Source organism: Lysinibacillus sp. F12, assembly GCF_057773605.1.
Genome location: NZ_JBYMLP010000001.1, coordinates 115,344 through 169,808, shown reverse-complemented (window position 1 = coordinate 169,808; position 54,465 = coordinate 115,344). Strand labels below are relative to the sequence as shown.

The following is a 54,465-nucleotide window of genomic DNA, read 5'->3' as shown; positions in this document are numbered from 1 at the left end:
GTATGCTTTTTTCGATTGTTGGGATACTTTTTGTCTGTTTAACGATTATGGATATTTTACCGTCATCGACAAAAACAATGAAAGTGGTTTACATAGCGATTGGTTGGGTCTTTATCATTATTGGTTCTGTGATTCGCTTTAAAAATCTCAAGCAAAAGCAGTAACAACACGTCAAAATGGAATTGTAGCAATAGGCAAACTTATGATACAATTTCAAAGAAAATAAATAATTTGAGTATTATGAAGTTGTTAGTCTGTACAAACGTTCAGAAGGTTCAAATTTTAATAAAGAATCGACAGTACAAATTCTTCTTTGTAAGAATTTGTTTTTTTATGTTCGTCATTTATTTATCGTCAGGAGGCAAGGGAATGCCCATACTTTCAAAGGATCATATTCAAATTTTAGACCAATATGTAGCACTTCAAGCTGTTTCACCTATGAAGGTTGTATCCTCGGCCATGCATAATCCAGGCTTTGGTTATTTTACTCATCTGATGAATCGAACTGTGCCCATTACTTATGATGATCGACAGCCCCATCGTGATTTACAACATTTTTTGCAAGCACATGGTTTTCCAATCGATAACACGGTGGCGATGATGACGGCTGTCCAAGCTAAATTTGCGACCATTCGTGATTTTACATATGAAGGCATTCATCTAGTCATTATGATTACTGCTGGTCTGGGCAATGCCGTGGATATTACACGTGCTTTCCATCGTGAGGAGCAGTACCATGCAGGAACAATTAATACATGGGTGCTTATTAACGGAAAATTATCTGATGAAGCGTTATTTCAGGCTATGATTTCTACAACGGAGGCGAAGGTGAAAGCGTTAACGGATGAAGGCATAACTGATCCTACCACTGGCACGCAAGCAACGGGTACATCCACTGATAGCTTACTCATTGCTTCTACTGAAGAAGGAGACTACCATCAATATGCTGGACCTATCACAATGCTAGGTAAGGTTATTGGCTATGGTGTCTATGAAACGATGCGTGCGGCTATTCGGAAATACAAAAAAGATAAAGAGGAGAAGGCGTTATGATTGCCATAGTGATTGCCTGTATCATAGGGATAATTTTCGATGTTTTAGTAGGAGACCCTCCGAAGCTTCCGCATCCCGTGCGATGGATTGGCAAGCTGATTCAATCACAAACAGCTTTGTGGAATCGAGGCAAGTGGCGGAAACTGCGTGGTATGGTGATGGCACTGGCAGTTGTAGGGACAACGATGTTTGTGGTCACACTTATTTTACTACTCAGCTATCAGGTAAGCTTAATTTTTGGCATTTTGGTGGAAGGACTTTTAATTGGCATTGGGCTGGCGCAGCGTAGCTTGAAGGAGGCAGCACTGGCAGTTTATGAGCCCCTTGTAAAAGGTGATTTTGCGGAAGCACGGGTCAAATTATCTTGGATTGTTGGGCGTGATACCGAAAAGCTGGGAGAAGATGAAATTGTACGTGGTGTTGTAGAGACCGTTTCGGAAAATACAAGTGATGGGGTGACCGCCCCACTATTTTATGCCTTTTTATTTGGGGCTATCGGTTTATGGGGCTATAAGGCTGTCAATACGTTAGATTCCATGGTCGGCTATAAAAACGAAACATTCAAAGATTTTGGCATGTTTTCGGCCAAACTTGATGATGTCCTGAATTTTATTCCAAGTCGTATCACTGGCTTTCTTATGGTGCTAGGTACAAAAAATGAAACGAGTTACTCATTTGGACAACGATTAAAGCGGTGGGCGCAAGACGCTAAAAAGCATCCAAGTCCTAATAGTGGTTATTTAGAGGCCGCAACGGCAGTACAGCTTGGCGTACAACTAGGCGGAAAAAATACCTATCAAGGCGTTATTTCTCAACGTGCGATTATGGGAGAAAAATTAGTTCCTCTAACAAAGGAACATATAATGGCATCTATTATTCAAATGCGTATTGCCATGGTGCTCTTTACGCTTGTCATGTTAGCAGTGGAGGTGTTCATTTATGCTATTACCTAATCACGGAGCAAATCCGCAAAATGTTTATCAGCAATTAGGTTTAACGATGCCTGAAGAGGTATATGATTTTAGTGAAAATGTCAATGCGGCAGGACCACCATCCTTTGTCGAAGCACGTTGGCGTACATTTTACCCGCTCATTCAACGCTATCCAGATCCGGATGGAGAGCCTTTTCTAACAAAGGTCGCTGCTTTTCATCAAGTGAAGAAGGACATGGTTTTACTAGGCAACGGGGCGTCAGAGCTCTTTAGTATTATTGCGAGGCGTTATGCTCAAAAGCGCGTCATCGTTGTACATCCTACTTTTTCAGAATATGAGCGAACATTGCGAGCTGCAGGGGCTATTATTATTCCGATTTTGGTGACGGACTTTATCCAATATACGTTGCCAATGGAACGGCTTAAACAAGAAATGGTGGAGGCAGACGCACTCTATATTTGTACACCGAATAATCCAACAGGTGTATTGCCAAAGAAGGAAGCTATACTAGACTTATTGGAGCATGGTCGAGCTGTCAAATGTGAGCTTGTCATCGATGAAGCTTTTATGGATTGGGTTGATGAGGCGAATTCCCTCATTCACGAAAGTGTGGAAAATTCACATGTCCTTGTGGTGCGTTCGATGACTAAAATGTATGCAATACCTGGCTTGCGCCTAGGCTATTTAGTTGCTCATACCTCCATCGTAAACGAGCTAAAGGACATGCTCCCACATTGGAATTTAAATGCCTTTGCACTCGTTATTGGTGCAGGCTGTTTGGATGAGCAGCATTATAGTCAGCAGGCAATTGCCTATGCGACAACGCAAAGGGAGCAGTTGCATCGTTTTTTACAAGAAAACGGCTGTCGTGTCACTAATAGTGTGACAAATTATGTGTGTTTTTCATTGCCAAAGGAGCAGCAGGCGGACGCCTTTTTTACGTATTGTTTAGCACAGGGAGTTGTCCTGCGTCATACGAAAAACTTTAAAGGATTACAGGGCGAATGGTTCCGTATTGGGATTAAAGATATTGCGGCCATGACATATTTACATAATTGTCTGCAGGCGTGGTTTAACGCAAATAAGGGGAGAGAAAAGTGACAACTTTTTATCTAGTAAGACATGGGGAAACACAATGGAATCAGGAGCAGAGACTACAAGGGTGGTTGGACTCTCCGCTAACCGACAATGGCAGAGAAGCGGCTGCTAGATTACAGCAGCAACTACAGTCAATCCCATTTGCGGCAGCTTACAGTAGTTCAAGTGGTCGTGCGAAGGAAACGATGGATATTTTGACGGCTCAACGCCAATTACCAGTTTACTATGAGGATAATTTGCGGGAAATCTGTTTAGGGAATTGGCAAGGTAAGAAAATTGAGGATATTTTGCTGACAGATGGGCTAGATTATGAGCTCTATACGAAGTACCCAGCTCAATTTATGGCAACCCATACGGAAAGCTTTGGTGCTGTCACAGAAAGAGCAATGTATACATTGAAAAAGATAGCGGAGCAGCACCGAGATGAGCATATTTTGATCGTTTCCCATGCAGTGACGATTAAATGTATGATTAATGCCATTTTACAGCGCAATATTGGTGAGCTTTGGTCAGCTCCATATATTCATGGGACAAGCGTCACTGTGATTGAAGGTCAGGGACAGCAATGGGTAATCCAAGAGATTGGTACGCTACATCATTTACAATAGGAGGTTTTACAAATGCCCCTCGTTTTTATTACAGGTGGTGTGCGTAGTGGCAAATCTCATTTTGCAGAACAAGCCGCCATACAGTATTACCAAACGCAGCCTAGTACAGAAAAACGGTTAATGTATATTGCCTCTGGTATTGCTTTAGATGATGAAATGAAGAAGCGAATTGATCGCCATCAAGCTGATCGACTAGCTCAGCCCATGCAATGGATAACAGTAGAGGCCCCTTATAACATCGCGCCCGTATTTGAGACACTCAAGGATGGGGATGTGGTGCTATGGGATTGCGTCACTACTTGGCTCACTAATGCGTTTTATGAAGGCTATGAAAGTGGAGCGCCATGTTTAACGAAGCCTGGCTGTTTAGCATCCAAGCTACACACTGTTAAACAGGCCATCCTTTCTCTGCTAACGAAGAACGTGACATTATTAGTGGTGTCAAATGAGCTGTTTGATGAACCTCCTTATCAAAGTGAAGAGGTGGAGCTGTATCGAAGAACTTTAGGACAATTTCATCAATGGTTTGTTGTGATGGCTCAAGAAGCGTTTGAAATGAATTATGGTATCTTAAAGAGATGGAAATAAGGGAAAAGGAAGGCAAGACAATGAAAAATGTTTGGTATAGCCTACTGTTGGCATTTCAATTTTTTACGGTTTTGCCAGTACATAAGGAATTACCTCTAAAAAGGTCAACGATTACAGGTATGTTTGCTTGCTTGCCATGGATAGGTGCCTTGATGGGGACAACTGTAGCTGGAGTCCTTTACAGTCTTACACAATGGACAGCCAGTAGCGAGGTCATGCTCGCCTTTATCGTCATCGGGCTGTTTGCTTTATGGACAGGCGGTTTACATTTGGATGGCTTTATTGACATGGGGGATGCGTATTTTTCTTATCGAGATCGGGACAAACGACTTGAGATTTTAGATGATCCTCGGGTAGGTGCTTTCGGAGTGCTATCCATACTATTTTTGTTATTTGGAAAATTTGTTGTTCTACATGAGCTTTTTGTGCAACATAAATTTGCATTATGGATGGTCGTATTCATTCCTTTTTTAACAAGGGTTGGCATGAGCTTTTATTTTATGTCACTTAACTGTTCAAAGGAAAAAGGGCTTGCCTTTTTCTTTCAGTCTCATCTACACGCGAAACGATTAAAAATAATGATGCTGCTGTTCCTTTTATTGGCCATGCCGGTTGTGCTGATCATCACAAAGTTCTCGATGCTCCCAATTATATTAGTCCTCGTTTTAGCGCTTGCGCTTGTTATTTTTCGCCAATTTACATTGCGTAATTTTGGTGGTGTCTCGGGAGATTTACTAGGTGCATCTATTGAAGGGATGGAGGTTGTATTATGGGTGACATTGTTACTGTGTGCTTAATGCGGCATGCGCCGACAAAGGCCAATTTAGAAAAGCGTTATCTGGGATGGACGGATGCACCATTAGCTGATACCTCCAAGCTCTCTGTCGTGGATGCATCTATCGAAACGGTATATGGCAGTGATTTACAACGCTGTCGCACCACGGCTGCCCATTATTTCCCAAATGCTAGCTATTATGCAGATGCTCGCTTACGAGAATCAAATTTTGGTGAATTTGAAGGGAAAACCTATGAGGATTTAAAAAAGGATGCTCGTTACCGTGCATGGTTGGATGATCCTATTCACTTCCCACCGCCACAGGGAGAGGCTTTTGATGATTTTGTAGCACGAGTTGTGGAAGGCTTCAATGATTTGCCGAAGATGGAGGATCATTATTTCTTAGTCGTTCATGGCGGAGTGATTCGTGCCTTACTCGTTGCTTATGCGCCAACAGAGCAGCCTTTTTGGTCATACCAAGTGCCACATGATCACCAATTTCATTTAACTTTTACTAGAAAGGCTTGGGAGGAGGGAGCTAGATGCATGTTTTTATCGGAGGCGCCTATAACGGAAAAACCGATTATGTGATGCGTTTATATGAACAGCACGATGTGGTACTTGTCGAAGGCGATCTACCGGATGTTGCACCAGCCTGTGAAATCCTTGTCATTAAACATGTGGAAAAATGGCTTTTGACACAAAACCTTGAGGAAGATGAGGTCGTGGTACAATCCGTCCTCACTAAATTAACAGCCCTTGCCCAACATTGTTCGCTGGTACTTATTGTGACAGATATGGGCCGCGGTGTTGTACCGATGGAAAAACAAGCTCGTTTATTACGTGATACGTGTGGTCGCTTATACCAGGCATTATTTGCTGAAGCAGAGCAAGTCGTACGTATTTGGTACGGGATTGGCGAGCAACTCAAATGAGATCAACATACTAACGGAAAAGAGGAAATGCAATGGATCGACAAACATTAATGACATGGATACTAACGGCTATGGTAGCAGCCATTTGTGCAGTAGGAGCCGCCATTAAAGTACCCGCATTTATTTCGACTGCAGCACTGGATTCGGCACCTGCCTTTTTAGGTGTTGTCTTTTTATCGCCATTATTAGCTGGGATAGCTGGATTCATTGGTCATTTTATTAGCGCATTAACGGCTGGCTTCCCACTTGGTCCACTCCATGTAATTATTGCAGTAGAGATGTTTATTGTTGTTTGGATTTTTGGAATCATGCATAAAAAAGGTATGCATTTTTGGAAATGGCCAGTTGCCCTTGTATTGAACGGCATCGTGGCACCACTTCCATTTTATTTTATTATTAGTCCTGCCTTTTTCTGGGGTGCTCTAGGGAGTATTTTCATCGCAACGGCTATAAATTTAATCATTGTAGCTGTGGTCATGCCCATTCTTTCGAAGGTTTTTGTGCGTAAGGCAGGTCGCGTTTAGTGAGAAATGCTATGAAAGTGGGCGCGTTTATTGCGACAATGGATAATGCGGCGGCCATTGGGGAGAAGCCACAAGATATTGTGCCAGCTTCCGATCAATTGACAGCCTATATGACAGCCCGTGTGACATTTTTAGAGCAGCTGGCTGCACAGGCACTTCCTATTCAAATTTTACTCGCTAATTTTTCAGGGGATGCTGCATGGTCACGCTATGAAAGAGGCATTCAGCAAGTGTTCGAGGAAACAGGCCTTCCCTGTCCAGTCATTGCAGGCAGTTCGGAATCCAATATGCCAACTTTACAGTCTGGTCTAGCAATTACTATGCTTGGGGAAATACAACAGCGAAAAGCATGGGACCTTGAACAGCTTAGTTGGTACACATACGGCTTACCACTTGTTGGCGAGGAACTATTAGCACAGCCTGATGATGTGGCGCAGTTGCAACCTATTTATCAGGCATGGCTGGCAGAAATCGTTCAGCAAGTGTGGCCTGTCGGATCTAAGGGACTTCAGGGTGAGTGTGCGCGTCTTTTTGGCCAGCAATTAGTTGAATGTTCACATGATATGACCAAATCAGCAGGACCAAGTACAGTGATTTTACTTGGTATGGATCCAGAAAAAGAGCAGTTGGCACATCAATTTTTCCAAAGAAATTTTGAGAAACTGCGGATAAGTGCTGAGTAAAACGACTGCTTTGAAAATAATCCAACGAGCGGTACAAGAATTATTTAAAGCGACCTTCATGAATAGACGAGGGCACTGAAAAATTTATGTTTTCATAAAAGCGAACCTTTTTCAGATAAAAATAAGGCACTTCTTGTTCAATTTTGAACAGGAAGTGCCTTATTTCTGTCTCACTGGATCTTCTGTTGCCATATCCAAATGACATATCATACTTTGAGCGCTCTACTAGGTCGACGTCTGATACATCATTAATCGCTTTTAATAATAAGTACTTAAACATGCGAATTGGAGGAATGGTATTACGTCCATTATCTAAACAATATTTTGTTTTTAGCTCTTCTAAAAAAAATGAAAATTCAACAAGTTCATTGACCTGGCGAAGCATGTTATCTTTTGGCACAACAATATCATAGATTGCCATGTATGGACTTAAATTAAGGGTTTCCTAATTTGAAATCATTGGGGCTCCACCTACATATTCATTCTTTTATTATAAAGGAAAGTGTGACTAAAATAATAGTATGATACATTGCGTTGTTTGCAGAAGCATCGCTCGACTCCTGCGGGAAAGCGAGACAGACGAGACCCCGCACGAAGCGAAGCGTAGGAGGAGACTCGGCGCTCGCCCGCGGAAAGCGAGCGGAATGCTTCGGAAAACAACAATAGAGTCACAGTGCCAAATGAAAAAAAGATATGGACTTTTTCAGTGCCCTTTGTATAGGCATGGGGGCTTTTTATTTGGATGGATATCAGCCATATGCTCGACGATATCTCCTCATTTAGTTAAATCTCAACTATTACGAGTCTCGAAAAAATATTGTCAAATGGGAATGGTTTTCAGTTATAATGAGGAACGAGTGGGATTTAAATAGAACGGAGACGAATGTATGCAGGCAATCAAACAGCTAGGGCAGTATTTGGAGCCCTATAAATTTTTCACCTTTATAGCTCCTCTTTTAATGGTGCTGGAGGTGACAATGGATTTAATTCAGCCGACCATTATGCAGCATATGATTGATACAGGGATTGTCAATGGTGATCATGCTTATGTGCTGAGTATGTTTGTGTGGATGCTAGCAAGTGCAGTACTTGGGCTTGTTGGTGGGGTTGGTTGCTCGTATTATAGCTCGAAGGCTGCGATTCATTTTGCTTCGGATGTTCGGCAAGCTCTCTATCAGAAAATGATGACGTATTCAGCTAAAGAACGGGATGCCTTTACGACTGGCAAGCTAATTACCATTTTAACGAGCGATGTTGAAAGCCTTCAACGCGCGTTTATGATGACGCTGCGTATTTTTGTGCGTGGGCCGCTACTCTTTATCGGGGCAGTCATTATCGTGTTTGTAACAGCACGGGAACTTTTTTCCATACTTCTTATTATTGTGCCGATTTTGATTGTGGCTATGTATTTTTTCACGAAGTATTCGGGTCTGCTGTATCGTCGCGTACAAGAGGCTATTGATGCGGTGAATACGAAGCTACAGGAAAATTTAGCGGGTATCCGTGTCGTTAAAGCCTTTCGTCGGGAAACCCAACAGGTATCCCAATTTAGTGAGCTAAATGATGGGCTGACAAAACGTTTCATCACTGCAGAACAAATTGTAGGGGTGCTTGTGCCATTTACCATGTTCGTCGTTAACATTGGGATTGTCGCGGCACTTTGGCTTGGTGCCGTTAAGGTTGAGGCAGGTACATTAAAGGTTGGGGTTATTCTCGCATTTATCAACTACTTAACCATTATCTTAAATGGCTTAATGTCTTCCAGTATGGTGCTGATGCAAATTGCGCGTGCATTGCCTTCAGGAGAACGAATTGTGGATGTCTTAAATATGGATATTGCCGTGAAAGAGGCAGAACTTGCAAGGACAGATTCGATAAAAGGGGCCATTGAATTTGACCATGTGAGTTATCGTTACTATGATACAGCAGAGGATGTTCTTAAAAACATTTCGTTTTCTGTGAAACCGGGGCAAACAGTTGGTATTATTGGGAAAACAGGTAGCGGTAAATCAACACTTGTAAAGCTTTTACCGCGCTTATTCGATCCAACAGGAGGAGCTATTTACATAGATGGTAACCCCCTTTTAGCATATTCTTTATCCACGTTACGGGACCATATAGGATTTACCTCACAAAAGGCCTTATTGTTTTCTGGGACGATTGAAAAAAATATACGCCTTGGTAACGAACGGGCAACGGCAGAGGAAATACAACAGGCATTAGATGCTGCCTGTGCCAGCGAATTTGTGGAGCGCCTTGATAAGGGCTTAGCACATGAGTTGTCACAGGGAGCAACGAATCTCTCAGGTGGGCAAAAGCAACGCTTAGCTTTAAGCCGAGCATTCGTTCGAAAGCCAGCTATTCTCGTGCTGGATGATACGACCTCAGCCCTTGATAGTGCTTCAGAAAAACATGTGCAGCAGGCCATTGCTGCGCATTTTCAAGACACGACGACATTGATTGTAGCTTCAAAAATTGCCTCGATACAGCAGGCAGATATCATAGTTGTCTTAGAGGATGGCGAGATGGTTGGGCAAGGGACGCATCAACAGCTACTTCAAAATAATGTACATTACCAAGCAATTTACGCGTCACAGCAAAAGGCTGGTGAAGAAGAATGAGTCAACATCAAGCAAAGCAAATGAATTTTGGGCGAGGGCCTCGTATAGGTGGGCCAGCTGAAAGAGCGAAAAATCAAAAGGCAACACTGACAAGAGTTTGGCACTATGTCAAACAGCAAAAAATAGGACTGTATTTTTCGATCTTCTTGGTGATCGCTTCCACTTTTTTAAGCTTGGCGGGACCCTATTTGATAGGCCATATCATTGATGATTACATTATGAAAAAAGATATAGATGGGACCATCCGACTAGGAATCATATTAGCTGTGATTTTTACGGTAGCATCGATTCTGACATGGCTGCAAACCTATGTCATGATTCATGTGGCGATGAAAACGATTCGGACATTGCGTCTAGTGCTGTTTCAAAAGCTACAAACGCTCACATTAAGATTTTTTGACCAGCGTGCGCTCGGTGATTTAATGAGTCGTGTCACAAATGATATCGATAATTTAAATACAGCGCTTGCTCAAAGTGTGACGCAAATTGTATCATCCATCTTAACGGTCGTGGGTGTTAGTATTGCCATGTTCACATTAAGCTGGCCATTAGCGATTGTTACCTTAATCATTATTCCGCTTATCGTTTTCACTACTAAGCAAATTATCAAGCGCAGCAGTAAAAATTATGCGGCGCGTCAACGAGATCTTGGTAAGCTGAATGGCTATATTGAGGAAATGATGACAGGTGCAGAGGTACTCACGCTATTTGGCAAGGAACAGCAATCCATTGACACGTTCCATCAGCAAAATGAAAACTTGCGAAAATCCGCACTACGCGCAGAGATTACATCAGGCTTATTAGGACCTATTAATAACTTTATGAATAACCTTGGCCTCGCGATAGTGATCGGGACAGGAGCTCTTTTAGCGGTGAAAGGGTATGTAACAGTTGGTATTATCGCTGCATTTGTCACCTATACAAGGCAATTTTTTCGCCCGCTCAATCAATTATCAAACCTTTTAAACACCTTTCAGTCGGCTATTGCTGGAGCAGAGCGTGTATTTGAAATAGTAGATGAACCATCAGAGGTAGCTGATCGACCTGAGGCTATTGAGGCTCCGTCCTTAAAAGGAGATGTCGATTTCAAGCAAGTATCGTTTAGCTATGAGCAAGGGAAGCCCATTCTCCAAAACATTAACTTCCACGTAAGGGCAGGAGAAACGATAGCTCTTGTCGGGCCTACTGGCTCAGGGAAAACAACCATTATTAATTTACTAACACGTTTTTATGACGTGGATCAGGGTGAAATTTTAATTGATGGGCACAATATTGAACACTATAAAATGTCTACGATTCGCGAAAGGGTAGGTGTGGTTTTACAGGATACCTATTTGTTCTCTGGCACAATTCGTGATAACATTCGCTTTGGAAAGTTGGATGCGACGGATGCTGAGGTTGTGGAAGCAGCAAAAATTGCGAATGCCCATCATTTTATAAAATATTTACCTATACAATACGATACGCCTGTTCAAGCGGGTGGCGCTAATTTAAGTCAGGGACAACGCCAGCTCATTGCTATTGCCCGTGCTATTTTGGAGAACGCGGATATTTTAATTTTAGATGAAGCGACATCCAGTGTGGATACGCAAACGGAAGTCGATATTCAAAAGGGCTTACAGCATTTAATGCAGGGTCGCACCAGCTTTGTCATCGCCCATCGTTTGAAAACCATTGAGAATGCGGATAAAATTCTCGTTATACAGCAGGGCGTAATTATTGAACAAGGCAATCATCAAGCGTTGATGGAACAACAAGGGATGTATCGTCAACTCCAACAAAAGCTATTGTTAGAGCAGGCAGAATAGGGAATAATAGGGATGAACAATGCAATTTTGTGAAGGCGAGGGATACACATGTATGAATTAAAGACGAAAGAAACCGATGCAAGTGTCATTGAATTTATTGAAAGTGTCGATCATCCAAAAAAACGGGAAGATGCCTATCGACTACTGGATATTTTTACGGAGGTCTCTGGCTACGAGGCTAAAATGTGGGGACCAAGTATTATTGGGTTTGGTCATTATCATTACAAATACCAAACAGGCCATGAAGGCGATGCACCACTTGTCGGATTCTCCCCTCGCAAGGCAAAAATTAGTTTATACTTTGCACCAGGTGATCGTGAGCGAGAGCAGCTATTACAGCAGTTTGGTAAACACACAACAGGGAAAGCTTGCGTTTATATTAATAAACTCGCTGATGTTGAAGAAACTATTTTAAAGGCTCTTATTCAACAGTCTATCGCCTTTTTACAGAAAACCTATCCAAATGAATGACTCAAAGAAAGCTGCCACATGATGTAGGCAGCTTTTTTGTGTTCATAGACAAGAATTTCAACTTACCTAGCAAATAGGTTAATAAAATTTAATGAGATATTTATTTTTCGTATGTATCCTTACAAGTATCAACGGAGAGGAGAGGCGTATGAAAAATATCATAAAGAAAATGTTTATTTATTTGGTGTTCATCGTATCGATCGGTATCGTAGCCGTCAGTATGTACCACTATAGTTTGACCCAAAAGGAGGAGGCCATTTTACGTAATAAAGGCATGATGGTAAATATTGATGGTCAGAGCATGAATGTCTATCGGGAGGGGGCTGGGGAGGATACGTATGTTTTTATGGCAGGGTCAGGCATTGCAGCCCCTGTTTATGAGTTAAAGGGGCTTTATAGTAAGTTTTCGCAGCACCATCAAATTGCTGTAGTGGACCGAGCAGGCTATGGCTTTAGTGAAATTGCCCATGATGAAAGAGCTATTGATACCATTCTTATGCAAACAAGGGAGGCTCTTCTGGCAAGCGGGCTCCAGCCGCCCTATATTCTTGTTCCTCACTCTATTTCAGGACTTGAAGCGATTTACTGGGCACAAAAATACCCAGAAGAAGTGAAGGGGATTATCGCTCTGGATATTGGCTTACCTAGTCAATATGTAAAGCATAAAATGAGCACCTTCGATAGATGGATGGTGAAGGGGGTAAGTCTAGCTACTAGCGTTGGTTTACACCGCCTAGTGCCATCACAGGTATATAATCCACAAGTTCTGAACATGTCCTTTTTAACGACTGAGGAAAAGGAAATCTATCAGGCGTTGTCCTTTAAGCAATTTTTTAATGAAGATATGAAAAATGAGCTGTTACACGTCTATGAAAATAGTTTACAATCAGAACAGCTTCCATTGCCGCAAGAAACCCCAATGTTAATCGTGGATGCTATTTCCAAGGAAAATGTACATTCAAAATATACAGAGCAAAACCGGCAGGATTACGCAGACTTTGCGAAGCAATTCACTCATGCCGTAGTGAAAGAGGTAAGTGGCACCCATAGTATATACCTGTATCAACCAGATGCAATCTATCAACTAGCGATGGATTTTATGAAAACGAATGCTGATGAGAGAGGTCGTTAACATGAAAGGATTTCGAATTTTAATTGTAGAAGATGATCACATGATTGGTGATTTACTTCAAAAAATAATGCAACGTGAAGGCTATGAGGCCGTGTGGAAAACAGATGGCAGAGATGTAATGAGGCTCATTCATGATGTAGATTTAGTCATTATGGACATTATGCTACCAGGAGAGGATGGCTACCAATTAAGCAGAAATATTAAACAACTAGGCTTAAATATTCCTATCATTTTTCTATCGGCACGTAGTGATATTGAAAGCAAACTAGAAGGTTTAACCGTTGGTGAAGATTATTTGACAAAGCCGTTTGATCCAAGGGAGCTATTATTGAGAATCCAAAAAATGCTAGTGCAACAATATGGAACGTTTACACAAATACAGCATTTACTCATTGACGGAGAGCATCGAAAAGTATTTCATCAACATCTTCAAAACGAAATTTCATTAACGGCAATAGAACGAAAAATTTTCTTTTATTTATTTGATAACCGTGACAGAGTTTTAACAAAGGAACACTTTTTTGATTATTTATGGCCGTTGGATGATCGTAATCATAATATTCTTAATGTCTACATAAAAAAGATTCGGACAAAGTTGGATGATTCAACAGGCATGATTGTACAAAATATATATGGAGAAGGGTATCGTCTAAATACCCATTTAAGAAATGACGTTAAAAACTAAATATAGAACCCTTTTATTTGTAGCAATTGGGAGTGTGCCCGTCGTTTTATTAGGTATTAGTGTGTTTATGTCCATACTTTATAACAAGGCTTTTAAAACGAAAAATAATGGCATCCCATTCCATGAATCCTTTGCATATCCTGTTATGCTTCTTGCATTTGTACTGTCTTTAGGGATTCTTGCCTTACTATTTTCCACATCCATTCATTCATTATTAGCTAGAATTACCATGCTCAATCAAACAATCCGGGAACTCGCGAGTAATGAACGGATACCCGATACGTTAACGGTAAGCAGTGAGGATGAATTAGGGCAGTTAATTCATTCTGTCAATCTTTTAATTGAGCGCACGACTTATCGGGAATTAGAGTTAGCACAACAGCAGGAGCTCCAAAAAGAGCTACTCCAAAAATTGAGACATGACATCCATACCCCTTTGACAGCGATTCGTTTGCAATTGTTTTATTTAGAAGATCAACTACAAGAGCAGCCAAAACTGGTGGAATCGTTAAATGAACAAATTCAGTATATCGCGAATTTAACGAATGAATTGCCATACCAGTCTTTTGATACGAGCGAAAATTCCTTTGTCGTTCAGGAAGAAGTTCGGCCAGCTTTACTATTGGAGATTATGATTAGGAAATGGAGTTATTTATACAGCATGCAAAATATTGCTCTTCATTTTTATCCAAAGGATGCAGAGGCAATCTGGACAAGTAATGAACTATGGTTACAACGTTTATTTGATAATGTCTTCCAAAATACGTTAAAGCATGCCCAAGCAACCAAACTTGTGGTGACGATTAAAGGAGGCGAAGTATGGATGTCTGATGATGGCATCGGCTTCCATTCTGACGTCGAACAGAGCGGACTTGGACTGAAAATTATCCAAGATATTGCTAGAACCTTGAACATTGTAGTTTCTTTACAATCCACCGAGGAGGGTACGACCTTTCGCTTTACTCCGTCATAAAAAAACAACGGACATCATGTGCCGTTGTTTTTTTATTATGCCGACTTTCGTTGTTGGAGTAAAAAGAGGGCAAGTCCTAGTAAAATGACGAATATGCCAATCCCTTGTTGCACGGAAATCATTTCATCTAAAATAAAATAAGCTAAAATACATGTGCCAATTGTTTCTCCTAAAATACTCATAGAGATGACTGTCGTACTTAGCCATTTTAATAGCCAATTAAATACCGTTTGCCCAAAAATCGTTGCAATTACAGCCAGTCCTAATAGGGACCACCATGTGGATGCGGGGTAGTCGAAAAACGGTTCCTGCATAAAGAGCGCATAAATGGCTAAAAAGATTGAGCTACTGCCATATCCGATAATCGAATAGGTGATAAGTGATAAATCCTTCCGTACAGATTGCCCGATGAAAAAGTAGGCTGTAATAATGCCAGCCGCAATAAAAGCTAGAATATCGCCATAAAGAGCTTGTCCACTAATTTGAAAATCCTGCCAGCCGATAATGAAACAGCCAATGATCGCTACCAAACAGCCAACAATAGCGCCTTTTGAAAAACGCTCTTTAAATAAAAAATAGCTACCTATTAAAGAGAATAATGGCTGTAACGTGACAATAACTGTGGAACTGGCCACTGATGTGTAGTTTAAGGATTCGAACCATAAAACATAATGACAGGACAAAAATAGACCTGATAGAATGCCCAGTCCCCACTGTTTTTTAGACAGGTTAACTAGTTCTTGTCGTAGCCCCTTTTGAGCTACTAAAAAGGGAAGGAGTACAAGCATCGCAAAAAATAGTCGATAAAAAGCCGTAATAGCCGGCGGGGCATCAGCAAGCTTCACAAAAATAGCTGATGTAGATAAAGCAAATACTGCTAAAAACAATGAGATGTAATAAAACATGATGTACTCCTATGTATTTACAAGATTAATAATATCAAACCTATTATAGTGCAGTCTGCTTGAATAATATAGGCTTTTTAAAATATTCGCATAAACAGCAATTTGAGCTATCGATTACTTAGTTACTTCTTTTCAAGCAAGGATTCTACGACCTGCTTTAATTGCAGTATAGAAGAATGCTTATGGTTTTCCTTTTTATAAATGAAGACAGTCTCAATGACCTTGTTAAGTGTCTCCATTTCATAAAAGTGCAGGTCCGGACATGGATAGAGTGCTAGTAACCTCGTATTTAACACGGCCAATGTATGCTCGATTTCTAGAAAATCAAGAATACTACTTACGGATTTAATTTCCTTCATCGTAAAAGGGACTTCTTTGTGAGTAAGCCATTCAGCTAATGCCTTCGAATACATACAGCCTTTACTTAAGACTAGGAGTGTCACAGGCGTTTGCTGGTCAAAATCGATGACATGTGAAGGACTCGAAATGACTTCGAAGGTTTCTGTTGTCATTAAATCATAGTGTAAATCAGCATAATGCTTCAATGGATTACTCGTTAATGCACAGTCTAGCTCCGCCTGATGTACTTTGTGATTTAAGGATGTACTCGATTCGACCGTGAAATCCACGTCGATAGGACTATGACCGGTTTGTAGCGCATTCATGATGGACGCACCATATAATTTAATCGTCGTATGGGAGGTTCCAAATTGAATATGTGCTTGCGTAAATCCAACCGTTTGTAAAAATTCATCATATTGTTGGGCCACCTGCTTTAAAAAGTGTAAATAGTGGTCACCGACGTCTGTTAGCTTTAAGCCTTGAGGTGTTCGTTTAAAGATTTCCTGTCCAATTTCACTTTCCATCTTCTTTACCTTCGAGGTTAGAGCCGATTGTGTATAGTTGGTGATTTCGGCAGATTTACTTAAATTTTGCCTTTCTAATAGCTCAATTTTGATGGCAATGTCGTCAATGTTCATGTTATTTGTCACACACCTATTAAATTTTTTGATAGCCGCTATCATTTTCCTCCATTTTACGAATGCTAGCTGTCAACGTAAACTCAAGATATCTAAATGATACTGCACAAATAAAGCGGTATATAGCTATGGAGGATTTACATGCATACCTATTACAAATGGATCATTTTACTGGTGGCTACGCTTTCGCAAACGGCTTCAACCTTTGTCACATACGGGATGGGGCCCGTCGCCGCCTTTTATCAAATGGAATGGCACTTAACGTCATTCCAAACAGGATTAATTGTTTCTGCCGTGAATATTGGACCGATTTTCTCGATGCTTTTCTTTGGCTATCTCATGGATAAAAAAGGAGAAAAACGGCTGATTGGATGGGGCTCTATTTTACTGGGCCTCTGTACGTTCCTCTTAATTCCTGTGAATCATTATACGACATTGCTAGTCGTATTAATAGTTGTTGGTTTTTGGTACGGTAGTGCCCAAACAGGAGGTAGTACAGCCATCGTAAAATGGTTTCCTAACGAGCATCGAGGTTTAGCGATTGGAATTCGCCAAACGGGAATTCCCATCGGAGGGGCTCTCGCTTCCTTCATACTTACCTATTTATATCATCACATCCATCTGACAGCTGTGCATGGGGCACAAGGTTTCGTAGCAATCGGTGGCGGTTTATTATTTTTATTGATGTATCAGGAGCCAAAACAGCATAAATCTTCTGTAGCAACACCGATACCGTTTAAAGAAAAGATGAAGGCTATCAAAGACAATCGAGCACTCTATCCCATTTTTTTTGTGGGCATTGTGATGATGTCCTTACAGATGATCCTCATCGCCCATTTGATGAGTTATTTACATCAGGAGGGTGGCTATTCATTAACAGCAGCAGGGAAGTATTTGAGTTTGGTCTTGCTTGGAGGGATGGTAGGAAGAATTGCTCTTGCATGGCTGAGTGACCGATACTTTGCTCAGAAGCGCGAGCACTTACTAATCATCGTTATGCTTGCCACATTTGTAATGGTCGCTTGTATGCCTGTTGTTTTACATGCTAAGAGCTTAATGATTTTATTTTGCTGTGTAATGGGCTTTTTCGCCCTTGGCTGGTATTCCTTATATATAGCGAGTGTAACGGAGCAGTCCGATCCTCAATCTGTGGGGCTTACTGTGAGTGCCGCTTTAACGATCAATCAATTCTTTATTGTTTTGGCTCCGTCTATCTACGGTTTACTCGTTTCCATATTTTCAAGTCATCAGATGGCATTGGATATAGTAGCTATGATGGTTATTGTGGGAGCGTTTTATTTATCGAGAACAACCAATAGTAGCCTCTTATCACAAAGTTCGGTAAAATAATGGAAAAATAGGAAATGGGTGTGTTGCGGATGGGTAGCTCAATTTGGATTCATGCAGCAGTAGAAAATGTATGGCAAGCAGTAACCGAGGAGCAATACCTCTCTCAATGGTATGCGCCAGGCTCTACTTGGAACATCCCTAAACTAGCTGCAGGAGAAAAGATGATCTTTACTTTAATGCCTAATGACCATAATCAGCTAGCAGATCCATTGCCAATGCAGTTAACGATTCAGCAGGTCAAAAAACAGGAGATTTTTTCATTTTACTTGGAAGTTCCAGAAACGGTCATCGCTATATCGTTAGCAGTAAAGGACAATGGCACAACAGTTAGCTTCAATATGCAGGGCTATGATGCGCCTCTTGCTAATCTAAAAGCATTGCTAGAGGGTGGTGATTTTCCGCACTTATCGTAACGACTACGTCTCAGGTCTTAGATGAATTTCAAGCGCAAGGTCGTATTTTATATGTTCCACTCCTATATAATGAAATTATTGGTAGAATATATAGCGGGAGGAAATTAAATTGAAGAAATTAGTTGGGTTAGGTGTCGTATTGGGCACATCAGTTTTCGTCTTATCAGGGTGCTTTTCGTTTTTGCCGAGCAAAATGCAAGAAGAAACCATTTTAGTAGAAAAGGATAAAGCCAAGACATTAGAGGTAGCTATTGATTTAGGTGTCGGCGAAATGAATCTAACTGGTGGCGCCAAGGAGTGGGTTGAGGGCAAAGCGGACTATAATATTAAGAAGCTAGCCCCTCAAGTTAATTATGATGTAAGTGGCGATACAGGGGAAGTAGAAATAAAACATAAAGGCTCGACGAAGCTAGGCATCTCCAATATTAAAAATACTTGGGACATCCAATTAAATGACGATATCCCGATGGATTTGACGGTAGAAACTGGGGCTTCCTTAGCCAATCTTGATTTACAGGGACTGCAGCTAGAAAAACTAGATATTGAAGCGGGTGTTGGTGATCTCACTGTCAATTTAGGTGGCGATTGGAAAAAAAGCTTTAATGCAAGTATTGAAACTGGGGTAGGTCAAACGACAGTCATTGTCCCTTCAAAGGTTGGTGTCAAATTAACAACAGAAAAGGGCATAGGTTCATCCAATATTGAAGGTCTCATTTCGAAGGGCAAAGGTGTCTATGTCAATGAAGCATATGATAAGGCGGATGTTGTACTGGAAATCAAATCAGAAATAGGCTTAGGAGATATTACGTTTAAATTAGATAAATAAAGAAAATGCAGTAGACTACTAGTAAAGCGGTAGTCTACTTTTGTATGTTATAAGATGATGCTAAGCATTGAACAGGAAGCATTTGAACTTGAAATAGGTAAATGTATGATACTGCACAAACCGACGCTTACATTCTTTGAATTGGGTGCTTGTTTTATGTTAGTTTTAAGGAAGCAATTGTTTTGAAGGAGCGAGTCGATTGAAAACCTATACATATAAACAGCCAATGGAAATTGATTCTACAGAGGTGGTATCGATTTTAAATGAATCAGGAGAGACATCATCAACGGTTCAACGTGTTTATTCTAATGCTCTAAAAAAAGCATTTGATAAGACGATGGACTTCCGTTATTTTGTACGTTTTGACGTCCAAGATCATACTGGTCAGCCACTATTTACTTGTAAAAAGGTATCTCGACGTGGTCGTGTACATTTCCGAGGCAAGGATTTAGTGACGGGGAAGGACTATATGATTGCCTATGACGGTTGGCAAATAATGATTCCTGATTTAGTTATTACAGATGGAGAGCAGCAAATTAAGCTCAGTAAAGAAATGGAAGACTGGTCGATCTTTACATGGAATGAGGAGCCGATCGCACGTTGGCAAGCGACTTTCTGCGAAACCCATTTTGACATTACACTTCAAATTGAAGATAACAGTCCTATTCAGCATGAAGCCTTTTTTATTGCCATTGGACAGGCTGTATTATTTGTGGGAGCCTAACATTATGCTTATTCGGCATGATAAAATAGGGCACGCCAAGATTAGTGGCATATGTCATTCCATTATGCTATAAATACAACAAGAAGGTAGCCTTAAAGAGGCTACCTTCTATTATGATGAACGTGAAGAAAGGTTCTGATGTTGTGCTTACTATTTTACGGGCTAAAGAAATATACTTGAAAGGAAATGAACACGCGGTATTACTTTTACATTCCTTCACAAGCCATACAAGAGATATGAAGAAAGTGGCGACGAAGCTACACGAAAAGGGCTATACATGTTATGTACCTCTATACAGAGGACACGGCCAGAAGCCAGAACTGTTAGTACAGTACGAAGTTGAGGACTGGTGGCAGGATGTGTTGAAAGCGCACCAATTTTTGCTGGATGAAGGCTATCAAACAATTTCCGTTATCGGCTTATCCATCGGTGGTATATTTACATTGAAACTTGCACAATTAAAAAAGCTACAGCAAATCATTGTCTTATCGGTACCGATTAATAAGGAGCCAGCACAACTAAAACAAAGAATCATTGACTATGCTTATAATTATAAACATATCGAGGGTAAATCAGCGTCTCAAGTTACAGATGAGATGAAGCCGTTTAGTGATATGCCATTGGACGCGATGATTGCATTTCAGCATTTTATTATAGAAACGATGCAGCAGCTTGAGAAAATCACGATTCCAATTGCTATTTTCTACGGCAAAAGAGACGAGGACTTATACGCGTATAGTGCTGACACAATCTATCAGCGTGTTCATTCTGCTAGGAAACACAAAAGGGGCTTTGAAAACTCCAAGCATTTAATGACTTTAGGTCGTGAGCAGGATGAAATCCTTCAGGAAATCATGAGTTTTTTATAGTGAAGAGCTTACTGGTAGGGAGATTGACGACCAATAGTAAATTATGTTATCATTATCTCGAATTAGAGATAAATTAATTCGAGATATATAAATTCGTAACATATCTCAAGACAAACACAAGAATGTTTTCGCGATTTGACAAGCCCTAATTTAAAAATAGAAGAAAGATTAACACCAATTGAATAATAAACATTTTAGATGTAGGTCTAACTGTATATATCGCTAAAGAAAAATATACTATTTGATGGATTATTAGACCATTATTTGGGGTAATGAAAAAAGAAAAATGAGGGGTGTGTTAGGTATGGGTTACCGTGAGTATAGAGGAGAAGAGATAACAGTTTTTTTCGATAAAGACATGTGTCAGCATGCAGCTGAATGTGTAAAGGGCTTGCCAGAGGTGTTTAATGTTAAAGCAAAGCCTTGGATCGCACCGGATCAAGCAGCTGTCAAAAATGTAGTAGAAGTTATCAATCGATGTCCAAGTGGCGCATTAAAATATAAAAGATAAAAGGAGCATCATACCATGGAAATTAAACAAGGTCACCAATCATTTTATATCGGAAACGAGGATAATAGTGAAGCAGAGGTGCATTTTGTACGTGTAGGAGATAGTCGAATCATTCTCGACCATACACATGTAGCCGAACATCTAAGGGGCCAAAATGTTGGACAGCAATTGGTCAAAGCAGCTGTTGAATATGCGAAAAAAGAAAAACTACAAGTTATCCCATTATGTCCGTTCGCAAAAGCAGAGTTCGAAAAGCATCCAGAATATCAAGAACTAGTAGGCTAAATCAAATCGTCGCACCCCAAAACTTAGGGGTGCGTTTTTATTTTTCTCTTTCCAACTTAATTTTTTCAAGTTCCACTTCGAGCTCCTTTAGCTTGATGATGGACTCTTGCTTAATCTGATAAACCTTAATTAAACTAACAATCCCCATCAATAAAATAAACATCAGCATTAAAAATTGAAGATTTGACAAATCCTCACCTCACTTTTATTTCAATTATACACAATAAATACAATAATTTCCTGTTGTGCTAAATGATGAGTAATACAAAAACAAGAAACCAATTTAGTTTTTGATAATTATTTTACTAATTAATAGTAGGACTGCTAAAAATACTCTTTTCTTCTCACGAAACAAAGTAAGTATGCTGGGAGGAGTATGACTATTCGAAATAGAAGGTCTATAGAGTGACAAACATGAAGGAGTGATTGGATGCGATTAACGAAAGGAATTACCGGCTTTGATGCCGACCATTTAATCGAACAGGATATGCGCATGTTTCAATCGATGGTATATCATTTAGCAACAAGTGAACAGCGAGCGAAAGTACGACATTTTATCGATCAACCGCATTTTGTCTATATGCAAGCAGTAGTGGAATTAGATGGAAAGACGCTGACCATTCTTCACCATCGGTGGATGCCATATATTGCTTTTGCAAATTCGGATAAAGAACTTAGCTTTACCTTTTTATCGAGGCCTCAGCTTCACAAATATTTTCCTATGCGAAAATGTTTGGAAGCGGTAACGCTGAATACTTTACTGGAAAAGGACCGAGCCTTGCATAGTTTATCTCCTATGGAATGGAAGAACATTGCCTACTTCAAAAGTCAAACTATTGGAGATGTAATGTTTCATGCTTGGGATTGATTAGGACAAATTACTCATGTCGAAAGATGCTATCAAATACACAAAAAAGACTAAGTTATTTCTGGAAATATAGCAAAAATTCCTAAAGTCACCAATCTTTCTGTTAAAATGGTAGATTACTTTTTATGGAATAGATTCGGAAAATAAGGAGTTTTTGCACATGTCATTCAAAACAATTAGTAGAAGAATTGTTTTTTCCTTTAGCATTGTCATTACAATAATGGCGTTATATATCGTGTACAATTATTTTGCCATTCAGCAAAGTAACAATGCGACAGAACAAATGGTTTCGCAAGAATTACAATTATTGACTATAGATTACGAGCAAGCGCAAACCATTGATTTAAGAATAGCTGCGGCTAGAGGCTATATATTGTCTGGCAATGAAAAGTATAAAACTATTTTTCAAGATAATGTAGCGCGCGCGGCGAGTAATGAAAAACAGCGATTAGCCTTAACAAGCTCTGAAGATTTCAGCAAACTTGCAGAAATAGCGAAGGAATGGAATCGCTATATTGAACAACAAGTATTTGCTATTTATGAACAGGGCAACGCAAAGCTCGCTATCCAAAACATGACGAAAATGGATGCAACAGCAACGACCATTCGTGAAGGCTATGAAGATCTAGCCAAACAACGCAAGCAAGCTATTAATGAGGTAGGAGCCGACGTGATGGTTGCCGGCCAAAATAAGCAGCTAATTGGCATCGTCGTAGGTATACTCATCTTTGTCATTGCAATTATTGTTGAGTTACTGAGTGCTCGTGGTATATCAAGACCCATTATTACATTGACGGAGCGGCTGCAACAAATGACGAATGGCGATTTAAGCGGTCCCCCATTAAAGATTCAATCAAAAGATGAAGTGGGCCAACTCATGGCGGCAACCAATACGATGGCGGATATATTAAATCGCTTATTACAGCATATTCAAACGGTATCAAATGATGTAGCTACCCAGAGTGAGGAGCTATTGCAATCTACAACTGAAGTAAAGACAGGCACCGAGCAAATCGTCAATACGATGACAGAAATTGCAGGTGGAACGGAAGAGCTGGCCAGTCATACGACAGCTATTGCTACCTCCATGAACGATTTTGCTGGAAAAGTAACTGCCGTTCATCAAAGCAATAAAGACGTCCAGCACTATTCTCAGGATGTCAAAGCTTTAGCAAAAGAAGGACGTGATTTAATGTCCTCCTCTACGAAGCAGATGGGAGCAATTCAACGTATTGTGAAGGATGCGGTAGACCAGGTTGATGGATTAAGCAAGCAAACACAAGAAATTTCTAAGCTTGTCACTGTCATTCAATCCATTGCCTCACAAACGAATTTACTAGCATTGAATGCAGCGATTGAAGCAGCCCGAGCGGGAGAACAAGGAAAAGGGTTTGCTGTAGTTGCCGATGAGGTACGAAAGTTGGCTGAGCAAGTGTCATTTTCTGTAGGAGATATAACGAATATTGTGCGAAACATTCAGGATGATTCCAATAGAGTGACCGCTTCTCTTGAACAAGGCTATGGCGAAGTAGAGAAAGGGACAAGGCAAATTACGACTACTAATGCAACGTTTCATCATATTGCTGACGCAATAGAGGCCATTGCTACAAATATTGAACAAACGTCCTCCGAGCTAGATGATGTCGTTCACAATACTGACACGATTAATAAATCCGTAGACGAAATGGCTGCTATTTCTGAACAGTCAGCGGCAGGCATACAGGAAACATCAGCCACCATCGAACAGGCCGCTAGCTCTATGGAGGAAATTAAACATAGTTCCGAGTATTTAGCAGAGATGGCCGAGCAATTAAATAGTCTAATACGACGATTTAAACTGTAACGATATGTCCCTTAATTTCAAACTTCCATCACATTTACGCTGTATACTAATGTATTGGAAGGTGGAATCATTTTGAGAAAATATTTACTTTTATTACTAATGAGTACTTTATTCATGGCACCTGCTGCCTACGCCCATACGATGGATAAAAGTACACTATTTACGGATGTCCCTGAAACAACCTCAACTATTCAGGACATTATGGTGTTACATAGTATTGGGCTCCTTGGGTATAATGGCAAAGATATGGCCTTAAACCCAACTGACAACTTATCACGCAAAGATTTTGCAAGCTGGGTAGGTGGCTTCTTTGGACTTGAAGGAGCAACAGTGGATGAATTAGCACAAGCAGCACAAAAAGAAGAATACATTTCTTCCTTGGAGGGCGACCTTACATACAAGGAAATAAATACAGCACTTTTTCATCATAAACTCGAATTAGAGAACCCCGATGCAACAATGACCAAGGAGGAGTATATTGCCTTCTTAATGGAACATCTGGACTATGATATGGGCGGCCACACGCTTCTTCAAATGGGTGGTTATGCTGAAGGTCCAACTGGTACCATTGAAGATGTCGTGACAGGAGATGAAACGGGCATTATTATCAATGGTAAAACGTATATGCTGTCAGGCCACCCTCGCATTTTTGCGGAATCAACTGATGCTAAAAGCTGGGTAGGTCAACAGCTAGAACGTTCTATTTTTACAACAGCTGGCGATCACCATCATGGACATGGCGGCGATCAAGAAGGACAGGGTAATCATGAAGAAGGTCATGGAGATAGTCATGATGCCCAAACTTCGAATGTAGCCACACTTCAATATGTGCAAATCAGCTCTGCTCAGGTAGCTGAAGATGATACAAAAGAAGTACAAACATCCAATGCCACACCAAGAGAAAAGCAGCAAACTGATGAGACAACATCCTCTAACTCAAGCACTGTGTGGGTCATTGCCATCCTAGTAGTGCTGGCAGCTATCTTCGCCTTTGTTTTTGTGAAAAGAAGAAAATAATGGAAAGTAATAAGAACCAACAAGGATGCCCATTCTTTGTTGGTTTTTTCGATTTCATTTCAGGTATGGAAGCGTGCTGATGTGCCATTCCCTAGCATAAACCGTCATACAATCTTCAATCATCATAAGTGAATCCACGTAAATTCCAGTAATTTTACACAAAATTGAATAACTACAAGCCTGTTCGGTATATAAATAGGGTACGATCATTTTTAGGCTGAGGAGTGTGTAAATGGCAACACTTGTAGTAAAGAGAAGTATTATGCATCGGTACCAAAGCATTGGGCAGGCAATTGAAGAGGCTATGCCTGGGGATATGATAGAAATTCGAGATGGTATTTATGAGGAAAGCTTGGATATTTCCAAGCGGCTGACATTGTATGGAGTTGGCAATGTTACAATTAAAGGTGGTGTTTTTATTCGCTACCAGACCCATGTAGATATGCGCAATTTACGTTTTCGTCAAGGACAGGGGCTCTATGTGAAAGGAGATCTTCAGTTAGAAAATTGTATTATAGAGGAGCAATTGATTCGCACACAGATTATGGTCAGCTATGGTAGTTTACTGATGAAAAATTGTGCTGTGCTTGCTACATCGCTCAATCATTTTGGTCTGCGTGTTGCTAATGGTTCCAGTGTTATTCTCGTTGATACAACACTTGAGCATCATGTGAAAGCTCAAATTATTGCACAAAATTGTGAAATGACATTAAGCAATTGTCTGCTACTCGAAGGGAAAAAACATGGTATTTTTGCGATTCGCCATGTGAAGATGGTAATGGAGGATTGTGAAGTTCATGGTCATGAAAAGGAGCAAATTGTAGCGGCGTCTAGTGAGCTGGCAATCACCAATTGCCTTATTCACCAAGGACAGGGGGTTGGTATACAGCTTTTTGATGATACGATTTTACGTATGGATGGCTGTGAGATTAAGAATCATCATGACACGAATATGATTGTCCACCGTAGTGAGGTAATGGTATCTGATTCTATATTTTCAGATGGCCAAGGACTCGGGCTGTACCTGGGAGAAAAAACTGAAGCTCAATTCTACGATTGTCAGTTTAACCGTCATGTAAAAGCACAAATGCTGATAGAGAATAGCAAGGCAGAGTTTCGCAAATGCCATGTACGTAATGGAATGGCTGTTGGTATGACCATCGTAGATGAAGCTGATGTTTCGATGACCGAATGTCAAATCCAAAACCATCAGCAATTTCATATCATTGTGGATGCAAGTGGGCTACAGCTCCATCAAACGACTATTCAATTTGGGCAATCAGGTGGTATTTATGGCAATGAGCATGCCAAAATTATGCTTCACCATACAAACATTCGAGAGCTGGAAAAGCAACATGTATATTTGAACAATGCCCGTTTGTTTACTCAGCATTGTACGTTTGAACAAATGCAAAATAACGGGATTACGTGTATTGACGCCATTTTTGAAGTAGCCAACAGCCATTTCAAAGACTGCCAGGATAGCACGTATGCGATGATATGGTCTGATCGTTCAATGGGACGTATTGAACATTGCAAAGTAGGCGAAGCAGCACGCCCATTTTTAGCTCTGTCCAATCAATCTTTATTAGAAATACGTGATACAGATTTAAGTGCAGTGAAGGCTCCAGCGGTGGTACAGGAAAACAGTCAGTTATATGTGCAAAAGCATGTTCAGACAACAACTTGGCATCGAGACACAGCTTCAAGAGTATCACAAATAGAGATGGTTCAAACAAATGAAGAGAACCATATAAAAATGCTGAAAAATGATATTAAAAAAATAATTTAATAACCGATTATACAACTAAGACAAGTAGTTTCAATTTTGAAATTACTTTTTTTATGGCGGGCATCAGAAGGTTTCAACTTTATATTTATGGGTAAAGTAATATGTTTGTGTCAAAAACGATGAGATAAATAGGCAGCGAAAACTCTATAATTCGACAAACTGACTGATTATTTTTATAATGGTATAGACAACTTCTTTTCAATTACTGCAATTTTCCAAAAAAATAAGAAGTAAAATGGTATATTTTCTTGTAAATGTTATTTTTGGAATAATAAAGTTTGGAATTGATGTAAAAAAAATAGTAAGAAATTTTAGATAATAGATTGATTAGTTTCGGTGAATTAGCCTATAATTAGTAAAAATGGTTCATATATAAGATGATTATATGTTATTTGTGAAGTGTGTGTAATTTGTTTAAAATAATAATAAAAAGGAATGGGGGTGATAAGAGATGTTTGGGCTGACAAAAGAGGAAATTCTTTTAAAGTTAGAGGAAATTGAATTAGCAGAGAAGCATAAAAGTGCGATTGCTGATATCTTACAACTAAACAATATGCGCATAGAACAACAGCTTGCATTACTGATCCATTTAATAATCGATGAGCGCGAACGTAATATTTCTAACCATACATATTTAAATTAACCATATATATAGATGCAAAAATCACAAGTGCAGGATTCGAAGCACTTGTGATTTTTTTATCACATTTTTTATAATTTTTTTGTAAAACAAATGATTCGATTCGCTTCCGTAAACCCGAGCTGTAAATGTACTTGTAAACTTTCGGTATTGTCCCATTCACAATCACTTGCAAATTCTGAGCATCCCATATGCTTGGCCCATTGTTCACAATGTGCTACAAGCTGTCTAGCATAGCCTTGCTGTCGATAGTTATCCATGACGAATAATCCTTCTAAATAGCCGACTGGACTAGAGTCCGTACCCTCTACATAATCTGTTCTCAGCTGACATTGGGCAAAGCCAATCGCCTTGTCATGGTCGTAGGCTAAGAAAATAGCTGCATTGTCATCCTTCAATAAATGTGTCATGCTTTCAGTAAATTCCTCTACTGTATGATTAGGCCACAGCAATAAAGCTAATGTCGCAGCTGCCAGGGCATCCTGTTGCTCTGCTTGTTGAATCATTCAAAGTTCCTCCATCCTATTCATTCCGAAAACGAAACAAAAATCTTTTTTGTACGTACAAACTAGTAAGAGTTTCTGTCGTTGATGTGCTTTCTATCATTATATACAGGGTATACATGTAAAAAAAGGATAAAATCCACATCGATTTTGATGAGAGGGGAACCGATATGTCATTATTACAATCGTTAATTGAACAGGCAAAAAATCCAAAAGGATGGATGGGTTCATGGATGCTACGTATCATGAATATCACTCATCGTGGCATGAATAGTTGGTTTATCCGGCAAGGTGCCATCAATGATGGGGACCGTGTGTTAGATATTGGCTGTGGCGGAGGGAAAACACTCGGAATTTTATCGAAATTGAATCCCAATAGTATAATTTATGGGATTGATATTTCTGCACAGGCAGTAAAGGAATCCATCAAAATGAATGAAGCGAATGTCGCAAGTGGCAGCATCATTGTTAAGGAGGCAAGTGTGTCTCAAATTCCATATGAGGACCAATTCTTTGATGCAATCACAGCTTTTCAAACCCATTATTTTTGGCCATCATTGGAGCACGATGTTGGGGAAGTATGGAGGGTATTAAAAAATGGAGGAAAATTTATTGTCATTGCGGAGCTCTACAAAATGAATTACCATATGGAAGCATTCCAAACACCAGCAGCTATGAAGGATTTATTGAAAAAAACCGGTTTCCAAACGGTATATATAAGTGAAAAGACAAGTAAAGGATGGCTATGTATTACGGCCATAAAATAATATATAAGCATAGGAGGTTTTTCGATGAAAAGATGTTCGTGGGTCAAGCTAGATCAGCCGTTGTATGTAGATTATCATGACAAAGAATGGGGAGTACCCGTCTATGATGATCAGCATTTATTCGAAATGCTTTGTTTGGAGGGGGCACAGGCAGGACTTAGCTGGTGGACCATTTTACAAAAGCGAGAGGGCTATCGAGAGGCATTTGATCAATTCGAGGCTAAAAAAATTATCCTTTATTCAGAGGACAAGCTTTTGGCATTACAGCAAGACACACGTATTGTGCGCAATAAATTAAAAATCGCTAGCGTTGTGACGAATGCTAAAGCTTTTCTACAAATACAAGAAAAATATGGCTCGTTTTCTGAATATATTTGGGGATTTGTCGATCACCAACCAATTGTAAATGAATGGCCATCTATGGCAGAGGTACCAGTGACAACAGATCGTAGTGATCGGATGAGTAAGCAATTGAAGAAGGACGGCTTTAAATTTGTAGGAAGTACTATTTGTTATTCATTTATGCAGGCAGTTGGTATGGTCAATGATCATATAACGGATTGCTGCTGTCGACAACATGAGCTTGCGCATGAGCATTAAACATATCCAATCTCAGCTAGCCAAGCAAGCGACCATATTCCAGACGGGTGGCTTCCGTCCAACCCATGAGCTTTTAGAAAGTTGGATTGGCTATGTGGGATGGTCATTACTAGAGGAGGATCGACCCTCCAATTTTCAACCGCTTGCTACATTATTTTTGAAAGATTTGCCCTATGTTCCTCCTGCTTTACAGCCATTTCAATTGGTAACGCTATTTGTCCATGAGAATATTTTCGAACATCTCATGGAGGATGATTTGAGCAACTTTTTTAAAATAAGAGCCTACACCACTTTAGAAAACCTAGTACAGCGGGACTGGCAGCATGAGCGTATTCGAGCCTTTCCTCTGCAGGCAGAGCTTATTCACAATGATTATCCAGTATGGGATGGCGGGGGTATTCCTGCACAAATTGAAGAGGACATACTAAGATTGAAGCATGAAAAGGGTCTCAATTATTTTGACGATATCCTCGAAGATCTGTATCCGCAACACAAAATTGGTGGCTACCCGACCTTTTGTCAAAGTGGTTATGATTTTGGAGAAGACACACCTTTTGTCTTCCAGATTGCCTCAGATGCCAAGGCACAACTGAATATTGTGGATAATGGCAATTTTTATTTCTTTTATAATCCAAACGAACAGACATGGCGCGTCTATTGTGATTTTTATTAACATTCTTTAAGGCTTAGCCCAAAAATGTATTGTGATAGCAATCATGTATTGAATGAAAAATAAGCCTAGATACGCGCCTGACATTAGAAAAATAGGATTTAAGAAAACAGCGTGAATCGTTGTCATAAAGACCACATCCTCACGAATAATCTGCGCTATAGAAGTAGCGGCAATATAGCCAAAAAGAATAGCTGATACGACACCTAACGCATTGAAAACAAGGCGCATTTTATCACTTTTTTGCTGAAGATAGACCATGAGAGCAGGTATGACAATGATAGTAACCATTATGAAGACGTTCATCCACACACATCCTTTTTTCTCAGGATGCCCTTGTTAGCTGGTACATAAACCAAAAATATAGAGGAGGGGAATAAGGTGAGATGGCAAGATGGGGAGATGAAAAAAATAAAGAAGGTGAAGAAAATGGAGCATAAAACAGTCGTCAAGAATGGCATAGGCTTTGGTTCTGTTTTAGCGATTACGATTTCATGGAGTGTCCATCATTCCATCATATGGGCAAGCATCCATGGATGCTTTAGCTGGCTCTACGTCCTCTATTATGCATTTACTCGCTAAACTTTAAAGCATACCTATCAGCTAAGTATTTGTTTATTCCAAAAATTTTTGGGGTACAAACAAAGTAACGTTCATAAATATTGACTAACAAGCATAAATAACAAAGTGCTCTTTTTCAAGAGAACAAACTTCAGTATGAACGTAGAAGAAAGGTTGATAGCATGACACATCAAGTAACGGCATTAAGTAATGTGAATGGAAAAGCTACGGGAGTGGAAGGTATTTTACAAAATGTAGCATTTATTTTATCGACGTTTACGGTCTCTTGCCCGCAACGGGAATGGAGCATTCGGTCAGATATTCGTAAACTCTTCCAACGTATGAAAAAAATGAACACCAAACGTTTGATTGAGTGTATCCAGCGTTTTGAGCCTAGAGTAGTCGTAGTGGAAGTGGATTATTTGGGCGATGTTTATCGAGGAAAACTTGAGCCCATTGTGAAAGTAATTATTAATGAATAAGCCTATAAATTCTGCCAGGATTCAACCTGGCAGAAGATCAAATAAATAGTCCGTTTACATATATTAGAAAATATCAATTCCAGAATTCTTTAAGCAATTGTGCTTCTTCGTATTAGAATAATTTGTTGGCAATCTATGATAATCGGAGAAGCTCCTACATCTGCTACTTCTAAGAATGTAGCACAGCACGTTTTAGGATCTAGGCTAATGAAAAAGACATCAGCTAAGCTAAAACCACCTGCTAACACGACGTCTACAAGTGTGCCAATAGGCAGACATTCTAATTGATGGCAAATACAGCCTTTACATTCGTTTTTCTCACAGCAATCTTTCTCAGGGCATTTTTCTTCCTTGTGTTCGCATTTACATGTATGCTTACATTTTTTCTCACAGCACTTTTTTGCTTCGTCTTTTTGTTGACCCCAATTCATATAATGATTAAATCTACAATCTTGCATCTTTTAATCTCCTTTATGGTTAATTTTTAGTATTGGTCGCGCAACCCTTACACATCTAATCTATGAAAAATTAAATAGAGTTCTTGGTAATTTGCCCTTGGAATAGAAAAATGGAAACTTTGTCGTACATAACTAACCGTTTTTAGGGGGTAATACTAGATTTCTGCCTGTTAATATAAAGGTGAAAGGGAGCGAGTGTATGAAGAGAATACTACAAGGTTTCTTTTTACTGATGTTCGCTATAGTAGTGATATCATGGCTGATTGTAGAAAAACAGCCTTCACCAATAGCCGTAAGTTTCTCTCCTTCTCCGACCTATGCGGAAGAGTTTAGTGAAAAATTACAAGAGACTAATTTTACACAAAAGATTATACAAGCAGTACGAAAGGCAGGTTATTCACCAGATAGTACAGTAGGCTATTTGGTAGATTCCCCTAACCATCAAATCATCACCATCCAATTACACGATGGTAATGAAATAGAAAAAAGCACAGAAAGTGAGATTCAAACGATTATCCATGAGCTAGCCAAAGAAGAGAATATGGGAACATTTATAGTGAATGTTCAGCTATTAGAAACAAAATAAGGAAAGCGGGAGACACATATTGCATGTGTCTCTTTTGCATAGAAGGGGCATGTTATAATGGAATGAAGAGGTGAAGGTCTATGAAAATATTAGTTTTGGGTGCAACTGGACGTGTGGGAAGAAAAATTGTTGAGTTCGCGTTAAAAGATCAACACGAAGTAACGACATTTGTCCGTGATCCCCATAAATTACAGATGGACAATAAGAAATTACATATCTTTCAGGGAAATGTCTTAAATAAGAACGATCTCGAACAGGCTATGGTGAATGTGGATGTAGTAGTAAGTGCATTAAATACAGATGGGAATGATACTTTATCTACTAGTATTTTGCTCATACTTGAGGTTATGGAGCAACAAAAGATAAAGAGAATTATTACGATTGGCACTGCGGGTATTTTACAAAGTCGAGTGTCGCCAACAATTCTTCGTTATCAATCAACGGAATCCAAACGAAAATCTACGTTTGCTGCTAAGGAGCATCAGTACGTTTTTGAACAATTACACGTTTCCAATGTCGATTGGACGATTGTTTGTCCAACCTATTTACCAGATGGATCATTTACAGGAACCTATCGAGTGGAGCGTAATTTTTTACCTGAAGGCGGTAGTGAAATATCAGTAGCCGATACAGCCTACTTTGCCTACCAACAAATCTTTAGTAAGGAATTCGTTAAAACGCGAGTAGGGCTCGCCTATTAAAAGGAGGGTAAAAAATGAGAATCATTCACATGCTCATTGGCCTGCTCATTACATGTATTGGGCTTGCTCTGCTAAATACAACGATGGATGCTGCCATTCGAAATATGATGGTAAAAGTATATGGTATCCTTCTTCTGTCTATTGGGGTGTTTTATCTAAAAAAAATTGCGAAAATGGGGAAGTAATAGCTTTGTTAAGTAATGGATTCCTTCAATGGACAGGGTTTTAATAGGAATAGCGGATACTTATGCTTATAGGGTGAGAAAGTAAATGGATATTTTCCTTTTTATTGAAGGTTTGCTATACTTTATGTCGAATATATATCATTAAAGAGGTGATTGTATGGGCAAAGAGATATCAAACCACTATCAATATCCTGAACACCTAACCAATCAAGATGGAAACGAAAAGACAGAGCTATATGTCATAAAGATAACAAAGGAACAAGTGGATAGGTTGATAGAGGATATCGATCAAACTTTAAGGGCGTCTACCTGACGTCTTTTTTTATTATGGGTTTGCATCATTAAGAGTAAAGCTTAGTCCTGCCCCGAAGTAATCAATTCAGGAAAAAGTTCCCTCATTTATTGGTGAATCAAAACGTGCAGTTATTAGCTTTACTTTATAAAAAGTTATAAAATGGTAAAATATTAAATATTACATCAGAACGTTTAAAATGAAAAGAGCTAGAAGGGGCTATTTCATGCTGGATAATTATTTGATTAAGGATTTTACCCTATAGTTCTTTCGTACAGATAAAAAAATAAAATCAGTAAGATTGAAAATGCATCATCGCTACGCCATTTCATAGCTGCCTGTATAAAGCAGTTTTTTCTAAAAAAACTATAGGAATTTAAATACAAACAAATATTTTATCGGATTATGAAAGGAGCTGAGCTGTTTTATGATTTATAAATTGGATAAAAGAGACTACTACAAAATAAAAAGGTTACTACAAACACCTGATCAGAAGAATGATTTAACATTAAATTCCATAATTAATGGTATGAACAGAGGGACAATTTATGTAGACAATCTGCAAGAACCCAATACAGCACTAATAGATGTAACAGGAATAAGCAGTATTTTTATTGGGAATGCGACTAATCAACAGTTTATTGATTCTTTACGAGATTTTCTTGATAATGAATTAAAAATGGATACTTATGAATCGTGTGGTGGAACCTGGTTTATTGCAGTCATAAAAGATGAGATATGGGAACAAGTAGTAGAAAATGTTATTGCTGATAAAGAATACGAACCAGATTATGAGTTGTATTATCAATTCAATCCTAAGGCTTTCGTTTCCTTAAAAGAGCAATACAAACCTTTACCGGATAATTATCTAATAAAAAAAATTGATACCGAAGTCATTAAGAACGATCCAGATGGAATTCTTTCTGACGTATTAGAAGAGGTTTGGTATTCAATTGAAGACTTTAATACTCATGGACTGGGATATTGTATCCTAAGGGATAATAAAATAGTAAGTGCATGTTTTTCTTGCTGTGTACACGAGAATAAGCATGAAATTAGTGTTGAAACATACGACGAGAAACACATGAATAAAGGATTAGCAACTTTAGTATGTTCAGCATATTTAGATGATTGTATAAAAAATGGACTAGTACCCCAATGGTCAACGATGGAAACAAACCTTGAATCTAAACGTTTAGCAAAAAAATTGGGCTTTGAATTTGAGTCAAAACTAAAAACATTGGAGTTTGAATGGAAATGATTATGAGATACTCTTTAAAAGTATATAATATTAAAAATTTAGAAAATTTTTTCTGCTGTAACTTTGAAAAAACTATCCTATAATCAGCAACATGATCACGTTTATTTCATTGGAATGGATTTGCAGTCACCAATACTCAAATAAATAAAATCTGTTTGTAATGTATCTATTTTTCCTCTGCACAATTTCTTCTTATTTATAGTTTATAGTATAAATCGTCAGCGTTTTACAAAGTAGAAAGAATGAAGAAATTAGAGGTGAATAAAATGAAATTAAAAGCTTTTGCTGTAACTTTACTTACTACGGTTGTCCTAGGTGCTTGCAATGGAGAGAGTACTAATGACGATAATCCTAGAAAAGAAGTGGAGATGCAAAATATTAAGGAGTTGGTGAATGAATATAGCGGGGACAAAACTAAAGACGAATCTGCTTCAATCACATCAAACCAGCTGATTGTAACTGATAAAGAAGGAATTGAGTCAGCATATGCTTTGCCAGAAGACGAATTTTTTGTTTCTGTAGCTCCTTACATAAATGAAACTCACCCTTGTACTAACCATAGCTTGACGGGGTGCCAAGGAGAACTGGCTAATAAGGATATAGCTGTCTATATTGAAGACTCAAAAGGTAATGTGCTAGTGGACGAAAGCATGAAAACTCTAGCAAATGGATTTATTGATTTATGGCTACCTCGTGACCAAACGTATAACATAAAAATGGAGCACAAAGGCAAAACGGTAGAATCGATATTTTCTACTTATGAAAGCGATGGCACTTGCATTACAACAATGCAATTAAAATAGAAAAAAGTAGGGTTGTCCAAAAAGTCAGTGAAAGCTGATTATTTGTGGCAACCCTTTCCTTTTTAGATTTTTAAAATGCTAGGTTTAGTTTTGCAATAAGGTTGCGATGTTTATAAAAAAGATACGGTGTTTTTAGCATATTCGAATTGTTAAATGCAACTCAAACGATTTAGTTAATGGATCCATTTCATCTTTGATTGATAAGAAATATCTTTATGATTTAATTCACCATCTTATGTAAAACCTCAGTCCTTTTGACAGGAAAAGGAGTAGTTAAGAGCCAAATAATCACGAATGATTTTAGGATGTCCGCCATTTTCAAGACAAATTTTACTCGCAATTTTAATTTCCTTCTGATTATAGTGAGATTGCGCACCAATTAAAAAGATGCCTGACAGTATCAATAATGTGCCAATCCCCAAAACATATTTTATGACTCTTTTCAATACACGTACCTCCATTTCAAAAGTAATCGCTATCCCCAGTATATGTTGAACGATGAAAGCAATATGTTTATTGACATGATGTATACAAATTAGAAATTGGAGCATTAGGTGGCTATAGTGGCATCTGCCTGGCGAGAGGAATTGAAGATGTGGGGCACATTAACCTCACTAGAGTTAGAGGAAAAATATGCACAAGGAAAATGATGAGCCCTATTTAGCGTACTGTATAAAAATAGAAAATACTGGTGCGTTAATGGTCACGGATAGTCGGGTAGTGTTGCTGATCCAGAGATAACACCAAAACGCTATACAGCCATCATGAAGAAATTTAATGAGCTGGTGGCAGTCCACCCGCAACTGGAGTCCATCCTTTGACCAATTGGGGATGGCATAACCGTTTCTAAAGTAAAAAAATAATAAAGGTAAAACCTCCTTTATGGTAAAGTATGGTTAGTAACCCAAAAAGGAGAGATGCTTTTGAAACAAGCGTTAATTGTGATTGATGCACAGCAAGAACTAATGGAAGGTAATCAGGAGGAACAAGCTGTTTATCGTAAAGACGAATTAGTAGAGACCATCAATAAGGTGATTAACAAGGCAATCGAAGAAAATGCTCAAATTATTTTTGTTCGTGATCAAGATGTAGCTGGTGGGGAGGGAGCTGGCTTTCAAGTACATAAAAAAATCCATGTTCCCACATCAGCTGTCTTTTTTGATAAACTTGCTACCAATGCATTCTACAACACGGGTTTGCTGGACTATTTAAAGGTTCATGATGTGAAGCACTTGGTAATGATGGGGTGTAAAACCGAGCACTGTGTAGATACCGCCGTCAGAACTGCCACTGTTCAAGGCTTTGATGTCACAGTTGTCGGTGATGGACATTCGACGAACGGCTCCAAGGTTTTAGAACCAGGCGCAATAATCGCACATCATAATGACTTATTACATGGTCATTACAATGTTGACCATTTCTCCCTTGTGCGTCATTCCGACGAAGATTTATTTGAGCCGAGCCATTCAACCTATCGCTAACATAAGAATGACCAAGAATTTTAGTTCTTGGTCATTCCTTTTACTTTCTAAAACATCCAATCTACTACATGAAAGACGTTATGCTATAGCAAAAGCTTGTCCAAAAGGATAGATTTTTTTTAGAAATGGAACAGGTAACTTATTGGATATAGTAAAACTGGGATACAAGTTATATGGAAACCTTCTTCTTCATAGGGCCACTGTACGACCAGTGACCCTAAGTATCAAGTCAGGAGGTGTAAGGCTAAAATTAGCTTTACACTATTATATATATGTGAAAGTAGCTTTGAAAGTTAGTGATCTGCCTGTTCGATAGATTATTTTTTGAAAGGCGACTAATTAGGGCACAATATGTCGGATGACATCATTCTATTCTTGCTATTGTTGTGTAAAGGGAGGTTATTCAAGTGGATTCATGCACACGATTGAATGAAGCAATTGCCTATATTGAGGCCAATTTGACAAACGATATTGACATGAGGGAAGTAGCAAGAAAAGCGTATTGTTCAGAGTATCACTTTAAAAGAATGTTTTCATTTCTAGCTGGTATCTCACTATCTGAATACATTCGTCGGCGACGTTTGACACTGGCTGCTCTTGATTTGTCGAACGCCTCTTTGAGAATCCTTGATATAGCTGTTATGTACGGCTATAGCTCAGCAGATGCTTTTACACGAGCTTTTCAGCACTTACATGGAATGACACCCTCAGAGGCAAGGCAAACTGGTCAAACATTTAAAGCTTTCCCACGGATGACCTTCCAACTTACCATCCAAGGAGGAAAAGAAATGAATTACCGACTCGAGCAAAAAGAAGCCTTTCACATTGTTGGCTTGATGAAACGTGTACCGATTATTTTTCAGGGAGAAAATCCGGACATTGTGAAAATGGCGCAATCTCTAACAATTACAGATATTGAGCAGCTTAAAAAGCTGTCCAATGTGGAACCTAAGGGCATCATCCAAGCCTCTACAAATTTTTCAGAGGGGCGAATGGAGGAGAAGGGAGAACTCGATCATTATATTGGAGTAGCTACTACAGAAGCAACAAACCCTGGGTACTTTTGTCAGCTTGCTGTCCCTGCGAATACATGGGTAGTCTTTACAGTGGTAGGACCATTCCCGCAAACACTTCAGGAATCGTGGGGCCGCATTTATGCCGAATGGTTTCCGTCTTCTGGCTATAATCAGGTGGCTGGCCCTGAAATTGTCAGTCATGCGAGCACTGATTTCTCCTCACCAACCTTTACAAGTGAAATATGGATACCCATTCACAAAAAAGAGCCTCTTGCATAATGCACGGCTCTTTAATGTATTTTTGTGCCATTTGGTACGTGCTGATCAGGTGTTAACAGGATAACGTCTCCCTCTTCGGGCACTCCACCAATCACTAACACCTCTGACTTAAAACCGGCAACTCGGCGTGGAGGAAAATTAACAATGGCTACAACTTGCTTTCCGACCATTGCCTCTGGCGTATACCGTTTTGTAATTTGGGCGGAAGACTGTTTAATGCCGATCTCCTCCCCAAAATCGATGTTCATTTTAATAGCAGGAACACGCGCTTTTGGTAGCTCCTGTGCCTGCAAAACTGTACCAACTCGTAGATCAAGCGCTGTAAAATCTTCAAATGTGGCCAATAGACAACTCTCCTTCATTTAACTATATTATCATGCTAACATTGTATGGGAAATTATTCAAAATAAAAAGAAGAGCACATAGAGTGCCCTTCTTTTCTTAACGACGATGCTCCACCAGGTCAATAGCTCCTAACACAATATGAGCTAAACCAAAGCCAAAAATGGTGTTGGCCACCATTTTATTAGAACCATGCTTTTGCTTCATGGCATATCCTGCCGCTGTGACAGCCGACCCGAGAATAGTTGGGATTAAACCTTCACGAACATTATTCATAAAATTGATCCCTCCGTCGTATGATTCGGTATGAGTTTCATACCATACTTACTATGAACGTTTGGAGCTTATCCTATACGAATAAATAGTAGAGGAAAAATACTCGTTTGTTATTTATTGTTGAATCGGTTCTACTTCTATTTGATCGACCATAAATTCGTTCTTCGTATGATCGAATGTATAGGTAATATGGAAATCAGCCACATTTATAGGAAATACGCTAGCTGCAAGGGTCAATTTTATTCGTTGGTTTTCTATATAATAAATCGTTATTGCACCAAAACCTAGCTGATCCTGCTGTATTTCTAGCTCTGGATCGATTTTATAGTCAAAGTGATATTCCTTGCCAAATGCTCGACCCGTAATATTTAATGTTTCAAAGTCTTTTTTCACAACGTTTGACTCCATATGTTGAGCAACAATTTCCTCATAATGAGGAACCTTTATTTCTTGTAAGTCCTGATCTACTACATGAATATCATAATTATCTAGCCCCGTTCCTCTACCAGTCTGAAGGATAATAACAGCTTCCTCATCGCCGTCATCTGTCATATCTATGTAAAACACTTGAGACTCGGTTCCTGTATCATCAGGGTTGTTCCAATTAAAGTCCTTCATTTTCCCATTAAACTCCAGTTTTACGCCATCTCCTTACTTATACAGTTTTACTTCTTTATTGGCAGAGGAACCCATTCATGTGGCATCAGCATGTGTTGGACTATAAGCTTTTTTTAAAGTTTTTTCTTCTGTGGGATTTTCTTTTTGATCTGAATGGCAACCTGAAAACAAAATAGCACTCAACAATAGCAACGCACCCATTTCTTTTTTCAATTTGTATCTACTCCTTTTGTATTCTTTGGAAAACCGTCGACTTTGCTCATCGCAACGATTTATAAATAAAGAAAATTCCTCATTATATTATATAGTGGCTGTAATGAATATGAAAATTTTGGTTTTTTTGAAACGAAAATGAAGCTTCCACCGTATACTACAGAAGGGGTGTGTGGAAATGAAATATGTAGGCATCGGAACGATCATGTCCATCCTAGGTGTTGTATTTTCAATCCTAATATGGGGTACAGAAAAAGCCCATTTCCTTTCGGGGCTTGTAGGTGGAATACTCATTATTTTCGCTTTGTTAATGTCTGGATCAATGGGGAGTGGGGATCGAATGCGGGCCAATTTTGCAACAGAAACCAAAGAAGATAGGGATGAACGTAATCACATCATGAATAACGCTTTATGGTTAGCATTACCGAATATTATTGTCGCTATCTTTGCGTATTATATGTGAAAAAACCGTCTCAATAGAAAGGATGTTGCAGATTTTGGATAAAGAAAAAGATTATTATTCAGAGGCTTCTAGATATACACTTGCAGTTGTTCTCTTCACACTTATTATTTGGGGCATCTATGATTGGCGACATGCAACTCCCAATGGTTTTCAATTTTTATTAATAAACGAAATTGTTATCACCCTTGGCATTACACGATATATGTTGAAGAAGCGAGATCAAAGAAGAAAGCACTCTCAATAATCTTTACATAGGTAATCAATAAAAGTGTCACATCTACCCTAGGTGTGGCTTTTTTTGTTGCATTTAATAGTTAGGAGTACATTTGCAATAGAGAGGTGGTACTATGCAATTAACAGATGGTACACGGACATTTGAAACGGACATAATTGATGAAGCTGCTAGAAAAAAAGAACGTGATGAGCAGGAGCGGGAGATGCTTAATGCATTTGCTCGCTACGCATACCTTCGATACAAGCAAATACGGGATAAGGTTAATCCACGTAAATGCAAATACATGTATATCCATCAAGTTCGTCAACAATTAACTTCACCAGCAAGACTGCAACGTGTTTGCAATCTTTTAAGTATGACTGATGAAGAAATACTTTATATTGTAGAATTTGTCCGCAAGTATTTGAAATACGTCAAATAAAAGCCTCATCATCGGATGGGGTTTTTTTACATAATTTCTAGGGAGAATTGTTTCTCAATCACCCACTCCATATAGTATGATGAACGTGGATAAAGGAGTGAAGCGATTTTGAGATTCATGAAATGGTTAGTTGTTTTTATTATTTTCATTGGTATAGTTGGCTATGGTGTATTACATTTTGGCACGAAATTTGCGTCAGAAAAAATTGTCAATACACTCTCAACAGAATTAGAGAATAGTGGACAAAAGGAAGAAATCAAAAATACAATTGAAAACGATCCGGAGTTAAAAGCCTATATGGAAGAGGCGAAAACGGTAGATAGTAGTACGTTACCTTTTACGTCGAAAGAAGAGGCTACTAAAGTAATCATTCAAAAAGTAGGCATTACAGAGCTAAATGATATTCGTGTGAAATTACAGGACGGCTCCATGACGAAGGAAGAGGCATTACAACAGGTAGAAGGCAAATTATCAGATGAAGAAATAGCTGCATTAAAAGTTATTATCTATAAAGAACTATACGAATAAAACAAGGCACACTCAACATTGGCAGTGAGCGTTGCAGCAGAGGCACTTACGAAATGGTAAGTGTCTTTTTTTGTCCATGTATTCAGAAGAACACCCTCAAAAAAAGGACCATAAATTCTAGCGAAATAAAAAATTAGAAAAATTTGTCCCTTTTTATAGCATAAACTTTTATATAGATAGTACAGAGAGTAATTGTGGAGGAGGGGGATAGCCATGATCTACAGAGTAGTGAAGAACGATAACTTTGTGGTATTGGACAAGGGCTTTTTAAATAATGACCAATTAAGTTGGAAGGCAAAGGGATTGCTTGCCTATATGCTGTCATTGCCAGATGATTGGGATTTTTGTCTGACAGATTTGGCGACACGTAGTAAATGTGGACGTGACGGGACTGCTAGCATTGTTAATGAACTGATTCGGGAAGGTTATCTTCAAAAGGTACAGGAGCGAGCAAAGGATGGAAAATTCAGCAAGGTGGAGTTTGTCGTTTTTGAAGTCTCTAACCGTGCTGCCCAGCCGTCAACGGGTTATCCGTCAACGGCCGCACCACAAACGGAAAAGCCCACACAACTAAATAATAAATTACTAAATAACCAATTACTAAACAATAAAGATGATAATCAACAATCACAGACAGCCTACTACTTTTTCGAACAACAAGGCTTTGGCTCTCTGTCGGCGTATATGACTGCAAAAATTCATTCCTGGCTAAACATTTTTTCAGAGGAAATAGTCATCCATGCGATGAAGCTAGCTGTGGAGCACAATGTATTGTGCTGGCGGTATGTTGAGAAGATATTGCAAAATTGGCATCATAAACAACTAAAGACCATGGCAGATATTGCTTCAGACCAAATGCGCTTTCATGCCCAGAAGAAAAAAGTGACGGACATGCCAGCCAAGAGACGTCAAGAGATTATTCCACAGTGGTTTCACCATCGTCATGAAGAGGAACGGCCACAGCAGCCAGCCATTAATTTTGAAGCAGAGCGGCAAAAAATATTAGCGCTGCTCGAAAGTGGCTAAACGACCTGCTGATCGGGATACCATAAAGGCCTCACGGAGGAAAAGTAAGCATGATCCTGTAAAATTAGCTGAATTCTGGCTAACGCATCGTCAAATGATTGCGGATCATATTGGCGTGTCCAGGCAATGGTTGAAATGACATTTATGGCAGCATATAAGGCATATAGTCGCCAAAACTCATCATCTGGTGGCTGGGTGAAATACCCATTTATTTGCCCGATGCAATAGGGGACACTATGCCGTCTACTAAACAGGGCTAGATTATAAAAATCATGATAGGGATCACCTACATCATAGCCATTAAAATCAATAACCCCATTAAAACTATTTTGGTGGCAAATAATGTGCCCAAGGTGGTAATCATCATGAAGAAGGGTAGTTGGGCGTTGTCTTAATAGCGGCCAATGTTCTTCTATAAAGTACAATAATTTAGCCTCTTGCGGAATTTGATAAGAATCCTGCTGATAGGCTTGTAAATAATTAGTAAATTTCTCTTTTTGTAACGTCTCCCAATGGATAGTTTTTGGTGATTTCACCTGATGAATTTTTCTTAATTCTTTCCCAGCCATTAGACCGAGATGATACTGCTCTGTGTCCGAAAGCTGAAGAATGATTTCATCCGCAGGGGAGCCTATTAAATAGCTCATCACCATCGCTGAAAGATGGTCGTCCGGGAGGACCATATATTCAATGGCCTTATGTGTTTGAACTCCCTGGAGCTCTAAGTCCTGTAGCAAAGTAAATTCAATCCATCTTTTCTCTTGGTGTGCGAGATCGGAGAGGCGTACAAAATAAGGCGTATCATTAACGGTTACGACATATTTGGTATCAGAGGAATAGCCTTTGTCGATTTTTTTAATAGCCGTGTAACCGTGTAGGCTAGTTAATCGATTCATGATATTTTCTACAATCACTTTATCTCTCTCCTTCATTCAGTTTAGAAGATACAAAATACTATATGGAGCCGTTCTTTGTCAATGCACCTGTTGAAGTGAAATGATCATTTATTCATCATTTTAAATAATAGTCATGAGCACAACTAACTAGAAAAAATGGTGTAGCTTGCATTTATTAGAATAAGTGAATGTCACTCTCATCCTTCATTCACTTTATATGTGTAGCAGCAAAAAAGGTGAAATAGAGCAGTCATCCATTCAGCCCATCAGTCAACCATGGCAAATAGCTAGCCTGTCGCAATAAAACTAGTTGTCCATTCACCCCTATAATCGTCAGAACTATTGATGAATAGCATGGTGGTCATTCGCAAAGAAATGATAGGAAAGGATGGTGCATAATGAGTTATGTGATTGAATTGCAGATGATGTCAGGATTACCTAATCAACCGCTCACCGCCATTAAGTACGTGGTAGCACATGAATCGGGTAATAGCACTAACACTGGTCCAAATGCATTAGAAAATGAAATTGCCTATATGAATAAAAATAAAGCCAATGCCTTCGTTTCTCACTGGGTAGGGGGTGGCGGACGCATTGTGCAAATAGCACCAGTTAATCGCGTTCAATATGGTTGTGGCCCTAAAGGGAATCCATATAGCTATGCCCAAGTAGAGCTAGCGCGGACTTCTGATAAGGAACAATTTAAAAAAGATTACGCAGCATATATTTGGTTATTGCGCAAAATGGCTATAGAGGCAGGGATTCCCACTATTTTAGATGGTACTGGCAACGGCATCAAATCCCATCGTTGGATAGCTGATAATTTGGGCGGCACCACACACAAAGATCCGTTTGCCTATTTAATAAGTATGGGTATTAGCGAAGCACAGTTCCAGCAAGATTTAAAAAATGGCCTGGAGGAGGGGTTAACAATGTCACAATATAATGAGTTGAAGCAGGAAATAGAAGCTTTAAAAAGCGTATTAGCTACAAAAGCTAGTTTACTATACGATCGAGAAGTAGCCGCATCTCATAAAGAAGCGTGGGAATGGGCTATTAGAGAAGGCATTATCCGAGGCGATGGCAGTAAAAATATGAATCCGGCAGGGGTTCTCACACGTGAGCAAATGGCTACTATGCTCAAACGTTATTACGATAAATTTGTCGATAATAAATAACTATGCTATAATAAAGAAAGGATAAAGTTCGTTGAAACAGCGTGCTTTATCTTTTTTTTTTAAAGATCTTTAGAACTTTTGTCGAAATAAAAAGAAGAGAGGCGGGGGTTAGGATGTTAACGAAAATAAGAAAAGTAAAATTTGAGCAGGAAAGAAAAAATCCGTTATATAACGTGGTCATGGAGTGTCCAGAGGGAAAACAACTATATATAAAATTTGATTATACCTATAAGACTAAAAATTTCTGGCCATTAGAAGTAAATTATAATAAAAAAAATTATGGCGCCAAATTGGCATGGTATACAAATGAAGTTGAAAATATGACAGTTGCTGCATTTTTAGAGAAAATAGCTAATAAAATTAATAAAAAATATCAGTTCGAGTTAGAACAACACTAAAAAAGCAGCATCCTTCCAAGGAAGCTGCTTTTTGTTTGTCCATTATTTTGTTGTAATATAGACGGTTAATTTGGCTTCATCAAATGTTACCTCTGCGCCAAGGGCTTGACTAACAAAGCGTAAAGGCACCATTGTCGTTCCTTGATAAACTTCGGCAGGGTGGCTAAGGCTAATTGTAGATGTCGTTCCATTTGCATCAACATAAGCTGTTTTGTTGCCAACCCCGATAACAATTTTCTTCCCGACCTTCGTCGCAGTTACTTTTTTAGTGGCATTATCATAAGAAACAGTTGCTCCAAGAGCTTCAAAAATTGGTTTCATCGGTACCAATGTTGTGCCATTTTTCATGTAGGCGCTTGGCGTATAACTTTGTTTTACATTATTCAAATAAACGGCTACTTTTGTCAATGCTGGAGCCTGAATTGCTGTTGTGGGCTGTGTATAGCTGCTTTGACCACCTGAGGAGGAACCACTGTCGCTATTCCCATTATGATAATGATAGCCTGTACAAAGACCTTTTGCCTTTGACTTGTCTGAACAATTATGACCACCATTGCTATCGAGACGCCCTGGATGTGCATCAGCAATCGTGGTAGTGGTGAAGAATAGGGTAATCATCGCTAAAAATAAGACTAATTTTTTCATATATATCCTCCTATTATCAAAATATGTAATTATTATACTATCAAAAAGTAAAATTTGGTATGTTTTTATAGTAAAATAGTAGTGAAATATAGGGAAGCTATTACATATCCAAAATGGAAGGCACTAACAGAAAACGGTTAATTCTTTTCGGTTTTTGCAAGAGGCGATGAGGACAGCTGCAAAAGTTGCTATGGTACTTGATGCAAACATAAGACTCATTGCCCTCATAATACTACCGGTCATATCTTCTTGCCTATAAAGAAGTATCATAGACAGTACCCTGTTAGGATAAAGAAAATGATGACTATAGTACAATGCTTGTTCGGTTGTTCTTTGTTGTCGTTACATAAACGCATGAATTCTAAAATAAAATATAGGAAATTAAAAAAATAATGAAAACCAATATTTTTTATGCGATAACAAAAAAAGCATTCATCCGAATGGGATCAATGCTTGTTAGATTGATTCATTAACATCTTACATATTTACGTTTAAAACCAAGCCTTCCTCGATCAAGTTCCTTTTGAATAGTTTCATAGGCATTCAGTGTCGTGCTTTTTTTATTGTCACGCTTCATTTCCACAGGACCAACTGCCTGTGCTATTGCCACAGCTTTTTCGTGGAGGGGTACATAGGAAATCGCCACTGTGTAAAGAAAATTATTCATCGCAGATTTTGTTCGTTCAGGCGCAGTATGAATTGTTTTTTTCACAACCTCTAGCATGCTTGCTAATTTGCTTTCAGAAAATTCGTTATCTTTACGATTTCCTAAAAGCCAGCAATAGCAGCTCCAGCCTGCTGACATTTTCAGTTCCTCACCACTCGCCATCCATGCATCCGCCACCTCTTGTGCAATAGGTGATTCCGCTAAAGTGACTGCCACTACATAATCAGCCAGCATATAAAAGTAAGCCGAATCCATCCATCGATCAAAATCAGCCGCCGTCATCGTTTTTGGATCTGCAATGACACCTGCAAAATACATAGCATCATAGTTGCCAGTCGCATAAAGCTCTTCTGCCAATGCCTGATCGATTTTAATTTTCTTGGCAATCGGCTTCATGGCTCCTGTTGCCACACCAAAAACCGGCTCATGTGCCCCATTCGACATATACATTTTTTTCGTCCGTTCTTTGCCTAGCTCCTTCAGCTCCTGCATCACCATTTCTGCATTCATAGAAGCACTTCCTTTATTATCTGATTTCAACGCTCTTTACTATTATCCTATAGGGCATGCCCTTTTGTCATGATTGAACTAGTTTCGTCTAGAAATGCTTCCATCTTATTCGAATAAAAAATACGCTATTCAAATATAGTTGTTCACGATTAAAGCCTATTCCAAATAAACATAAATTGTGCAGCATCCGCTTCAAGGGCTAGTTGGTGATATTCGGTCGATTCATCCTCTGTAATTAAGCGACCTTTTTGAACATTTAAAATGGCATGTTTAACAGAAGCAGGATGTTCAACGGAGTAGTGAGAATCCTTTAGGAGGGTAAGGGCAGATCGACATTTATGTTTATCAATGCGTTCATTTTTTCCTTTGAAATATAGTTTTATAAGGTAGGGGATGTCATCAACGATTAAACCAAGCTCTGGATTTGAACGGACGATTAAGTCATCACAAACCCAATTAGATTTACCGGGTTCAAACCATTGCACATTTTTGTTTTTAAAAAATTTTAAATAGGCTTTTATAGCTTCTTGATAATTTTTCTGACGAGCAGGGAGGGCATTGTCTACAAGATCGAGAAGGTAGGAGTCATTAAAATGATGTTCATGGTATTTTTTTAACCCTTCGCGTATTGCTTTCCAATAATCCTTAATTGGATGATAATCGCCCTGATATTTAATATCTTTCACAAATTTCGTCTTGGCGGCACTTCCCTTCATCGTGAAGTCCGTAAATTGTGTTAAGCCAATTGATGGCTTTGTCAAAATTGTCATTTTCACATCACCCTTCCTTCATAAAATTACAATGTTATAGATTAGTATTATATTGGTACGAGTAAATTTATATGATTGCTCGAAGACTGAAGAGAGCTGGAATGGCAAGGTTCTACTACTATAGAAAAATCAATTTTTTGAAAAAAGGATGTTTAGATAGGATGTAGCTGGGAATATAAATAGCGAGCTAGTCAATAGCTCAAAAAAAATTAGGAGGAATAGAAAATGGCTAACAAGCAAAACAATCGCAACAGAAACAACAATGAAAACATGACTGTCGAAGAAGCGGGACGTAAAGGCGGAGAAGCTACCTCCAGAAATCATGATCGTGATTTTTATGAAGAAATAGGACGTAAAGGCGGCGAGGCTACGTCTAAAAATCATGGACATGAATTTTATCAAGAGATTGGCCAAAAAGGTGGAGAAGCTACAGCTGACAACCACGGCGAGGAATTTTACGAAGAAATAGGTCGCAAAGGCGGCGAGGCTCGCAGCAAACAGCGTAGTAATAACACTAACCAAAATCGAAGAACTAACAATAATAACTAATCCCTTTAAATAAGATAAGACCCTTCACACACGGGGCGTTTGTAGTTTTTACTACAAGCGCCTTTTTTGTGGAGCATTTCCTCAAGATCTACAGGATTTATTTGTTGAATTTATATGAATTGTAGTATATATTTAATCCGTTTCCATTATAGTTACATGAGATTGTTTGCAGAGGAAATGAGGACGGATCATGACAAAACAACAAAATGAAAAAGAACTATATGATATCATCAACTCCGTTGTGCAGGCTGTTGGCATGCGGATGACTATAAAGCAGGACCATTCAGGAATTAATATGAGCTATAACTTTATTGGGCATTATGTAGGCTTTGATGCCGAGCGATTAATCGAGGCAAAGAATGAGCTGCCACATCCACCTTCACTTGAAGTGTATGTAAAAACAATGACCTTACATGAGCTGGGTCATGCGGTGGATCGTGAAGCATTACAATCATCGCTTCCGCGTACCATTGAAATTTTTACAATGAAAAAACAACATAGCTTACAGGAAATTTATCTTCATGAGCATCTGTTATCTATGTTGCTGGAAGAACATCATATGAATATTCAATTTGAGCAAACTGCATGGGAAAATGCTTGGGCTCTCAATCATAAACATCACTTAGTAAGTGATGAGGATTTTGATTATATAAAGCATTATAGCCTAGCGACCTATAAAAAATTATATGACCAAGATTTACAAGCATATCACCATCTTTTGAACCAGCTTGTACCTCAATTAGCATAGCTAGAAATGATTATTTCATACCTTTCCAAGAATGAGATCGAACCAATTAGGGCAATGTAATACTACTTGGAGGTGATCATTTTGACAAAGGGCAAGCAATATAAACGTCAGTCAGAGTTGGCGGAATTAGCGACAGATTTAAGTCCAGATGATTTAGATGTGCGTGAAGATAATTCTTTAACAAAAGAACAAAAGAAAAATTCAAACGATACGAATCGTGCGAATGAATCATCATCATGTAAATCTCAATCATAATTCACACACCACAATCCATACGATTGTGGTATTATTTTGTCCGTAATTTCACCTATGAGTAGACTAAAGCAGAGAAGATGGTTTGAATCCGTACATACAATGCATAAACAGATACCAAATTAACATCCATTCCTATCAATTACCAGATTTATATAAAAACTATGGGTATAAAGAGAACAGATTCCATTTTTTGCATGCTATAATCATACATAATGAAAGAGGAGGGATGGAAATAGTGGAATTTTTTATTATGTTTATTGGCATCATCATAGTCGTCAGTATCCTTAGTAGCTTTAGCCAAAAATCTAATCAATCCAATGAGGAGATACATGATTTACATTCAACAAACGATTGGAATGGTCATCATTTGCATACTACTACTCACGAGAACCATCATTGTGCTGATAGCTCAACAACTAGTGATTCGTCATGTGGTCCTTCAGGAGATTGAGCAATGAGGAAATCTAATTTAGTAAGAAAGCCTAATGATTATTATTTATCATTAGGCAAATTTATAGAAAGATTGTAGTTTTTTCATCGTAAATAGAAATTATGGCTAAAAGTATGATTTACAGATGACATACTAGATTTATAACAATGAAATAAAGCCTCCTTTAAAGGGGGGAGAGAATGATTTTTAAAATGATAATCATTCCTATAATTAGTATCTCAGCCCGAAGCGTTCCTTGTAATAGCGAATAAGTCCTTTAGACCACCAACTAACCATAGATTATTACCATCCTAAGGTTGTAAAATAAGCTATAGATACAGAGAGAAATTGGAGGGAAAAGATATGATACGATTTGGAAATGATTATGCAGAAGGTGCCCATCCACAAATTTTGCAAAAATTAGTGGAAACCAATGAGGAGCAATCTCCAGGTTATGGGATGGACGAGCATTCGGAAAGAGCTAAAGCCTATGTCAAAAAAGAGATAGCGGCTGAGCAGGCAGACGTTCACTTTTTAGTTGGTGGCACGCAAACGAATACAACTGTCATCGCCTCCATCCTACGTCCTCATCAAGGAGTCATTGCGGCAACTACAGGCCATATTGCTGTCCATGAGACAGGGGCAATTGAAGCGACCGGTCATAAAGTGCTCACTTTGCCTAGCGATGATGGTAAAATAACGGCCGCACAGGTAAAGGCATGCTATGACGCCCACTGGCAAGACAGCACACATGAACATATGGTACAGCCAGGCTTAGTGTACATATCTCATCCAACAGAAAATGGAACAACATATAGTAAAGCAGAGCTAAGTGCAATAAGTAAAGTTTGCCGGGATTGTGGATTGCCATTGTTTCTAGACGGTGCTCGTTTAGGCTATGGTTTAGTAGCAGACGGTAATGATTTATCGTTAAAAGATATTGCTCAGCTTTGCGATGTATTTTATATAGGTGGAACAAAAATGGGCGCCTTATTTGGCGAAGCGGTCGTAATTGTGAATCCAGCTTACCAACGAGATTTTCGCTATATGATCAAACAAAGAGGTGGGCTACTCGCAAAAGGCAGATTACTAGGTCTTCAATTTGAAACATTATTGGAGAATCATCTTTATTTGGATATTGCCCATCATGCGGTAGAGATGGCAATGCTCATTCAGCAGGCGTTTATCCAAAAAGGATTCACCTTACGCTATAATTCAAAAACCAATCAGCAATTCCCCATTTTGCCGAACGATTTACTTAAGAAATTAGGCGAAAAATACTCCTTCTCTGTTTGGGAAACCTTCGATGATACCCATACGGTTGTTCGTTTTTGCACAAGCTGGGCGACAAAAAAAGAAAATGTGGAGCGTTTAATAAAGGACATCGAGCGACTAGCATAATTATTCAACTGCACTTGGACTTCCCGAGTGCAGTTTTTTTCCTATTATTCCCTAAATATTGCTATAATGCAATTAGGAAGAAAGGTGGGGGTGTATGATTAACTACGTAGCATTACTGAGAGGCATTAATGTAGGTGGACATAATAAAATAAAAATGGCTGACTTAAGGGAAGCTCTTATACCACTTGGATTGCAAAATATTCGTACCTATATACAAAGCGGGAATATTCTTTTTGAATCCACCGAATCAGAGGAAGTTTTGCAGAAGATAATTCATGAAACAATCCAAATAAACTTTGATATTACAAGTACAGTCATCATTAGAACCGCTGAGGAACTTCAGCATATCGTCAACAATTGCCCATTTTCTCAGCAAGACATGGCTGACGCTAGTGCCACGGCAATAGGGGAATGCCTTCATGTCGCCTTATTACCTGCTGCCCCTACGGAAGAAAATAGTAATAAATATTTATCATATGTGAATGAGCAAGAGCGTTGTGTCATCATCGGCAGAGAGGTTTATCTTTTATTTTACAATAGCATTCGCAACGCTAAGCTTAGTCAACAATTGCCCAAGCTCGAGGTGCCCGCAACGGTTCGTAATTGGAAAACAATCATGAAGCTTACAACCATGTTTGATTCATGACGCGAGCTCCATTAAGTTTACTCATTTAACCTATTAGTTATTTCATTGTAAAAACGATTCATCAAAAATGCTCATCATCTATCTCTTTATTTTGATGTGGAATTGGGCGAAAAAACTGTATCAATGGGGAAGAAAAATAATAGGGGAAGCATAAAAACGGGAGCAACTAAGGATGCTTTCGTTTTTTTAAATAGATAATAAAAAGGGCTGTAGCGAGATTATTCGCTACAGCCAAGAATTGGTTGACCCTCTGAGGATTTCCAATGTATTATAGCATAATTATTTAGTTCTTGTATAGAAGGGTAGGAATTAGGTGTATGGTCACACTAAATTAACCCTTGAACATTGCACTTTCTAGTAGTTGGTGACTTGAAAAAACACGCACTGTCAACGGATGAGCTGAAAAAGAAAACGATAGCTCAAGCCAGTACATCGACGTTTGTCTTGACAATACCCATGCGCCTTATTTAAATTTCTCCGGCTTAGCCACTTTGATGGATGAAGCTTCCCCACATTTTGTACAAAACGTTAAGATGAGGGGAGATCCAGTAGCCATAATGGAGCCCATCGGCCGTATATTTCCTTCACTGGTGAAACTGCCAATTTGTCCTGAAGCAAAGGCATCGTTTCCACATGCTTTACAATTCAATTTATTGCTTGCCATATGAACACCTCTTTATGTAATATATGTAAATTTTAACATAAAAAGAGAGCGTAGGTAATCGATTAGCTAGTCTTTTTAGTTTAAAAATAAATAGTTTAATGTTAAACTATCTTTCAGGAAGAAAGAGTTGGTTGCTCTTTTTAGTTATAAGGAGGAATTGTAAATGAATCGTGTACAAAATAAAGTAGCATTAGTAACAGGTGGCGCATCAGGGATTGGTTTATCAGCAGCGACCTTATTAGCACAGGAAGGCGCAAAAGTTGTTATTGCCGATTTCAATGTAGAGGGTGCTAAAGAAGCGGCCAGTTCTTTAGTGAAAGAAGGATACGAAGCTTCAGCTATTTTCCTTGATGCAGGAGATGCCTCTTCTATAGAGGCAGCGGTGAACTTCACGGTGGAACAATACGGCACATTCACAGTACTATTTAATAATGTGGGTCTAACGAACTTGCAGAAGGATTTAGATGTTGTCAATCTAGACTTAGATGAATGGGATCGTTTAGTCAATGTGAACTTAAAATCCATTTTACTCGGTAGCCGTTTTGCGATTCCACATATGCAAAAGGCAGGAGGGGGTTCTATTATTAACACAGCTTCCATGGCCGCATTCGCTAGTGATCAAATCCGTACAGCTTATGGGGCTACAAAAGCAGGCGTGGTCAATCTGACGAAGAACATTGCCACTCAATATGGTAAAGATAAAATTCGCTGTAATGCGGTCGCACCAGGTCTCATTTTAACACCAGCAGCGAAAAATAATATGCCAGAAGAAATGCTAGCAATCTATTCTAAATTTAATGCTCTACCGTATCATGGTGAAGCAGATGATATTGGTCATGCAGTGGTATTTTTAGCCTCTGACGAATCGAAATTTATGACAGGTCAAACATTGCAAATTGAAGGTGGGCATTATTTAGCAAACCCAACCATTGCAGACACGAATAACGGGTTAGCTACTCTTAACTAAGTTCTCCATAAAAGAGGTTGTCCCTTAATAGGCAACCTCGATTTAATTGTTTGATTTACATGTTGGGAGCTTGCAACCCGAACTGTGCCCATTCCTCTTTGGCTGGACCATAAATGCCTGGAACAGCTAAGCCTGCTTGACGCATTAGTACAGTCATTTGTCCACGATGATGACTTTGATGTTGCAATAAAAATAATAAGAGGGAGCCGTTAGGGATGGTTTGACCAATAAATTCAATTGTTTCATTCATGGTCTTGTCTGTCCATTGTGTTTTTAAAGCTTCCATAAAGGCATTACTCGCTTGGTAATAGCTATCTGCAATCAATTGTGCTGAAGTAGGAACAGGAAAATCCTCTGCTGGTGCCTCGAATGTTAGATGGGTATTCGCAGAAATAATTCGAATGGCTGTGACCGTATGCCAAGCTATACGTCCTAAAGTCCAATGTTCAGCAGTAATGGCTTGATGAAGCGATTCATCAGTAAGCTGTTGTAATAGTTTTTGCGTAGCAGTGGCCTCAAATGTCCAGGATTGTAAAAAATGCTCTACTGTTTGAAACATAAAAAACCTCCTAAAATGAAATCTTCCATTCAATTATATATTTATTAATAGTGAATGGGATTATTTTCCACAAATTAAGTTCCCAAAAGAAAAACCATATAAAGTATGGCATAAACAGGAAGGGCAGTGGACGTAACGATATACATTATCCATTCACCCATCGTTAGTTTTCTTTTCCATCTCGTTAATTTAAGATGTCGACGATACACCATAGTAGAAATAAGTATGAGTATAAAGGATAGCTCCTTTAAGGAATCTAATAAGGTAATCAAATCATCATCTCCTTTAGGCTGTTGCAATATATGAGCCGAGCTGTATGAACATGACAACAAAATACGTGATATCCGCCAGTAGCTGGTTTAAGAAAAAAGCGCGCCTCTATACAAGATAGAAACGCACATACTGTTACTCTTCGCGAATGACCATAAATACTCCACTAAAAATAAATAGGGAGCCCAACCAAAACGAAAGACCAATCGCTTCACCTAAAAGAAGCCAGCCTAAA

At 39.0% G+C, this 54,465-nt stretch carries 74 protein-coding genes and 3 pseudogenes (2 of these 77 running past the window's edge); 57 read left to right on the top strand and 20 right to left on the bottom strand.

The features are described 5' to 3' along the window. The 11 genes from AC3CH7_RS01015 to AC3CH7_RS00965 form a co-directional block, all read left to right on the top strand. A protein-coding gene (locus AC3CH7_RS01015) for a hypothetical protein (protein ID WP_031419837.1) crosses the window boundary here: on the top strand, nt 1-164 show its 3' portion. 19 nt of this gene lie to the left of the window's left edge; 164 of the gene's 183 nt are visible here — the last part of the coding sequence; its start codon lies beyond the left edge, outside the window; the stop codon is at nt 162-164. 205 nt (nt 165-369) lie between these two features. Beyond that, nucleotides 370-1,053, top strand: coding sequence for an adenosylcobinamide amidohydrolase (locus tag AC3CH7_RS01010; RefSeq protein WP_031419839.1), 684 nt, complete (start codon nt 370-372; stop codon nt 1,051-1,053). Further along, a complete protein-coding gene (cbiB, locus tag AC3CH7_RS01005; protein ID WP_036215706.1) occupies nt 1,050-2,006 on the top strand; it encodes an adenosylcobinamide-phosphate synthase CbiB in 957 nt (318 codons plus the stop codon). The genes AC3CH7_RS01010 and cbiB overlap by 4 nt, the downstream gene beginning before the upstream one ends. After that, a complete protein-coding gene (locus AC3CH7_RS01000) occupies nt 1,993-3,087 on the top strand; it encodes a pyridoxal phosphate-dependent aminotransferase (RefSeq protein WP_012294083.1) in 1,095 nt (364 codons plus the stop codon). The genes cbiB and AC3CH7_RS01000 overlap by 14 nt, the downstream gene beginning before the upstream one ends. Next, the gene (locus AC3CH7_RS00995; RefSeq protein WP_012294084.1) at nt 3,084-3,692 is read left to right on the top strand and encodes a histidine phosphatase family protein; all 609 of its coding nucleotides are present in this window, start codon (nt 3,084-3,086) and stop codon (nt 3,690-3,692) included. Before AC3CH7_RS01000 ends, AC3CH7_RS00995 begins: the two co-directional genes overlap by 4 nt. A 12-nt stretch (nt 3,693-3,704) precedes the next feature. Next, nucleotides 3,705-4,280: a bifunctional adenosylcobinamide kinase/adenosylcobinamide-phosphate guanylyltransferase gene (locus AC3CH7_RS00990; protein ID WP_012294085.1), complete on the top strand. Its 576-nt coding sequence runs from the start codon at nt 3,705-3,707 to the stop codon at nt 4,278-4,280. A gap of 20 nt (nt 4,281-4,300) precedes the next feature. Beyond that, the gene (gene cobS, locus AC3CH7_RS00985) at nt 4,301-5,077 is read left to right on the top strand and encodes an adenosylcobinamide-GDP ribazoletransferase (RefSeq protein ID WP_200991172.1); all 777 of its coding nucleotides are present in this window, start codon (nt 4,301-4,303) and stop codon (nt 5,075-5,077) included. Next, the gene (locus tag AC3CH7_RS00980) at nt 5,050-5,646 is read left to right on the top strand and encodes a histidine phosphatase family protein (protein WP_197149475.1); all 597 of its coding nucleotides are present in this window, start codon (nt 5,050-5,052) and stop codon (nt 5,644-5,646) included. Before cobS ends, AC3CH7_RS00980 begins: the two co-directional genes overlap by 28 nt. Beyond that, a complete protein-coding gene (locus AC3CH7_RS00975; RefSeq protein WP_447402848.1) occupies nt 5,598-5,990 on the top strand; it encodes a bifunctional adenosylcobinamide kinase/adenosylcobinamide-phosphate guanylyltransferase in 393 nt (130 codons plus the stop codon). The genes AC3CH7_RS00980 and AC3CH7_RS00975 overlap by 49 nt, the downstream gene beginning before the upstream one ends. Before the next feature lie 32 nt (nt 5,991-6,022). After that, nucleotides 6,023-6,514, top strand: a complete 492-nt coding sequence (locus tag AC3CH7_RS00970) for an ECF transporter S component (RefSeq protein WP_036166270.1) — start codon at nt 6,023-6,025, stop codon at nt 6,512-6,514. Further along, nucleotides 6,514-7,197 carry a hypothetical protein gene (locus AC3CH7_RS00965; RefSeq protein ID WP_036161398.1) on the top strand — a complete coding sequence of 228 codons (684 nt, stop codon included), beginning with the start codon at nt 6,514-6,516 and terminating at the stop codon, nt 7,195-7,197. The genes AC3CH7_RS00970 and AC3CH7_RS00965 overlap by 1 nt, the downstream gene beginning before the upstream one ends. Before the next feature lie 190 nt (nt 7,198-7,387). Here AC3CH7_RS00965 and AC3CH7_RS00960 read toward each other — a convergent pair. After that, nucleotides 7,388-7,618, bottom strand: a pseudogene (locus tag AC3CH7_RS00960) (transposase); the annotation flags it as partial. A gap of 466 nt (nt 7,619-8,084) precedes the next feature. Between AC3CH7_RS00960 and AC3CH7_RS00955 the strand changes: the two are divergent. The 6 genes from AC3CH7_RS00955 (at nt 8,085) to AC3CH7_RS00930 (ending at nt 14,887) form a co-directional block, all read left to right on the top strand. Then, nucleotides 8,085-9,818, top strand: coding sequence for an ABC transporter ATP-binding protein (locus AC3CH7_RS00955; protein ID WP_197148874.1), 1,734 nt, complete (start codon nt 8,085-8,087; stop codon nt 9,816-9,818). Continuing rightward, complete coding sequence (locus tag AC3CH7_RS00950; RefSeq protein ID WP_488381514.1) at nt 9,815-11,626, top strand: ABC transporter ATP-binding protein; 1,812 nt, start codon at nt 9,815-9,817, stop codon at nt 11,624-11,626. Before AC3CH7_RS00955 ends, AC3CH7_RS00950 begins: the two co-directional genes overlap by 4 nt. Nucleotides 11,627-11,674: 48 nt before the next feature. Beyond that, the gene (locus AC3CH7_RS00945; protein WP_031419881.1) at nt 11,675-12,097 is read left to right on the top strand and encodes a DUF1801 domain-containing protein; all 423 of its coding nucleotides are present in this window, start codon (nt 11,675-11,677) and stop codon (nt 12,095-12,097) included. A gap of 148 nt (nt 12,098-12,245) precedes the next feature. Beyond that, nucleotides 12,246-13,229, top strand: coding sequence for an alpha/beta fold hydrolase (locus AC3CH7_RS00940; RefSeq protein ID WP_031419882.1), 984 nt, complete (start codon nt 12,246-12,248; stop codon nt 13,227-13,229). Between the two features lies 1 nt (nt 13,230). Then, nucleotides 13,231-13,914 carry a response regulator transcription factor gene (locus AC3CH7_RS00935; protein WP_012294098.1) on the top strand — a complete coding sequence of 228 codons (684 nt, stop codon included), beginning with the start codon at nt 13,231-13,233 and terminating at the stop codon, nt 13,912-13,914. Next, nucleotides 13,898-14,887 (top strand): sensor histidine kinase, encoded by a 990-nt coding sequence (locus AC3CH7_RS00930; protein WP_031419885.1) that lies wholly within the window; start codon nt 13,898-13,900, stop codon nt 14,885-14,887. Before AC3CH7_RS00935 ends, AC3CH7_RS00930 begins: the two co-directional genes overlap by 17 nt. 35 nt (nt 14,888-14,922) lie before the next feature. Here the strand turns inward: AC3CH7_RS00930 and AC3CH7_RS00925 are convergent, their stop codons facing one another. After that, the gene (locus AC3CH7_RS00925; protein ID WP_012294100.1) at nt 14,923-15,792 is read right to left on the bottom strand and encodes a DMT family transporter; all 870 of its coding nucleotides are present in this window, start codon (nt 15,790-15,792) and stop codon (nt 14,923-14,925) included. Nucleotides 15,793-15,914: 122 nt separating this feature from the next. After that, nucleotides 15,915-16,772, bottom strand: coding sequence for a LysR family transcriptional regulator (locus AC3CH7_RS00920; protein ID WP_012294101.1), 858 nt, complete (start codon nt 16,770-16,772; stop codon nt 15,915-15,917). Between the two features lie 141 nt (nt 16,773-16,913). On the opposite strand from AC3CH7_RS00920, the gene AC3CH7_RS00915 reads away from it, so the two are divergent. From AC3CH7_RS00915 to AC3CH7_RS00885, 7 genes are all read left to right on the top strand, one after another. Beyond that, a complete protein-coding gene (locus tag AC3CH7_RS00915) occupies nt 16,914-18,122 on the top strand; it encodes an MFS transporter (protein ID WP_488381513.1) in 1,209 nt (402 codons plus the stop codon). A 29-nt stretch (nt 18,123-18,151) separates the two neighbouring features. Continuing rightward, the gene (locus tag AC3CH7_RS00910) at nt 18,152-18,535 is read left to right on the top strand and encodes an SRPBCC domain-containing protein (protein ID WP_012294103.1); all 384 of its coding nucleotides are present in this window, start codon (nt 18,152-18,154) and stop codon (nt 18,533-18,535) included. A gap of 109 nt (nt 18,536-18,644) precedes the next feature. After that, the gene (locus AC3CH7_RS00905) at nt 18,645-19,361 is read left to right on the top strand and encodes a toast rack family protein (protein WP_036161404.1); all 717 of its coding nucleotides are present in this window, start codon (nt 18,645-18,647) and stop codon (nt 19,359-19,361) included. 199 nt (nt 19,362-19,560) lie between these two features. Continuing rightward, nucleotides 19,561-20,085 (top strand): tubby C-terminal domain-like protein, encoded by a 525-nt coding sequence (locus AC3CH7_RS00900; protein WP_031419890.1) that lies wholly within the window; start codon nt 19,561-19,563, stop codon nt 20,083-20,085. Nucleotides 20,086-20,198: 113 nt separating this feature from the next. After that, complete coding sequence (locus AC3CH7_RS00895) at nt 20,199-20,954, top strand: alpha/beta hydrolase (RefSeq protein ID WP_236249632.1); 756 nt, start codon at nt 20,199-20,201, stop codon at nt 20,952-20,954. A 304-nt stretch (nt 20,955-21,258) separates the two neighbouring features. Continuing rightward, on the top strand, nt 21,259-21,465 hold the full coding sequence (locus tag AC3CH7_RS00890; protein ID WP_343225176.1) for a (4Fe-4S)-binding protein: 207 nt from the start codon (nt 21,259-21,261) through the stop codon (nt 21,463-21,465). 15 nt (nt 21,466-21,480) lie between these two features. Next, entirely contained in the window at nt 21,481-21,750 is a 270-nt protein-coding gene (locus AC3CH7_RS00885) for a GNAT family N-acetyltransferase (protein WP_012294109.1), read from the top strand. A gap of 37 nt (nt 21,751-21,787) precedes the next feature. On the opposite strand, the gene AC3CH7_RS00880 is transcribed toward AC3CH7_RS00885, so the two are convergent. Continuing rightward, on the bottom strand, nt 21,788-21,940 hold the full coding sequence (locus AC3CH7_RS00880) for a hypothetical protein (protein WP_155273022.1): 153 nt from the start codon (nt 21,938-21,940) through the stop codon (nt 21,788-21,790). A gap of 240 nt (nt 21,941-22,180) precedes the next feature. Here AC3CH7_RS00880 and AC3CH7_RS00875 point away from each other — a divergent pair, with 240 nt between their 5' ends. The 5 genes from AC3CH7_RS00875 to AC3CH7_RS00855 all read left to right on the top strand — a co-directional run bounded on the left by AC3CH7_RS00875 (nt 22,181) and on the right by AC3CH7_RS00855 (nt 27,913). Then, nucleotides 22,181-22,618, top strand: coding sequence for a hypothetical protein (locus AC3CH7_RS00875; protein ID WP_012294111.1), 438 nt, complete (start codon nt 22,181-22,183; stop codon nt 22,616-22,618). Between the two features lie 160 nt (nt 22,619-22,778). After that, nucleotides 22,779-24,461, top strand: coding sequence for a methyl-accepting chemotaxis protein (locus AC3CH7_RS00870; RefSeq protein ID WP_488381512.1), 1,683 nt, complete (start codon nt 22,779-22,781; stop codon nt 24,459-24,461). A gap of 72 nt (nt 24,462-24,533) precedes the next feature. After that, entirely contained in the window at nt 24,534-25,478 is a 945-nt protein-coding gene (locus AC3CH7_RS00865) for a hypothetical protein (RefSeq protein ID WP_198695747.1), read from the top strand. Between the two features lie 232 nt (nt 25,479-25,710). Then, nucleotides 25,711-27,270: a right-handed parallel beta-helix repeat-containing protein gene (locus AC3CH7_RS00860; RefSeq protein WP_197225004.1), complete on the top strand. Its 1,560-nt coding sequence runs from the start codon at nt 25,711-25,713 to the stop codon at nt 27,268-27,270. A 451-nt stretch (nt 27,271-27,721) separates the two neighbouring features. After that, on the top strand, nt 27,722-27,913 hold the full coding sequence (locus AC3CH7_RS00855; protein ID WP_012294117.1) for a hypothetical protein: 192 nt from the start codon (nt 27,722-27,724) through the stop codon (nt 27,911-27,913). 68 nt (nt 27,914-27,981) lie between these two features. On the opposite strand, the gene aac(6') is transcribed toward AC3CH7_RS00855, so the two are convergent. Continuing rightward, on the bottom strand, nt 27,982-28,416 hold the full coding sequence (gene aac(6') / locus AC3CH7_RS00850) for an aminoglycoside 6'-N-acetyltransferase (RefSeq protein WP_012294118.1): 435 nt from the start codon (nt 28,414-28,416) through the stop codon (nt 27,982-27,984). A 167-nt stretch (nt 28,417-28,583) separates the two neighbouring features. Here aac(6') and AC3CH7_RS00845 point away from each other — a divergent pair, with 167 nt between their 5' ends. From AC3CH7_RS00845 to AC3CH7_RS00835, 3 genes are read left to right on the top strand one after another with little or no spacing between them, the layout of a single operon-like run. Then, complete coding sequence (locus AC3CH7_RS00845) at nt 28,584-29,180, top strand: class I SAM-dependent methyltransferase (protein WP_488381511.1); 597 nt, start codon at nt 28,584-28,586, stop codon at nt 29,178-29,180. 24 nt (nt 29,181-29,204) lie between these two features. Next, on the top strand, nt 29,205-29,780 hold the full coding sequence (locus AC3CH7_RS00840) for a DNA-3-methyladenine glycosylase I (RefSeq protein WP_488381510.1): 576 nt from the start codon (nt 29,205-29,207) through the stop codon (nt 29,778-29,780). After that, nucleotides 29,770-30,453, top strand: a complete 684-nt coding sequence (locus tag AC3CH7_RS00835; protein ID WP_488381509.1) for a DUF1963 domain-containing protein — start codon at nt 29,770-29,772, stop codon at nt 30,451-30,453. Before AC3CH7_RS00840 ends, AC3CH7_RS00835 begins: the two co-directional genes overlap by 11 nt. A gap of 6 nt (nt 30,454-30,459) precedes the next feature. Here AC3CH7_RS00835 and AC3CH7_RS00830 read toward each other — a convergent pair whose 3' ends face one another. Beyond that, the gene (locus AC3CH7_RS00830; protein ID WP_031419903.1) at nt 30,460-30,756 is read right to left on the bottom strand and encodes a hypothetical protein; all 297 of its coding nucleotides are present in this window, start codon (nt 30,754-30,756) and stop codon (nt 30,460-30,462) included. A 75-nt stretch (nt 30,757-30,831) separates the two neighbouring features. On the opposite strand from AC3CH7_RS00830, the gene AC3CH7_RS00825 reads away from it, so the two are divergent. Together AC3CH7_RS00825 and AC3CH7_RS00820 are read left to right on the top strand one after the other, a co-directional pair. After that, on the top strand, nt 30,832-31,032 hold the full coding sequence (locus AC3CH7_RS00825; RefSeq protein ID WP_289449085.1) for a hypothetical protein: 201 nt from the start codon (nt 30,832-30,834) through the stop codon (nt 31,030-31,032). A 161-nt stretch (nt 31,033-31,193) separates the two neighbouring features. After that, nucleotides 31,194-31,493, top strand: a complete 300-nt coding sequence (locus tag AC3CH7_RS00820) for a hypothetical protein (RefSeq protein ID WP_012294124.1) — start codon at nt 31,194-31,196, stop codon at nt 31,491-31,493. Between the two features lie 89 nt (nt 31,494-31,582). Here the strand turns inward: AC3CH7_RS00820 and AC3CH7_RS00815 are convergent, their stop codons facing one another. Continuing rightward, nucleotides 31,583-31,951 carry a hypothetical protein gene (locus AC3CH7_RS00815; protein ID WP_031419906.1) on the bottom strand — a complete coding sequence of 123 codons (369 nt, stop codon included), beginning with the start codon at nt 31,949-31,951 and terminating at the stop codon, nt 31,583-31,585. A 199-nt stretch (nt 31,952-32,150) separates the two neighbouring features. Between AC3CH7_RS00815 and AC3CH7_RS00810 the strand changes: the two genes are divergently transcribed. The 6 genes from AC3CH7_RS00810 to AC3CH7_RS00785 all read left to right on the top strand — a co-directional run bounded on the left by AC3CH7_RS00810 (nt 32,151) and on the right by AC3CH7_RS00785 (nt 35,779). Then, nucleotides 32,151-32,537 (top strand): hypothetical protein, encoded by a 387-nt coding sequence (locus tag AC3CH7_RS00810; RefSeq protein WP_289449084.1) that lies wholly within the window; start codon nt 32,151-32,153, stop codon nt 32,535-32,537. 80 nt (nt 32,538-32,617) lie between these two features. Next, the gene (locus tag AC3CH7_RS00805) at nt 32,618-33,238 is read left to right on the top strand and encodes an NAD(P)-dependent oxidoreductase (RefSeq protein ID WP_289449082.1); all 621 of its coding nucleotides are present in this window, start codon (nt 32,618-32,620) and stop codon (nt 33,236-33,238) included. 14 nt (nt 33,239-33,252) lie between these two features. Beyond that, a complete protein-coding gene (locus tag AC3CH7_RS00800) occupies nt 33,253-33,423 on the top strand; it encodes a hypothetical protein (RefSeq protein ID WP_171821086.1) in 171 nt (56 codons plus the stop codon). Between the two features lie 157 nt (nt 33,424-33,580). Continuing rightward, the gene (locus AC3CH7_RS00795; protein ID WP_012294129.1) at nt 33,581-33,736 is read left to right on the top strand and encodes a hypothetical protein; all 156 of its coding nucleotides are present in this window, start codon (nt 33,581-33,583) and stop codon (nt 33,734-33,736) included. Between the two features lie 406 nt (nt 33,737-34,142). Then, nucleotides 34,143-34,976 (top strand): GNAT family N-acetyltransferase, encoded by an 834-nt coding sequence (locus tag AC3CH7_RS00790; RefSeq protein WP_036166229.1) that lies wholly within the window; start codon nt 34,143-34,145, stop codon nt 34,974-34,976. Between the two features lie 266 nt (nt 34,977-35,242). Continuing rightward, nucleotides 35,243-35,779 carry a CueP family metal-binding protein gene (locus tag AC3CH7_RS00785; RefSeq protein ID WP_051891041.1) on the top strand — a complete coding sequence of 179 codons (537 nt, stop codon included), beginning with the start codon at nt 35,243-35,245 and terminating at the stop codon, nt 35,777-35,779. Between the two features lie 245 nt (nt 35,780-36,024). Here the strand turns inward: AC3CH7_RS00785 and AC3CH7_RS00780 are convergent, their stop codons facing one another. Continuing rightward, nucleotides 36,025-36,225, bottom strand: coding sequence for a hypothetical protein (locus AC3CH7_RS00780; protein ID WP_036161417.1), 201 nt, complete (start codon nt 36,223-36,225; stop codon nt 36,025-36,027). Nucleotides 36,226-36,314: 89 nt separating this feature from the next. Here AC3CH7_RS00780 and AC3CH7_RS00775 point away from each other — a divergent pair. The 3 genes and pseudogenes from AC3CH7_RS00775 to AC3CH7_RS00765 form a co-directional block, all read left to right on the top strand. Beyond that, nucleotides 36,315-36,600, top strand: a pseudogene (locus AC3CH7_RS00775) (O-methyltransferase); the annotation flags it as partial. A gap of 102 nt (nt 36,601-36,702) precedes the next feature. After that, the gene (locus tag AC3CH7_RS00770) at nt 36,703-37,260 is read left to right on the top strand and encodes an isochorismatase family protein (protein ID WP_036215800.1); all 558 of its coding nucleotides are present in this window, start codon (nt 36,703-36,705) and stop codon (nt 37,258-37,260) included. A gap of 407 nt (nt 37,261-37,667) precedes the next feature. Then, on the top strand, nt 37,668-38,555 hold the full coding sequence (locus tag AC3CH7_RS00765) for an AraC family transcriptional regulator (RefSeq protein ID WP_031419916.1): 888 nt from the start codon (nt 37,668-37,670) through the stop codon (nt 38,553-38,555). 11 nt (nt 38,556-38,566) lie between these two features. On the opposite strand, the gene csaA is transcribed toward AC3CH7_RS00765, so the two are convergent. The 4 genes from csaA to AC3CH7_RS00745 form a co-directional block, all read right to left on the bottom strand. Continuing rightward, the gene (gene csaA, locus AC3CH7_RS00760) at nt 38,567-38,899 is read right to left on the bottom strand and encodes a chaperone CsaA (RefSeq protein WP_012294135.1); all 333 of its coding nucleotides are present in this window, start codon (nt 38,897-38,899) and stop codon (nt 38,567-38,569) included. A 97-nt stretch (nt 38,900-38,996) separates the two neighbouring features. Continuing rightward, entirely contained in the window at nt 38,997-39,173 is a 177-nt protein-coding gene (locus tag AC3CH7_RS00755; RefSeq protein WP_008179752.1) for a hypothetical protein, read from the bottom strand. 114 nt (nt 39,174-39,287) lie between these two features. Continuing rightward, complete coding sequence (locus AC3CH7_RS00750; RefSeq protein WP_230591334.1) at nt 39,288-39,791, bottom strand: hypothetical protein; 504 nt, start codon at nt 39,789-39,791, stop codon at nt 39,288-39,290. 75 nt (nt 39,792-39,866) lie between these two features. Continuing rightward, nucleotides 39,867-40,004 (bottom strand): hypothetical protein, encoded by a 138-nt coding sequence (locus AC3CH7_RS00745; protein ID WP_230584385.1) that lies wholly within the window; start codon nt 40,002-40,004, stop codon nt 39,867-39,869. Between the two features lie 178 nt (nt 40,005-40,182). On the opposite strand from AC3CH7_RS00745, the gene AC3CH7_RS00740 reads away from it, so the two are divergent. The 5 genes from AC3CH7_RS00740 (at nt 40,183) to AC3CH7_RS00720 (ending at nt 42,677) form a co-directional block, all read left to right on the top strand. Next, a complete protein-coding gene (locus AC3CH7_RS00740) occupies nt 40,183-40,467 on the top strand; it encodes a DUF5316 domain-containing protein (protein WP_031419919.1) in 285 nt (94 codons plus the stop codon). A 34-nt stretch (nt 40,468-40,501) separates the two neighbouring features. Further along, on the top strand, nt 40,502-40,711 hold the full coding sequence (locus AC3CH7_RS00735) for a hypothetical protein (RefSeq protein WP_232900858.1): 210 nt from the start codon (nt 40,502-40,504) through the stop codon (nt 40,709-40,711). 103 nt (nt 40,712-40,814) lie between these two features. Continuing rightward, nucleotides 40,815-41,123 (top strand): hypothetical protein, encoded by a 309-nt coding sequence (locus AC3CH7_RS00730; RefSeq protein WP_036166213.1) that lies wholly within the window; start codon nt 40,815-40,817, stop codon nt 41,121-41,123. 108 nt (nt 41,124-41,231) lie between these two features. After that, nucleotides 41,232-41,651: a hypothetical protein gene (locus AC3CH7_RS00725; protein WP_031419921.1), complete on the top strand. Its 420-nt coding sequence runs from the start codon at nt 41,232-41,234 to the stop codon at nt 41,649-41,651. Between the two features lie 213 nt (nt 41,652-41,864). Continuing rightward, entirely contained in the window at nt 41,865-42,677 is an 813-nt protein-coding gene (locus AC3CH7_RS00720) for a DnaD domain protein (RefSeq protein ID WP_197225011.1), read from the top strand. Here the strand turns inward: AC3CH7_RS00720 and AC3CH7_RS00715 are convergent. After that, nucleotides 42,674-43,591, bottom strand: a complete 918-nt coding sequence (locus AC3CH7_RS00715; RefSeq protein ID WP_230586165.1) for a phosphotransferase family protein — start codon at nt 43,589-43,591, stop codon at nt 42,674-42,676. The genes AC3CH7_RS00720 and AC3CH7_RS00715 overlap by 4 nt on opposite strands. Before the next feature lie 380 nt (nt 43,592-43,971). Between AC3CH7_RS00715 and AC3CH7_RS00710 the strand changes: the two genes are divergently transcribed. Then, the gene (locus AC3CH7_RS00710) at nt 43,972-44,751 is read left to right on the top strand and encodes an N-acetylmuramoyl-L-alanine amidase (protein ID WP_036161427.1); all 780 of its coding nucleotides are present in this window, start codon (nt 43,972-43,974) and stop codon (nt 44,749-44,751) included. 113 nt (nt 44,752-44,864) lie between these two features. Then, the gene (locus AC3CH7_RS00705) at nt 44,865-45,149 is read left to right on the top strand and encodes a hypothetical protein (protein ID WP_012294144.1); all 285 of its coding nucleotides are present in this window, start codon (nt 44,865-44,867) and stop codon (nt 45,147-45,149) included. Nucleotides 45,150-45,191: 42 nt separating this feature from the next. On the opposite strand, the gene AC3CH7_RS00700 is transcribed toward AC3CH7_RS00705, so the two are convergent. The 3 genes from AC3CH7_RS00700 to AC3CH7_RS00690 all read right to left on the bottom strand — a co-directional run bounded on the left by AC3CH7_RS00700 (nt 45,192) and on the right by AC3CH7_RS00690 (nt 47,741). Beyond that, nucleotides 45,192-45,794, bottom strand: a complete 603-nt coding sequence (locus AC3CH7_RS00700; RefSeq protein ID WP_012294145.1) for a copper amine oxidase N-terminal domain-containing protein — start codon at nt 45,792-45,794, stop codon at nt 45,192-45,194. Between the two features lie 469 nt (nt 45,795-46,263). Further along, nucleotides 46,264-46,971, bottom strand: coding sequence for a DNA alkylation repair protein (locus tag AC3CH7_RS00695; protein WP_036215807.1), 708 nt, complete (start codon nt 46,969-46,971; stop codon nt 46,264-46,266). 149 nt (nt 46,972-47,120) lie between these two features. Further along, complete coding sequence (locus AC3CH7_RS00690) at nt 47,121-47,741, bottom strand: hypothetical protein (RefSeq protein ID WP_488381508.1); 621 nt, start codon at nt 47,739-47,741, stop codon at nt 47,121-47,123. Nucleotides 47,742-47,966: 225 nt separating this feature from the next. On the opposite strand from AC3CH7_RS00690, the gene AC3CH7_RS00685 reads away from it, so the two are divergent. The 6 genes from AC3CH7_RS00685 to AC3CH7_RS00660 all read left to right on the top strand — a co-directional run bounded on the left by AC3CH7_RS00685 (nt 47,967) and on the right by AC3CH7_RS00660 (nt 51,770). Continuing rightward, nucleotides 47,967-48,290, top strand: coding sequence for a KGG domain-containing protein (locus AC3CH7_RS00685; protein ID WP_207974139.1), 324 nt, complete (start codon nt 47,967-47,969; stop codon nt 48,288-48,290). 190 nt (nt 48,291-48,480) lie between these two features. Beyond that, nucleotides 48,481-49,038 carry an integrase gene (locus AC3CH7_RS00680; protein ID WP_488381507.1) on the top strand — a complete coding sequence of 186 codons (558 nt, stop codon included), beginning with the start codon at nt 48,481-48,483 and terminating at the stop codon, nt 49,036-49,038. 72 nt (nt 49,039-49,110) lie between these two features. After that, nucleotides 49,111-49,293 (top strand): hypothetical protein, encoded by a 183-nt coding sequence (locus AC3CH7_RS00675; protein ID WP_230584388.1) that lies wholly within the window; start codon nt 49,111-49,113, stop codon nt 49,291-49,293. Nucleotides 49,294-49,622: 329 nt separating this feature from the next. Next, a complete protein-coding gene (locus tag AC3CH7_RS00670; protein ID WP_012294152.1) occupies nt 49,623-49,751 on the top strand; it encodes a hypothetical protein in 129 nt (42 codons plus the stop codon). Between the two features lie 335 nt (nt 49,752-50,086). Next, nucleotides 50,087-51,124 carry a threonine aldolase family protein gene (locus AC3CH7_RS00665; protein WP_488381506.1) on the top strand — a complete coding sequence of 346 codons (1,038 nt, stop codon included), beginning with the start codon at nt 50,087-50,089 and terminating at the stop codon, nt 51,122-51,124. Nucleotides 51,125-51,218: 94 nt separating this feature from the next. After that, on the top strand, nt 51,219-51,770 hold the full coding sequence (locus AC3CH7_RS00660; protein WP_488381505.1) for a DUF1697 domain-containing protein: 552 nt from the start codon (nt 51,219-51,221) through the stop codon (nt 51,768-51,770). 463 nt (nt 51,771-52,233) lie between these two features. On the opposite strand, the gene AC3CH7_RS00655 is transcribed toward AC3CH7_RS00660, so the two are convergent. Continuing rightward, nucleotides 52,234-52,434, bottom strand: coding sequence for a hypothetical protein (locus AC3CH7_RS00655; RefSeq protein ID WP_031419938.1), 201 nt, complete (start codon nt 52,432-52,434; stop codon nt 52,234-52,236). Nucleotides 52,435-52,597: 163 nt separating this feature from the next. On the opposite strand from AC3CH7_RS00655, the gene AC3CH7_RS00650 reads away from it, so the two are divergent. Continuing rightward, nucleotides 52,598-53,401, top strand: coding sequence for an SDR family NAD(P)-dependent oxidoreductase (locus AC3CH7_RS00650; protein WP_488381504.1), 804 nt, complete (start codon nt 52,598-52,600; stop codon nt 53,399-53,401). 55 nt (nt 53,402-53,456) lie between these two features. On the opposite strand, the gene AC3CH7_RS00645 is transcribed toward AC3CH7_RS00650, so the two are convergent. The 3 genes and pseudogenes from AC3CH7_RS00645 to AC3CH7_RS00635 all read right to left on the bottom strand — a co-directional run. Then, on the bottom strand, nt 53,457-53,960 hold the full coding sequence (locus tag AC3CH7_RS00645; protein ID WP_488381503.1) for a DinB family protein: 504 nt from the start codon (nt 53,958-53,960) through the stop codon (nt 53,457-53,459). Nucleotides 53,961-54,034: 74 nt separating this feature from the next. Beyond that, nucleotides 54,035-54,232 (bottom strand): hypothetical protein, encoded by a 198-nt coding sequence (locus AC3CH7_RS00640; RefSeq protein WP_232900856.1) that lies wholly within the window; start codon nt 54,230-54,232, stop codon nt 54,035-54,037. A gap of 133 nt (nt 54,233-54,365) precedes the next feature. Next, a pseudogene (locus AC3CH7_RS00635) lies at nt 54,366-54,465 on the bottom strand (DMT family transporter) (it continues 772 nt past the right edge of the window).

Bases quoted from the DNA above. Each gene is read 5' to 3' on its own strand.
- AC3CH7_RS01010 (WP_031419839.1), top strand. From the start codon at position 370: ATGCCCATACTTTCAAAGGATCATATTCAAATTTTAGACCAATATGTA.
- cbiB (WP_036215706.1), top strand. From the start codon at position 1,050: ATGATTGCCATAGTGATTGCCTGTATCATAGGGATAATTTTCGATGTT.
- AC3CH7_RS01000 (WP_012294083.1), top strand. From the start codon at position 1,993: ATGCTATTACCTAATCACGGAGCAAATCCGCAAAATGTTTATCAGCAA.
- AC3CH7_RS00990 (WP_012294085.1), top strand. From the start codon at position 3,705: ATGCCCCTCGTTTTTATTACAGGTGGTGTGCGTAGTGGCAAATCTCAT.
- cobS (WP_200991172.1), top strand. From the start codon at position 4,301: ATGAAAAATGTTTGGTATAGCCTACTGTTGGCATTTCAATTTTTTACG.
- AC3CH7_RS00980 (WP_197149475.1), top strand. From the start codon at position 5,050: ATGGGTGACATTGTTACTGTGTGCTTAATGCGGCATGCGCCGACAAAG.
- AC3CH7_RS00975 (WP_447402848.1), top strand. From the start codon at position 5,598: ATGCATGTTTTTATCGGAGGCGCCTATAACGGAAAAACCGATTATGTG.
- AC3CH7_RS00970 (WP_036166270.1), top strand. From the start codon at position 6,023: ATGGATCGACAAACATTAATGACATGGATACTAACGGCTATGGTAGCA.
- AC3CH7_RS00955 (WP_197148874.1), top strand. From the start codon at position 8,085: ATGCAGGCAATCAAACAGCTAGGGCAGTATTTGGAGCCCTATAAATTT.
- AC3CH7_RS00950 (WP_488381514.1), top strand. From the start codon at position 9,815: ATGAGTCAACATCAAGCAAAGCAAATGAATTTTGGGCGAGGGCCTCGT.
- AC3CH7_RS00945 (WP_031419881.1), top strand. From the start codon at position 11,675: ATGTATGAATTAAAGACGAAAGAAACCGATGCAAGTGTCATTGAATTT.
- AC3CH7_RS00940 (WP_031419882.1), top strand. From the start codon at position 12,246: ATGAAAAATATCATAAAGAAAATGTTTATTTATTTGGTGTTCATCGTA.
- AC3CH7_RS00935 (WP_012294098.1), top strand. From the start codon at position 13,231: ATGAAAGGATTTCGAATTTTAATTGTAGAAGATGATCACATGATTGGT.
- AC3CH7_RS00930 (WP_031419885.1), top strand. From the start codon at position 13,898: ATGACGTTAAAAACTAAATATAGAACCCTTTTATTTGTAGCAATTGGG.
- AC3CH7_RS00925 (WP_012294100.1), bottom strand. From the start codon at position 15,792: ATGTTTTATTACATCTCATTGTTTTTAGCAGTATTTGCTTTATCTACA.
- AC3CH7_RS00920 (WP_012294101.1), bottom strand. From the start codon at position 16,772: ATGAACATTGACGACATTGCCATCAAAATTGAGCTATTAGAAAGGCAA.
- AC3CH7_RS00915 (WP_488381513.1), top strand. From the start codon at position 16,914: ATGCATACCTATTACAAATGGATCATTTTACTGGTGGCTACGCTTTCG.
- AC3CH7_RS00910 (WP_012294103.1), top strand. From the start codon at position 18,152: ATGGGTAGCTCAATTTGGATTCATGCAGCAGTAGAAAATGTATGGCAA.
- AC3CH7_RS00895 (WP_236249632.1), top strand. From the start codon at position 20,199: ATGATGAACGTGAAGAAAGGTTCTGATGTTGTGCTTACTATTTTACGG.
- AC3CH7_RS00890 (WP_343225176.1), top strand. From the start codon at position 21,259: ATGGGTTACCGTGAGTATAGAGGAGAAGAGATAACAGTTTTTTTCGAT.
- AC3CH7_RS00885 (WP_012294109.1), top strand. From the start codon at position 21,481: ATGGAAATTAAACAAGGTCACCAATCATTTTATATCGGAAACGAGGAT.
- AC3CH7_RS00875 (WP_012294111.1), top strand. From the start codon at position 22,181: ATGCGATTAACGAAAGGAATTACCGGCTTTGATGCCGACCATTTAATC.
- AC3CH7_RS00870 (WP_488381512.1), top strand. From the start codon at position 22,779: ATGTCATTCAAAACAATTAGTAGAAGAATTGTTTTTTCCTTTAGCATT.
- AC3CH7_RS00860 (WP_197225004.1), top strand. From the start codon at position 25,711: ATGGCAACACTTGTAGTAAAGAGAAGTATTATGCATCGGTACCAAAGC.
- AC3CH7_RS00855 (WP_012294117.1), top strand. From the start codon at position 27,722: ATGTTTGGGCTGACAAAAGAGGAAATTCTTTTAAAGTTAGAGGAAATT.
- AC3CH7_RS00845 (WP_488381511.1), top strand. From the start codon at position 28,584: ATGTCATTATTACAATCGTTAATTGAACAGGCAAAAAATCCAAAAGGA.
- AC3CH7_RS00840 (WP_488381510.1), top strand. From the start codon at position 29,205: ATGAAAAGATGTTCGTGGGTCAAGCTAGATCAGCCGTTGTATGTAGAT.
- AC3CH7_RS00835 (WP_488381509.1), top strand. From the start codon at position 29,770: ATGAGCATTAAACATATCCAATCTCAGCTAGCCAAGCAAGCGACCATA.
- AC3CH7_RS00830 (WP_031419903.1), bottom strand. From the start codon at position 30,756: ATGAACGTCTTCATAATGGTTACTATCATTGTCATACCTGCTCTCATG.
- AC3CH7_RS00820 (WP_012294124.1), top strand. From the start codon at position 31,194: ATGACACATCAAGTAACGGCATTAAGTAATGTGAATGGAAAAGCTACG.
- AC3CH7_RS00815 (WP_031419906.1), bottom strand. From the start codon at position 31,951: ATGCAAGATTGTAGATTTAATCATTATATGAATTGGGGTCAACAAAAA.
- AC3CH7_RS00810 (WP_289449084.1), top strand. From the start codon at position 32,151: ATGAAGAGAATACTACAAGGTTTCTTTTTACTGATGTTCGCTATAGTA.
- AC3CH7_RS00805 (WP_289449082.1), top strand. From the start codon at position 32,618: ATGAAAATATTAGTTTTGGGTGCAACTGGACGTGTGGGAAGAAAAATT.
- AC3CH7_RS00800 (WP_171821086.1), top strand. From the start codon at position 33,253: ATGAGAATCATTCACATGCTCATTGGCCTGCTCATTACATGTATTGGG.
- AC3CH7_RS00795 (WP_012294129.1), top strand. From the start codon at position 33,581: ATGGGCAAAGAGATATCAAACCACTATCAATATCCTGAACACCTAACC.
- AC3CH7_RS00790 (WP_036166229.1), top strand. From the start codon at position 34,143: ATGATTTATAAATTGGATAAAAGAGACTACTACAAAATAAAAAGGTTA.
- AC3CH7_RS00785 (WP_051891041.1), top strand. From the start codon at position 35,243: ATGAAATTAAAAGCTTTTGCTGTAACTTTACTTACTACGGTTGTCCTA.
- AC3CH7_RS00755 (WP_008179752.1), bottom strand. From the start codon at position 39,173: ATGAATAATGTTCGTGAAGGTTTAATCCCAACTATTCTCGGGTCGGCT.
- AC3CH7_RS00750 (WP_230591334.1), bottom strand. From the start codon at position 39,791: ATGAAGGACTTTAATTGGAACAACCCTGATGATACAGGAACCGAGTCT.
- AC3CH7_RS00740 (WP_031419919.1), top strand. From the start codon at position 40,183: ATGAAATATGTAGGCATCGGAACGATCATGTCCATCCTAGGTGTTGTA.
- AC3CH7_RS00730 (WP_036166213.1), top strand. From the start codon at position 40,815: ATGCAATTAACAGATGGTACACGGACATTTGAAACGGACATAATTGAT.
- AC3CH7_RS00720 (WP_197225011.1), top strand. From the start codon at position 41,865: ATGATCTACAGAGTAGTGAAGAACGATAACTTTGTGGTATTGGACAAG.
- AC3CH7_RS00710 (WP_036161427.1), top strand. From the start codon at position 43,972: ATGAGTTATGTGATTGAATTGCAGATGATGTCAGGATTACCTAATCAA.
- AC3CH7_RS00705 (WP_012294144.1), top strand. From the start codon at position 44,865: ATGTTAACGAAAATAAGAAAAGTAAAATTTGAGCAGGAAAGAAAAAAT.
- AC3CH7_RS00700 (WP_012294145.1), bottom strand. From the start codon at position 45,794: ATGAAAAAATTAGTCTTATTTTTAGCGATGATTACCCTATTCTTCACC.
- AC3CH7_RS00695 (WP_036215807.1), bottom strand. From the start codon at position 46,971: ATGAATGCAGAAATGGTGATGCAGGAGCTGAAGGAGCTAGGCAAAGAA.
- AC3CH7_RS00690 (WP_488381508.1), bottom strand. From the start codon at position 47,741: ATGACAATTTTGACAAAGCCATCAATTGGCTTAACACAATTTACGGAC.
- AC3CH7_RS00685 (WP_207974139.1), top strand. From the start codon at position 47,967: ATGGCTAACAAGCAAAACAATCGCAACAGAAACAACAATGAAAACATG.
- AC3CH7_RS00680 (WP_488381507.1), top strand. From the start codon at position 48,481: ATGACAAAACAACAAAATGAAAAAGAACTATATGATATCATCAACTCC.
- AC3CH7_RS00670 (WP_012294152.1), top strand. From the start codon at position 49,623: ATGATTTACATTCAACAAACGATTGGAATGGTCATCATTTGCATACTA.
- AC3CH7_RS00665 (WP_488381506.1), top strand. From the start codon at position 50,087: ATGATACGATTTGGAAATGATTATGCAGAAGGTGCCCATCCACAAATT.
- AC3CH7_RS00660 (WP_488381505.1), top strand. From the start codon at position 51,219: ATGATTAACTACGTAGCATTACTGAGAGGCATTAATGTAGGTGGACAT.
- AC3CH7_RS00655 (WP_031419938.1), bottom strand. From the start codon at position 52,434: ATGGCAAGCAATAAATTGAATTGTAAAGCATGTGGAAACGATGCCTTT.
- AC3CH7_RS00650 (WP_488381504.1), top strand. From the start codon at position 52,598: ATGAATCGTGTACAAAATAAAGTAGCATTAGTAACAGGTGGCGCATCA.
- AC3CH7_RS00645 (WP_488381503.1), bottom strand. From the start codon at position 53,960: ATGTTTCAAACAGTAGAGCATTTTTTACAATCCTGGACATTTGAGGCC.